This is a genomic window from Autumnicola psychrophila, assembly GCF_031846645.1.
Taxonomy (GTDB): Bacteria; Bacteroidota; Bacteroidia; order Flavobacteriales; family Flavobacteriaceae; genus Autumnicola; species Autumnicola psychrophila.
The window spans coordinates 57,672-115,342 of the sequence record NZ_JAVRHN010000007.1; the positions used below are offsets into that span (position 1 = coordinate 57,672).

Here is a 57,671-nt window from a genome sequence, read left to right on the forward strand (position 1 = left end):
TAGTAATTTATCTATGGCCTTTTGTGCTTTTTTAGAAAGATGGGCCTCAGCAATTTCAGCAGTGGCACGGTGGCCGGTCTTCCCCCAATCCCCATTATTGGCAAAAGAAAGCTGCACAATAAAAATAGACAAGAGAGCAAATAAGAAGGATTTCATAGCAGGTAATTTTTCAGCAAATATAATCAAGCTGCACAAAATGAATGTTAAAATTAATATTTTATCAATTTAAAGTAATACATTTATAATATCATTTTAATATCAACCAACAATTTTAGTCATGACTCAGGAAAAAGGTTTAAATCCATCAAACGGATATGTAATGTTATTTATCTTTCTTATCCTCTTCATTGGAAGCATCATAGGCTTCGCAATGTTTAAAAGCGTATGGCTCGGTTTGTCTTTTCTCGCCGCTCTTATTATTTTGCCAGGGTTAATATTAGTTAATCCAAACGAATCCAGAGTTTTATTACTCTTTGGTGATTATAAAGGTACCGTCAAAAAAAACGGTCTTTTCTGGGTTAATCCGTTTTATACAAAAAAGAAAATTTCCCTTCGTGCCAGGAACTTTGACAGTGAACGGCTTAAAGTAAACGATAAACTGGGAAACCCGGTTATGATTAGCACTATTCTTGTTTGGCGGGTAATGGACACCTATAAAGCTTCTTTTGATGTCAATAACTTTGAAAATTTTGTGGTGGTACAAACAGATGCCGCAGTGCGAAAATTGGCAAGTTTATATCCTTATGATAACTTTGCAGATGAAGGTCTGGATGAGGACATCACCCTTCGCTCCAGCGTAAACGAAGTTAGTGAAGCGTTGGAAAAAGAACTGGAAGAACGTCTATTTATCGCAGGAATTGAAGTTTTGGAGGCCAGGATTGGTTACCTCGCTTATGCCAACGAAATTGCCAGTGCCATGTTAAAGCGACAGCAGGCAACGGCTATTGTTGCTGCCAGGCACAAGATTGTAGAAGGTGCAGTAGGTATGGTAGAGATGGCTTTGAATGAATTAAGCAGGAAAGAAATTGTAAATCTTGATGACGAGCGCCGGGCCGCAATGGTTAGCAACCTCATGGTAATTCTCTGCGGAGATAAAGATGCCTCCCCTGTGGTAAATGCAGGAACTTTAAATCATTAAAAATAACAAATTTTGCTTTTGGAGATTAGGAACCTTTGAACCTCTAAAAAAACTATTATAAATTATCAGCAATAAAAGCCATATGCTCAAAATCACAATTATCGGCCTGTTTCTCCTTTTTAATATTCAGCCGACTATGGCTCAGGAAACTTTTACTGAAGAGGAGTTGACGATCAATAATTTTGTCGACGGGACATTAGCAATTCCTGCAGAAGGCACAGCTTCTTCTTTGGTAATTTTAATCCAGGGATCGGGACCCACCGACAGGAATAGCAATCAACCCATGATGAAGAACGATGCCTTGAAGAAAATGGCCCATCGTTTAGCTGAAGAAGGAATTGCCAGTTTTCGGTACGATAAAAGAATCATGAAGATTGGTCAGTCAGAACTAAAGGAAAAGGATCTTCGTTTTACCAATTTTGTTGAAGATGCCAATACAGTGCTGGACTACTTCAGAAAAAATGAAGAGTATGAGAGAATAATTGTAGCCGGACACAGCCAGGGTTCCTTGGTGGGTATGCTTGCGGCAAATAATAAGGCTGATGCTTTTATCTCCCTGGCCGGTGCGGGTCGTAGTATTGATGATATTATTACTGAACAAATTGGCAACCAATTACCAGAGCTTAAGGAAGGTACCAGAGCTGCTTTGGATGAAATAAAGCAGAAAGGAAGCACCACCAGTTATCATCCTTTTCTGGAATCCATGTTCAGAGCAGATGTACAACCATTTCTTGCCTCCTGGATTCAGTTTGATCCTGCTTTAGAAGTCGCAAAGCTGGAAATACCGATTTTAATCATCAACGGAACTTCCGATGTCCAGATGAATGTAAAAGAAGCAGAATTACTTAAAGAAGCAAAACCAGACTCAGAAATGGCAATTATCGACAATATGAATCACGTTTTCAGGGAAATCCAGGGAAATGACCAGCTGGCAAATTCAAAATCTTATAACGAACCCAACCGGCCGTTACACCCTGAACTGATCCCTATAATGATAGATTTTATACGGAATCTGGAAAAATAAATAGAATGAGTAATAAAAAAGCATTTGCATTGAGAGTGGATGAGGAGATGCTAAAAGCCATTGAAAAATGGGCTTCTGACGATTTTAGAAGCACCAACGGGCAGATAGAGTGGATGCTGAGCAAATCTTTAAAGGAAGCTAAAAGACACCCTAAAAATAAAACCCAAAAATAAAAAATGGCTTACAAAATCGTATTTTCAGACATAGATGGCACATTGCTGAATAGCAAAAGAATCCTATCTGACCACACCATAAAAATCGTAAAAAATATAAGTGAAAAGCTTCCATTCGTTCTTATATCTGCAAGAATGCCTGCGGCAATGCGGCACCTTCAGGATGATCTGGGTATTAAACATTATCCAATTATAGCCTATAACGGCGGTCTTGTTTTAGTGGACGAGAAACCTATTAGTTCTACTACCATTCCGTTAAATATTGTGGAAGACCTACATAACTTTAATGCTGAAATGGACTGCCATTTAAGCCTGTACCACAATGATGAATGGTATGTCCCCAGACAAGATAAATGGTCTGCCCGGGAAGAAACCAATACTAAGATTGCTCCCGAAGTAAAATCCAATGCAGATGTTATTACTAAATGGAAAAAAGAAGAAAAAGGTGCGCACAAAATCATGGCAATGGGCGCAGAAGAGAACATAGATAAAATAAGGGATTTCCTTACTGATAATTATGGCGATAAGCTCCATTTATACAGATCGAAATCAACATATTTGGAAATAGCCAACAAAGAAATATCCAAATTTTCGGCAATTCAATATTTATTAAAGGAGCATTACGGGTGCGATGCCAGGGATTGTATTGCTTTTGGAGATAATTATAACGATGTGGAGATGGTAAAAGGCGTTGGAATGGGAATAGCTGTTGCTAATGCAAGGAATGAAGTCCTGGAGGTTGCAAAAGTGGTTACCCATCCAGGAACCGAAGACGGTGTAGCCAAAAGTCTTATTGATATCTTTGAACTAAAGGATTTTTAAGCATCTAAAAACTTTATAAAGCCTCGATTAAAATTGTAATTTGCCACAGTAACCACAAATATTTAAATGGAAGAATTACCGGTCTTTACCAATGATGCTATCGTCTTTGGATTATTAATGATAGCCCTTGGCTTCGTTTTCTATACCTCATCTCAAAAAGAAGGTTTCTGGAAGAAATTTTATGCTGTAGTTCCCGCACTGTTAATGTGCTACCTAATCCCCGCCATATTTAATTCTTTGGGATTAATAGACGATTCTACCTCTAACCTTTATTTTGTATCCAGTCGCTTTTTGCTTCCGGCAGCGCTTGTACTTATGACGCTGAGTATTGATTTAAAAGCCGTATTTAACCTGGGGCCAAAAGCACTTATCATGTTTTTTGCAGGCACCTTGGGAATCATCCTTGGAGGACCACTGGCTATACTTTTATTTTCAGTAATATCACCAGAAAGCATTGGCGGCGCAGGTCCCGATGCGATCTGGCGCGGACTTTCAACAATTGCAGGAAGCTGGATAGGAGGCGGTGCCAACCAGGCAGCTATGTTAGAGATTTATGAGTACAATCCCGACCTCTACGGCGGGATGGTATTAGTGGATATTGTGGTAGCCAACCTCTGGATGGCTATTGTATTAATGGGAATTGGAAAAAATGAAAAAATAGACAATTGGTTAAAAGCTGATAATTCTGCTATTGAAGAACTAAAGAACAAAGTTTCCAATTATGCAGCAAGTGTCACGCGAAATCCTTCTCTGGCAGATTTAATGATCATGCTTTCTTTGGCATTTGGTGCTGTAGGTATTGCGCACTGGGGTGCCGAAGTTATTTCTGCATTTCTTTCGGCTAATTTTGAAGTTTTCACAGATAGCAAAAGTGCGTTATCCTCCTTCTCTTCCACCTTCTTTTGGATGATCACCATTGCCACTGCAATTGGGATTATACTTTCTTTCACGAAATTCAAGTCTTATGAAGGAGCCGGTGCCAGTAAACTTGGGAGTGTTTTTATTTACATCCTTGTAGCAACTATAGGCATGAAAATGGACCTGGGAAGTGTTTTTGATAATCCCGCATTAATTGGAATAGGCCTCGTTTGGATCACCATTCACATCATAATCCTCGTGGTTACAGCAAAACTCATTAAGGCTCCTTATTTCTTTCTCGCCGTAGGAAGCCAGGCAAATGTTGGTGGTGCAGCATCTGCTCCTGTTGTAGCCGCCGCTTTCCATCCTTCTCTTGCAACAGTTGGCGTGCTCCTTGCTGTATTTGGTTATGTAGTTGGAACCTACGGTGCAATTTTGTGTACAATTTTAATGCAAATGGCTTCCACCAGTTAGTATATACAGGAAATTTATAAGATATTTGCGCTCCAAAATTTATTGCTATTAACATGAAAAAAACAGGCCTTCTTTTACTATTCGTTCTTTGTATTACCGCATGCTCTGAAACAGAGAGCAATTTAACTGTAAGAGGAAAAATTGACGGACTTAAAAAAGGTACCGTGTATCTGCAAAAAATAGAAGACACTGTTATGGTTAATTTGGACTCTGTGGAAATTCAGGGTGATCCTCATTTTGTACTGGAAACCTATATAGAAAGTCCACAAATGATGTACCTGTACCTGGACAAAATAGATAATTCTGAATATGATGACAGGTTGGATTTCTTTGCCGATGCGGGTGAAATTACGATAAATACCAAACTGGAAAAGTTTGAAACCGCTGCAAAAATAGTTGGTTCGAAAAATCAGGAGAAATTGGTCGAGTATCGCAAAATAATGAAGCGATTTAACGACAGTAATCTCGATTTAATCAAATCCAGTTTTGAAGCACAACAGGCTCAGGATGAAGATAAGCTAATGGAGATAGACCAGGAGTATGATAAACTGCTAAAAAGAAAATATCTCTATACCGTTAACTTTGCTATTAATAATAAAGATTTGGAGATCGCTCCCTACCTTGCCCTTTCCGAAGTATTTGATGCAAATATTAAATACCTGGACACGATTTACAATTCTTTAAGCAAAGATGTAATAAAATCTAAATATGGTAAGGACTTAAAGAAATTTCTTAAGGAGAGAAGAGAGGAAATAGAACTTCAGGAAGAGATTGAAGAAGAATATGCCGGGGAAAATTCCTGATTTTTCACTCCTAAAAATTTCTTCCTTCGAAGTATTAGTATATATTTAAAAGTATTGGCAGGTCAATTTTCTAAATTTGAGAAAAGACTTGTATGACTTTTAAAATTCCTTCTGAAAACAACTACGATATAATTTGTGTAGGCGGTGGCATCATGAGCGCCACTCTGGCCCTAATGATGAAACTGCTGGAACCAAAAAGCAAGATCCTCATTCTAGAAAGACTTGAAAAAGTAGCCGAGGAAAGTACTGAAGCCTGGAACAATGCAGGAACCGGACATTCTGCCTTATGTGAACTTAATTATACTCCTGAAGGAGAAAATGGCAATATTCACGTTTCTAAAGCCATTAAGATTTTCGAACAGTTCGAAACCACCAAGCAATTCTGGGCTTACCTTGTTGGGCAGGGTTTTGTAAAGGATCCAAAGAACTTCCTGAGGTCTGTACCTCATCATAGTTGGGTAAGAGGAGAAGATGACGTAAAATTTCTTAAAAAGCGTTACGAAGCAATGAAATCTGTACCTTTCTTTGAAAGCATGGAGTTTTCTGAAGATTTCGAAACACTGAAAAAATGGTTTCCGCTTATCATGGAAAACAGAGACAGAAATGAGAAAATGGCAGCTACCAGAATGGAGTTAGGAACCGAAGTGAATTTCGGTAAACTCACCGAAAGATATTTTCATATCCTTCAGACACAATTTGATGTTCCTGTTCTTCGCGGCCATGAAGTTCTTGACATAGATCCGGAAAAAAAACAGGAATGGAAAGTGGAAGCAAAAAACCTAAAGACCGGGGAAAAATGTCATTATGATGCCGAACATGTCTTTATAGGTGCCGGTGGCGGAGCTTTACCTTTATTACAGAAGGTAGAAATTGAAGAAAAAGATGGCTACGGTGGCTTTCCGGTAAGCGGGCAATGGCTCTACTGCAAAAATCGTGAAATTATAGAGAAACATCATGCTAAAGTTTACAGCAAAGCGGGACCAGATGCACCTCCAATGTCCACACCACATCTGGACAGCAGGTTTATTGATGGTAAAAAAGAGTTGCTCTTTGGTCCTTTTGCAGGTTTCACCACCAAATTTTTGAAAGAGGGATCTAAACTCGATCTTCCAAAAACAATAAATATTGATAATATTCCTTCGATGTGGGGCGTTTTCTGGCACAATTTACCGCTCACGAAATACCTTATAAAACAGGTTACTATGGGTCATAAAGAACGGATGGAAGATTTAAGGGTCTTTGTGAAAGATGCAAAAGCTGAAGATTGGGACTTGCGAATTGCAGGACAGCGAGTCCAGATCATAAAAAGGGACAAAGAACAAGGTGGAATTTTGGAATTTGGCACGGACCTCGTGCACAGTACAGATGGAACGATAACTGCCCTTTTAGGTGCCTCACCGGGAGCATCGGTTGCAGTACCCATTATGATAGATGTGCTGAAGGTTGCTTTTCCTGAAAAGTTAAAATCTGCAAAATGGCAGGAAAAACTTTCAGAAATGGTGCCTTTCTGGAATAAAAATATTGAGAATAACATTGAAGAATTTCAGCAGGCACAAGCTAATTCTTCTAAAAAACTGGAACTGGACGTACTGCATTAGGCAGAAGGTTGATAATTGTCATTTTTCGCACTACGCCAGAGTCAGACGTATTTATAGGAAAAACGGTTTAGATATTGGCGTTTCTTTTAAAACCCTGTTTTACATAAAATAATCGAATGAAAAAATACTTATTACTATTAGCAGCATTTGGATTTTTATTTTTTACTTCATGTAGTGACGATACCGATGAAAACCCGGGTGTTGTGGGCACCTGGGTAGTAACAAATATTGAAACAGTTGCTCCAGTTAAAACCAATACATGTGACAGCCAGTCAACAATAACCTTTTATGGAGATGATACACTAAGTTCTTCACTTTACATCGAACTTAATAATTGTCAGGAAGATTCAGCCAAAGGTACCTGGTACAACGAAGAAGGTAACTACTTTGTGTATCTTGAAAATTCAGGGGAACTAGAAGGAACACTTCGCTTTAGAAATGCCAACAAGATTTCTTTCTTTACAGATTTTGTACTTGATGATCAAATCATACCGGCAACCTTTACACTGGAAAGACTGTAAATCAATTTTTACAATTTAAATATAAAAAAAGCCCCTCCAAAAAAGGAGGGGCTTTTACTTAAGAGCCGATGGAGGGACTTCCTTCGACTGCGTAGTAAAAAACTGCCTCCGCTCTGGACAGGCTTCTCGCCCTCACTAAAATGGAACAAAAAAGCCCCTCCAAAAATGGAGGGGCTTTCAAATAAGAGCCGATGGAGGGACTCGAACCCACGACCTGCTGATTACAAATCAGCTGCTCTAGCCAGCTGAGCTACATCGGCAAAAAACTACTATAAAGCGTTTACCTTTTCCACTAAAGCATTCGCCTTAGTTTCAAATTCTTTATTCACTTCTTTAAAATGTTTTTTATTATCTTCTACGTCCTTCTTGTTGATCTTTGCAATTAGGTCGTCAAAAGTAGCGATAGCTTCGTCTACGATCGCTTCAGATTTTGCAGGATCTTCTTTAGGATTGGCAGCCTGGTGAATATAAGCGGCATCTATAATATCGCCCATTACATTATTCACATCTCTTTTCAATACTCTTTTACTTGCCATTTTGAATAAATTTTCGGCTGCGAATTTAATCTATTTTTTGATATGCTAAAGAAACTACAGCACATTTTTTCTAAAAAATATTATTTCATTTTCTCCAGGGCGGTTAATGCTTCAGGAATATGCCGCGTTGCATTCATACTATTAAACTTATAACGCAATATTCCCTGCATGTCAAAGATAAAAGTTTCCCTTCCCGGAATCATTCCCAGCAGGTTCGGCTTTACACCAAAAAGATCCCTTGCCGTTTTATCTTCATCTGAAAGAAAAATAAAAGGTAAGTTGTACTTAGAAATAAATTTTTGATGAGACTCTTCAGAGTCTGCACTTATTCCTATTACCTCTGCTCCCAACTCCTTAAAATCCTCATACTTATCCCTGAAAGAACAAGCTTCTTTCGTACAGCCGGGGGTGAAATCCTTCGGATAAAAATAAACCACAAAAGGCTGAATTCCTTTAACTGAAGAAAAATCGAAAGTATTACCATTCTGATCCTTTAATCCGATTTCCGGAATACTGTCGCCAACTTTAAGTGCCATATTATTTATTCTCCTTTATAAGTGACAAAATTACGCGGAGTCTCATAAAGTGTAACCATCAGTTCAAGGTCCTCCCTTAGATTATTCCGGAGTTTGTTCCAGATTACCACGGCAATATTTTCTGCAGTAGGGTTAAGTGTTCTAAACTCTTCCACCTCAACGTTTAAATTTTTATGGTCAAAAGGCTGCTCAACTTCAGTATAAATTAGATCTTTCAAAACTTTAAGATCCATCACAAAGCCTGTTTCAGGGTCTATTTCTCCGGTAACAGAAACCGTAAGCTCATAATTATGACCATGGTAATTAGGATTGCTGCACTTTCCGAAAACTTCTTCATTTTTCGCATCATCCCATTCTTTCCTGAAAAGACGGTGGGCAGCATTAAAATGTGCTTTTCTATGGACGGTTAACCTCATGATTTTATATGTGAATAATACTTATCGAATATTATTTTAAACCATTCGGTATATATTTCAGGATTCTGTTTCATATCCTTCTCTACATCCTCAAGGCTAATCCACTTCCAGTCTGCAACTTCATCTGGATTCAAATCTGGTTCTCCTTCAAATTTCCCAACCAAAATATGGTCGAATTCATGCTCTGTCAGACCATTGTCGAAAGGGGCTTTATATATAAATGAAATGGTATCTTTTAAATCTGTCGAGAAACCCATTTCTTCCTGGAGACGTCTTTTTCCAGCCTGTATATTTGTTTCTCCCTCGCGCTGGTGGCTGCAACAGGTATTTGTCCATAAACCGGGGGAATGGTATTTTGAAAGTGCACGCTGCTGAATCATGGTCTCTCCCTTCTCATTAAAAACGAAAACTGAAAATGCCCTGTGCAAAAGCGCCTTTTCATGAGCTTCAATCTTTTCCATAAGACCAACCTGCTCATCCTTTTCGTTAACTAAAATAACCTTTTCCTTTGCCATTTTTTCTATTGAAAATCAAATGTACAAAATAGCCAATACCTTTACCAAATAAGTTTTTTCAGGTATTACTACTTTGTGTTTTGTTTAAGTCGGCCGGAATAGAGAGAGCAGTCTATGGATAGAATAAATTCTGATCGCCTATTGATTTCATGCTGCTTTTCGTTACAGGGAACACCGTTTATGCAGTCATTCATAATTTCGGTTTCACCATAACCGCGACCGGAAATCCGTTTTGGATCTATACCTTTCTGCAGGAGATAATCCTTTGTCACTGCTACTCTTTCTTCAGAAAGTTTTAGATTATAATCGTCATCTGCCCTGCAATCTGTATGAGAACGAACATCGATGAGCAATTCGGGATAATCATTCATAAAACCTACAATCCGGTCCAGTTCCTTTTTTGCTTCCGTCTTAATTTCAGCTTTATCCAGGTCGAAATGAATGTGATTCAGCTTTAATAATTTTGCCAAATCGTCCCCTACCCTGGCAGCAATTACCGACTCCTGTGCATTTTCATTATCAAATCTTACGAGATTCTGTTTTCGTTTTACTTCCGCAGCATAAAAACTCCAATTAAAAAAGGTACGCATCGCCGCAATATGTTGTTCTGTATCACCAAAAATACTGTGCCCGGCCTGGTACATTACCAGTCCGTTTTGCTTATTATCAAAACCATGACCGTAAACAACAATGGCGGCTTCCGCTTTAGTTAAAGAGGGATTATCAGGCGCCGAAGGATCCATTACAATTTTCTTTACTCCGTATCTCCATAAATTTCTATTTCTCGGATAAAAAACCCGCTCAGATCCATTTAAATATGCATTATCTGAAATTCCTAAATATTGGGAAACAGGATCTGCAGGTTGTAAATGAGTGTATGGTGGCGTAGCGTGGCGATGTTCATGATACGGAATTAAACCCGCACTGGCAGCTCCTGCAAATCCTGCTGAAAGAAAATTAAGCTGAATTGGTTTTTTGTCAGCGCCTACTTCTTCTATTCCCACCAGGTTTTCCAATTGACTTCCTGCATGGCAACCGGCCCAGATCGCACCTTTGTAATTGCGATTCCAGTAATAAAGATTATTATGGGTTTCAAATTTTGGCTCCGCATGCGGCATCACAAAAATATCATCGCACACTCCAAGTTCTGTTGGGTTTTTCCAATTTGCAGGATTACTACCACCGAAGGCTTCCGCAGGAATTTCTGCAGCTTCAAAAAATGGAAGTGCAATATTTCCGTTTTGCCTGTCCAGCGTCCATTTTGGTGCGACAGAAAGAGTGGTGAAAATTGGCAAATTCAGGTTTGAAACTGCAAACTTCCCAACCACTCCCTTTTTTTGCCAGTTTTCGATCTTCTGTTTTACTTCCTCAGTGATGTAAGAAACCGGGACAACAAAAGAGCTGCCTCTAAATTCAATACTATCATGAATAAAATCAACTCCGTCCTTCTCTTTTTCGGGATTTATGACCCATTTTATCTCTACCGACTCGTTTTTCAGCAAATCATGCAGTAAACCATACGGTTTTAGCGCATTAGAAGACGTCTGCGGCCTTACGCCCATGTTTACCAGGTAAGAACCTGCTGCAATATGTTCCATTTGCGTCTGTGCAGAAGATATCCGCGGAAAAATTACAAGTAAAATTCCCAATATCAGTAATTTATATTCTGAAGAAATCTTCATAAGCCCCAAATGCTCAACCTGAAAGTTACGGACTTTTAAAAAAATGAAACCCGAAAAATGCCAATTATCGACCATAATTCCGCAGAGAATTAGGATCTCAGTTCTTCGAAAAATTCCTGAAAGAATAGTACTTTTGCGCTTCAATTATCAATAGATGAAGAGTTTTCAGAAAGAAATAAAGAGAAGAAGAACTTTTGGTATTATTTCTCACCCAGATGCCGGTAAAACTACCCTTACAGAGAAACTTTTGCTCTTTGGAGGTGCAATTCAGGAAGCCGGTGCAGTAAAATCCAACAAAATTAAGAAAGGTGCCACGAGTGACTTTATGGAAATTGAGCGGCAGCGTGGGATTTCTGTAGCTACTTCTGTTCTTGCGTTTGAATACCGGGACATTAAAATTAATATTTTAGATACGCCCGGTCACAAGGATTTTGCTGAAGATACTTTTAGGACGCTCACTGCGGTAGACAGCGTGATTGTTGTGATTGACGTTGCCAAAGGTGTTGAGGAACAAACTGAAAAACTCGTTGAAGTTTGCCGTATGCGGAATATTCCCATGATCGTTTTTATAAATAAAATGGATCGTGAAGGGAAAGATGCTTTTGAACTTCTTGATGAAATTGAGCAAAAACTGAACCTCACCGTAACTCCGCTGAGTTTCCCAATCGGGATGGGTTACGATTTTAAAGGTATTTATAATATCTGGGAACAGAATGTAAACCTATTTACAGGCGATCCCAGGAAAGATATTGAAGAAACTGTAGAAATTTCTGATCTTGCTTCTGAAGAACTTAATGAGCTGATTGGCGATAAAGCTGCCGATACGTTAAGAGAGGAACTGGAATTGGCGCAGGGCGTTTATCCTGAATTTGACAAGGAGGCGTATCTTGCCGGAAGGTTGCAGCCCGTTTTCTTTGGATCGGCTTTAAATAATTTTGGTGTTCGGGAACTTCTGGATTGCTTTATTAACATTGCTCCTACACCCCGTCCAAAGGAAAGCGACGAAAGATTGGTTGAACCTGATGAAGATAAATTTACCGGATTCGTTTTTAAAATCCACGCCAATATGGATCCCAAGCACCGTGACCGACTTGCTTTTATAAAAATTGTCTCCGGAAAGTTTGAAAGAAACAAACCTTACCTACATGTAAGACATAATAAGAGCCTTAAGTTTTCGAGTCCGAATGCTTTTTTTGCTGAACGAAAAGAAATTGTAGATGTCTCTTATCCGGGTGATATTGTGGGTTTACACGACACCGGAAACTTTAAAATAGGTGATACCTTAACTGAAGGTGAAAACCTGATGTACAGAGGAATTCCAAGTTTTTCTCCAGAACATTTTCGCTATATCAATAACGCCGATCCTATGAAATCCAAGCAACTGGAAAAAGGAATTGACCAGTTGATGGACGAAGGTGTTGCACAATTATTTACTTTGGAGTTAAACGGAAGGAAGATTATTGGAACTGTTGGAGCACTTCAGTTTGAAGTTATTCAGTATAGATTAGAACACGAATACGGAGCGAAATGTACTTATGAAAACCTGAATGTCTATAAAGCTACCTGGGTAGAAGCAGACAATCCGAAGAGTGAAGAATTTAAAGATTTCAAGCGGGTAAAATCGAAATTCCTGGCCAAGGACAAACAAGGTCAGCTGGTATTTTTAGCCGATTCCCAATTTTCGCTGCAAATGACTCAGCAGAAATATCCAGATATTAAATTTCACTTTACTTCAGAATTTTAAAAACAACAGCGTGCGGATTTATAGGGTTTAATTTCCTATTTTCGATCCAAATGTGAAAACTATGGATCAACTGAATGAGCTTATTGCGGAATTTGCTTCGCTTGTATGGGGTTTACCTCTGGTTATTTTGCTCATCGGCGGCGGATTATATTTGCTGATCCTTTCACGATTTCTGCCTTTCCGGTATTTGGGACATTCTCTGGATTTGCTTCGGGGAAAGTATGATGACCCTAACGCTCCTGGAGAAATTAATCATTTTCAGGCGCTATCCACAGCGCTTTCTTCCACTGTAGGAATGGGAAATATTGCCGGCGTGGCGGTTGCGATTGCATTAGGAGGCCCGGGAGCTGTTTTCTGGCTTTGGATAAGCGCAATTGTAGGAATGTCTACCAAATTTTTCACTAATACCTTAGCGGTAATGTACCGCGGAAAAGATACTGAAGGAAACATCCAGGGCGGCGTAATGTATTATATAATGGAAGGCCTGGGAAAAAGCTGGAAGCCGCTGGCTGTGTTTTTTGCGATAGCGGGACTGGTGGGAGCTCTGCCGGTTTTTAATGTGAATCAATTAACCCAGGCGATAAATTCAATTTTACTCGAGCCACAAGGAATTGAAACAGGATTTATGTCTAATCTCATTATTGGAATTATCCTTACAATAATCACTTCCGCAGTAATTCTTGGTGGACTTTACAGAATAAGCCGTACGGTTTCTAAGCTGGTGCCTGCAATGGTTGCTGTTTATTTTGTAGCTGTTCTTGTAATCCTTTTTATAAATCTTGAGGAACTGCCGCGTTACCTGGGGCTCATTTTTACTGATGCTTTTGCTGCGGAAAATTATAAGGGAGAGCCACTTTTCGGCGGAATTATAGGCGGATTAATGATCCTGGGAATACGAAGAGGGGCTTTTTCAAATGAGGCGGGAATTGGAACCGCTACGATGGCACATGGTGCAAGTAAAACTTCAGAACCCGTTCGGGAAGGCCTGGTTGCTATGCTTGGACCAGCAATAGACACTTTGGTCGTTTGTACGCTTACAGCTCTTGCTATTCTTGTAACCGGAGTGTGGCAAAGCAGCGATGCCAATGGAGTTAGCCTTACCGCAGCAGCTTTCAGAAATTCCATTCCGTATGTCGGAGATTATGTTTTACTGTTGTGCATCGCGGCATTTAGTATTTCCTCACTTTTTTCATATTCCTATTACGGAACAAAATGCCTCAACTTCCTCCTGGGAGCCGAAAACAAGCATTACTACAATTACTTTTATATATTAAGCATTCTGGTTGGCGCCACAACTTCCCTGAGTATGATGATCAATTTAATTGACGGATTTTTTGCGTTGATGGCCATTCCAACAATGATCTCCACTCTAATCCTGGCACCAAAGGTAATGAAGGCTGCACGGGTTTATTTTAAGAAGTACCTGGAATAGATTTTATAAACCCGACATGAGCAGAAATTGCCATTCGACAGGTTAACTGCTGAATTCTATTCAATGCTCAAAACAGGAGGCTCTAAATTGGCAATTATCGCTCTGGATTTGGGTTTTAAAAAGAAATGGCCTTCGACAGGTTCAGGCTGACAGCAATTCTAGGTATCTCCTTAAAAGACTCCTTTAGATACTCACCTACACTACTTCCTCTTCTACCACTGAAAATATTTTTAATTTTTTTCCGGTTACCTTCTCAAATAATTTTGATTTACGCAAAGTGCCCCAAATCTCCAGCTGAGGATCACTAGCGGTAGTTATAAGAAGTGTAACTTCTTCATTATCCTTTTTAATTTCCAGTTCCCGCACATTTTGATAATGGCTGCGATCCAAACCATCTGCAACACGTAACAGTGCAGAAAGCTTTTTCACCCGATTTCGCAAGTTCTTATCAAGATCCTTATATCTTTTATGCCGCTTGTGCGGAGTTGACCTTCTATGATAGCGTGCGACATTCGCCATCAGGTTAATTTCATCTTCTTTAAAACCAAGCAAATCTGAATTTCGGATTAAGTACAGCGCATGTTTGTGGTGTTTTCGGTGAGAAATATAGTAACCAATGTCATGCATAAGACTGGCGTATTCAAATAGTTCTCTATCTGAATCTGCTAACTTCAGATCTTTCTGAAATTCATCAAATAATTGCAGTGCGAAATTGGTTACATGAGTGCAATGCTGCTCCGGCCAATCACATTTATGCAAAAGCTCATATACACTTCTCTTACGTGGATCAGGGAAATGACGTACTAATTGCAAATTAAGCTGGTCTCTTTCCTTATCAATAAAATTAAGGATCATTCCCTCCCGCAAAGCGGACTCTGAAATTTTCACATTATCGATCTTAAACTCCTCAATCATAAATTTAAGAAGGACCATTCCGGGATTGATAATGTCCAGCCTTTTTTCTTCAAGACCTTTCTCCTTTGCACGTTTTTCGATATCCAGCTTGATGAAATGGTCGTAAAAATCCATAAATTCCTGAGAATTAAACTGAAGCTCATTAAGAGTCATTTCTGCAGTAATAGCGTTACGTCCTGCAACCATTTCGCCAATATTTTCCATAGTTCCCGAAGATCCTACAATTGTATTTACATTGTATTTTTTCAGGTTTTGAGAAACTTCGCTAAGCTCTTTCCTAAAATGCTCATTTAATGCTGCAATCTCTTTTTCTGTTATGGGATCAGAATTTATAAAACCTGCTGCCATCCTGGCAACTCCAAGTTTTAGACTGGTAAAATAAACCGATTCATCTTTATTTCCGATGATAAATTCAACACTACCTCCTCCTATATCCACCATGAGCACCATTTCTTCGGTAAGTGAAATTCCATGCTTCACGGCATAAGCGATCATTTCGGCCTCCATTTTTCCCGAGATTGCTCTCGCTTTAATACCTACTTCATCTATTATTTGCTGAATAAAATCTCCGCCATTTGCAGCTTCCCTAATAGCACTTGTCGCATAAGCAAGAATCTGCTCTACATTTTGACGATCACATAAGAACTTGATCCTTTTTAATGCCTCGAGGCCTCTTTCCATTGCCTCTTCACTCAGGTAATTATCCATTCCCTTTTCGCCAAGTTTCACCATCTCTTTGAGTTTATCTACGGTGCGAAAACTACCATCCGGATAAATATCCACTAAAACAGCATGAAAAGAGTTTGTTCCCATGTCTATAGCTGCGATGCGCTTTGTTGGTTCTGAATTTGATGTACTTTCGTTCATATTTTATTGATTTCTTTAGCTGAAGTGTAGAACAGGACAGCGTCTTCTTCTAATTTACGGAATTTGAACTTATTTAAATAAGTATTACGGGATGCTTCTGCTAAATTTTTATCTCTGGTTGATTTTCACAATAAAGTTTACGGCTGAAAATGAAAATTTGACTGTCGCTTTTTAGGCCTAAGGAAGGGTTGACCGAAATTTGGCATTTTTAGATGAGAATTTTTGCAGGCTTAGCGTGAAGTGAAGATGTGAGTCTAATTTTTTTCAGTTTTAGAAGGGTATTTTCGACATTTTTTTCAGCTAATGATTTTTTGCAGAAGAAAAAGATAAAGTAGTAAAACAGGAAAACCCCGCAGATTCGAATTTGCGAGGTTCTAAGTGCATGCCGAAAATTGGCAATTATCGACCATCAGTCAATTACTTTTCTTAAGCCTGTCCCGTTGGGCCAAAATTTAAAGGAAGGGGAGCCTTTTCGTAATCCTTAATTTCTCCGTGTGCTTTTTCAAATCGCTGTACATTATCTGCGAGGGCTTTTAAAAGTCTTTTCGCATGTTGCGGAGTAAGAATGATTCTGGATTTGACTTTATTCTTCGGTTTTCCCGGCATAATATTGACAAAATCCACCACAAATTCTGAAACAGAATGGTTGATAATTGCCAGATTTGAGTAGATACCTTCAGCTACATTTTCATCCAGTTCTATATTGATTTGTCCTTTTTTCGGCTTTTTTTCTTCGCTCATAATATTAAAATTTTCATGTCATATAAAAGTACAAAAAATCCCGACGAAGGCCGGGATTTGATGTATAGTAAAAAAACAGGGCTACAAAACTGCAGCCCTGAAATTCTGTATTAATTATAATTTACTTCCTGCTTTTTCTCAAGCATCTGGTCGAATTCTTCTTTAGAACCAACAATAATGCTATCATATTTACGCATTCCCGTACCTGCAGGTATTCTATGTCCTACAATTACGTTCTCTTTTAATCCTTCAAGATTATCTATCTTACCACTCACTGCAGCTTCGTTAAGTACCTTGGTAGTTTCCTGGAAGGAAGCAGCCGAGATAAATGATTTTGTCTGAAGTGATGCTCTGGTAATACCCTGAAGAACCGGAGTTGCCGTTGCAGCAGTCACGTCTCTTGCAGTCGCAAGATTCTTGTCTTCTCTTCTAAGAATGGAATTCTCATCCCTTAGTTCTCTTGGAGAAACAATTTGTCCCGGTTTAAGATTTTCTGAATCACCCGCATCTTCCACGACCTTCATTCCGAAAATTTTATCATTTTCTTCAATAAAGTCAGCTTTGTGTACAAGTTGGTTTTCAAGGAAAATAGTATCTCCCGGATCCTGAATTCTTACTTTACGCATCATTTGACGTACTACTACTTCAAAGTGCTTATCGTTAATCTTCACACCCTGTAGTCGGTAAACTTCCTGAACTTCATTCACAAGATACTGTTGTACAGCATTTGGTCCTTTAATGTTCAGGATATCTTCTGGTGTAATAGAACCATCAGAAAGCGGCATACCTGCACGAACATAATCGTTCTCCTGAACAAGGATCTGGTTAGAAAGTTTTACAAGGTACTTTTTAACTTCTCCAAGTTTGGATTCTACGATAATCTCGCGGTTACCACGCTTAATTTTTCCGAAGGAAACAACACCGTCAATCTCACTAACCACAGCAGGATTTGATGGGTTACGAGCTTCAAATAGTTCGGTTACCCTTGGAAGACCACCTGTAATATCCCCTGCTTTAGAAGATTTACGTGGAATCTTAACAAGAATCTTACCTACACCTATTTTCTCTTCGTTATCTACCATAAGGTGAGCCCCAACCGGAAGGTTGTAAGAACGAATTACTTCGTCTTTTTTACCTAGAATATGAAGTGTTGGAATAAGTTTCTTGTTCCTGGATTCAGAAATAACTTTTTCCTGGAAACCTGTCTGCTCATCAATTTCAACCTGATAAGTCACACCTTGTTCAACATTTTCATACTTGATCTTACCGGCAAATTCTGAAATAATCACACCGTTGTATGGATCCCATTGGCAAACAATATCACCTTTAGAAATTTCAGCACCGTCTTCAATAAAGATCTGAGAACCATAAGGAATGTTGTTATTACTCAATACCACTCCTGTTTTCTTGTCCTTGATCTTAAGTTCTGCAGTACGTGAAATCACGATATCTGAAGTACTACCATCTGGCGCTTCACCTCTTACCACTTTAAGGTCTTCAATTTCAGCAATACCGTCAAGCTTAGCTATAAGTTTATTTTCTTCTGAAATGTTACCTGCAATACCACCCACGTGGAAGGTACGCAATGTAAGCTGAGTACCTGGCTCACCAATAGACTGAGCGGCCACAACACCTACAGCTTCACCTCTTTGAACCAATTTGTTGGTGGCAAGGTTTCTACCGTAACAGTTCACACATATTCCTTTCTTCGCTTCACATGTAAGCGGGGAACGTACTTCTACGCTCTCAATAGGAGCTTCGTTTATCTTCTTAACTGCAGCCTCTGTAATCTCTTCGCCCGCTGCAACTATTAGTTCCTCTGTAGACGGATTTTGAACATCCTGTAAGGAAATACGTCCTAAAATACGTTCTCCAAGAGATTCTACGATTTCTTCATTTTTCTTAAGTGCGCGTACTTCCACACCTCGTAATGTTCCACAATCTTCATCATTTACAATAACATCCTGTGAAACATCTACCAGACGACGGGTTAAGTAACCTGCATCGGCAGTTTTTAGTGCAGTATCGGCAAGACCTTTACGTGCACCGTGAGTTGAGATAAAGTACTCAAGAATTGAAAGCCCTTCCTTAAAGTTAGAAAGAATCGGGTTTTCAATAATTTCACCACCACCAGAACTGGATTTCTTAGGCTTAGCCATCAGTCCACGCATACCGGTTAACTGACGAATCTGCTCTTTAGAACCACGGGCTCCGGAATCAAGCATCATATATACAGAGTTGAATCCTTGCTTATCTTCACGGATTCGCTTCATAGCCAATTCAGTCAATCCTGCGTTGGTAGAAGTCCAGATATCGATTACCTGATTATAACGTTCGTTGTTGGTAATAAGTCCCATGTTATAGTTACCAATAATACCTTCAACCTGTTCGTTGGCTTCATCGATCATTGCCTGCTTCTCTTCAGGAATAATAATATCCCCTAAGCTGAAGGAAAGTCCACCACGGAATGCAAATCCATATCCAAGCCCTTTGATACTATCAAGGAACTCAGAAGTTTCAGGTACACTTGTGATTTTAAGGATATCCCCAATGATCTCACGCAAAGTTTTCTTTGTAAGTACTTCGTTAATGAAACCAGCCTTTTCAGGAACAGATTCATTAAATAGTACTCTACCAACAGTTGTTTCTATAATCTGGTAAACCAATTCACCAGCTTCATTGAAATCTTTCGCACGAATCTTGATGCCGGCGTTAAGATCTACTTTCTTCTGGTTATAAGCTATAATAACTTCTTCCGTAGAATAAAAAGTAAGGCCTTCACCTTTCACCTTTTCTTCATCGGTAGATTTCTTAAGTTTGGTCATATAATACAGACCCAGAACCATATCCTGAGATGGTACCGTAATTGGTGAACCATTGGCAGGGTTAAGAATATTGTGAGAAGCCAGCATTAACATTTGTGCTTCCAAAATAGCCTCTGGCCCAAGCGGAAGGTGAACCGCCATCTGGTCACCATCAAAGTCGGCATTAAATGCCGTACACGCCAATGGGTGCAACTGTATCGCTTTACCTTCAATAAGTTTCGGCTGGAATGCCTGGATACCTAAACGGTGAAGCGTAGGAGCACGGTTAAGTAATACAGGGTGTCCTTTAAGAACATTTTCAAGGATATCCCATACTACAGGCTCTTTTTTATCTATAATTTTCTTTGCAGATTTTACAGTTTTTACAATCCCTCTTTCAATAAGTTTTCTGATCACGAAAGGCTTGTAAAGTTCTGCTGCCATATTCTTCGGAAGACCACACTCGAACATTTTTAGTTCTGGTCCAACCACAATTACCGAACGTGCTGAATAATCCACACGCTTACCAAGTAAGTTCTGACGGAAACGCCCTTGCTTACCCTTTAATGAATCTGAAAGCGATTTCAAAGGACGGTTAGAATCGGTTTTTACTGCTGAAGATTTTCTTGTATTATCAAACAGAGAATCTACTGATTCCTGAAGCATACGCTTTTCGTTACGTAAGATTACTTCAGGAGCTTTAATCTCCATTAATCTCTTAAGACGGTTATTACGGATAATAACCCTTCTGTAAAGATCATTTAAATCTGAAGTCGCAAAACGTCCACCATCAAGTGGCACCAAAGGTCTAAGTTCTGGTGGAATAACCGGAACAACCTTCATTATCATCCACTCCGGATTGTTTTCCCGGTTCTTGTTTGCATCACGAAGTGCCTCCACAACCTGAAGTCTCTTAAGCGCCTCAGTTTTACGCTGCTTTGAAGTTTCGTTATTTGCTTTATGTCTTAGTTCGTAAGAAAGTTCATTAAGATCAATTCTTCTAAGAATCTCAATAAGACATTCGGCTCCCATTTTAGCGATAAACTTATTTGGGTCGTTATCTTCGAGGTATTGATTTTCCTGAGGAAGGCTATCCAGAACATTCAGATATTCTTCTTCAGTAAGGAAATCCATTTTCTTAAGTGGATCACCTTCTTCATTCTTGGCATTACCAGGTTGGATTACTACATACCGCTCGTAGTAAATAATCATATCCAATTTCTTGGAAGGAAGCCCAAGCAAGTAACCTATTTTATTTGGTAAAGAACGGAAATACCAGATATGTGCTACAGGAACTACCAAATTAATGTGCCCCACACGATCTCTACGCACCTTCTTTTCTGTCACCTCTACACCACAACGGTCACAAACGATCCCCTTATAGCGAATTCTTTTATACTTTCCACAGGCACATTCGTAATCCTTTACAGGACCAAAAATACGCTCACAGAACAATCCGTCACGCTCTGGTTTGTGCGTACGATAATTGATAGTTTCCGGCTTAAGAACTTCACCACGGGATTCCGCAAGGATTGACTCGGGAGAAGCTAAACCGATAGAGATCTTGTCAAATCTCTGTACTGTATTCTTATCATTATTTCTAGCCATAATAAATGCTGCTATCTAATTATTGTGAAAAATCTGTTTTAAGGGGGTGCCTTTGAAACACCCCGTATTCTAAAACAGTAATTTATTCTTCTAACTTAATATCCAGGCCAAGACCTTTCAATTCGTGCATAAGCACGTTAAAAGATTCTGGTAATCCAGGTTCCGGCATAGGCTCTCCCTTAACGATTGCTTCGTAAGTTTTAGCCCTTCCTATCACGTCATCAGACTTAACTGTTAAGATTTCTCTTAGCGTACTTGATGCTCCATAAGCCTCAAGTGCCCAAACTTCCATCTCACCAAAACGCTGACCACCAAATTGTGCTTTACCACCAAGCGGTTGTTGTGTAATTAATGAGTAAGGACCAATGGAACGAGCATGCATTTTGTCGTCAATCATGTGTCCTAATTTCAGCATATAAATTACACCTACAGTTGCACGTTGGTCAAAACGCTCTCCTGTACCACCATCAAAAAGATAAGTATGTCCAAATCTTGGAATTCCTGCTTCATCAGTCAGTTCATTGATCTGGTCTATAGTTGCACCGTCAAAAATTGGAGTCGCATACTTCTTCCCTAATTTTTGTCCTGCCCAACCAAGTACAGTCTCATAAATCTGCCCAATGTTCATACGTGATGGTACACCAAGTGGGTTCAACACAATATCAACCGGAGTTCCGTCTTCAAGGAACGGCATATCTTCCTGGCGAACGATTCTTGCAACAATACCTTTGTTACCGTGACGTCCAGCCATCTTATCCCCTACTTTAAGCTTACGCTTCTTAGCGATGTAAACTTTAGCAAGTTTAAGAATACCTGAAGGAAGTTCATCACCAACAGAGATGGTAAACTTCTCTCTTCTTAAATTACCCTGAAGGTCATTTTCTTTAATCTTGTAATTATGAAGAAGGTCTGCTACCAACACATTCAGATGGTCATCTGTAGTCCACGTACCCTGTGTAAGGTGCGTGTAATCGTCTACAGCGTTTAACATCTTAAGGGTATATTTCTTACCTTTTGGCATTACTTCTTCCCCTAAGTCGTTTTGAACACCTTGTGCTGTTTTTCCTCCAATAATGGCAAATAATTTATCTACCAGATCAGATTTTAAAGTAGTGAACTTTGTTTCGTACTTCATCTCTAAAGCCGAAATATCTTCTTTATCCTGAGCTCTCTTGCGCTTATCTTTAATAGCTCTGGCAAAAAGTTTCTTATTTATTACAACTCCGCTTAAAGAAGGAGAAGCTTTTAAAGAGGCATCTTTAACATCACCTGCTTTATCACCAAAGATTGCTCTTAACAATTTCTCTTCAGGAGTAGGATCACTTTCTCCCTTTGGAGTAATTTTTCCAATAAGAATATCTCCAGGTTTAACCTCGGCACCAATTCTTATCATCCCGTGTTCATCAAGATCTCTTGTAGCCTCTTCAGAAACGTTCGGAATATCATTAGTCAATTCTTCGTTACCCAATTTGGTATCCCGAACTTCCAGTGAATATTCATCTATATGAATAGAGGTGAAAATATCATCTCTAACTACTTTTTCAGAAATTACAATCGCATCCTCAAAGTTATATCCTTTCCAGGGCATGAAGGCAACTTTCATGTTCCTTCCTAAAGCAAGTTCCCCAGCTTCAGTAGCGTAACCCTGACATAGAACCTGACCTCTGGTTACTCTATCCCCTACAGCTACAATTGGCTTAAGGTTTATAGAAGTTCCCTGGTTGGTTTTACGGAACTTTATAAGATCGTAAGTTTTAGAATCACTATCGAAACTAACCATACGCTCTTCCTCTGTACGATCGTACTTAATTGTAATCTGGTTTGCATCTACATATTCTACTTCTCCTTCACCCTCAGCATTAATCAACACACGTGAATCTGTAGCAACCTGTCTTTCAAGACCCGTTCCAACAATAGGAGAATCAGCTCTTAACAATGGTACGGCCTGACGCATCATGTTAGATCCCATCAATGCACGGTTGGCATCATCATGTTCCAGGAAAGGAATTAATGAAGCCGAAATAGATGCAATCTGGTTTGGTGCAACATCGGTATAATGGATCTCTTTTGGATCTACAACCGGGAAGTCACCTTCCATTCTTGCAATAACCCTTTCAGCAGTGATCGTTCCATCATCTTCTAAAGGAATATTTGCCTGGGCAATTTTCTTTCCTTCTTCTTCCTCTGCACTAAAGTAAACAGCCTCTTCAGAAAGATTGATCTTACCATCAGTAACATTTCTATAGGGAGTCTCTATGAAGCCCATTCCATTCACTTTTGCATAAACTGCAAGTGAAGAGATTAACCCAATGTTTGGACCTTCAGGAGTTTCAATAGGACAAAGTCTACCATAGTGTGTATAGTGAACATCACGTACTTCAAATCCTGCTCTTTCTCTGGATAAACCACCTGGCCCAAGTGCTGAAAGACGACGCTTGTGCGTAATCTCTGCAAGCGGGTTTGTCTGGTCCATGAACTGGGATAACTGGTTTGTCCCGAAGAAAGAATTAATAACAGAAGACAATGTCTTTGCGTTAATCAAATCTATTGGTGTAAACACCTCATTATCACGAACATTCATCCTCTCACGAATAGTACGTGCCATACGGGCAAGACCAACACCAAACTGCTGGGATAGTTGCTCACCTACAGTTCTAACACGACGGTTAGACAAGTGATCGATATCATCAATCTCAGCTTTAGAGTTTATAAGCTCAATTAAATATTTTACAATGGTAATGATATCTTCTTTGGTAAGCACCTGCTTATCCATAGCCACATCAAGACCAAGTTTTTTATTCATTCTGTAACGACCAACTTCACCAAGACTGTAACGCTGATCTGAGAAAAATAATTTATCGATAATACCACGAGCCGTTTCCTCATCTGGCGGTTCTGCATTACGTAGCTGACGATAAATATGTTCTACCGCTTCTTTTTCAGAGTTGGTAGGGTCTTTTTGTAAGGTATTGTGAATAATCGCATAGTCACCGGTTTGATTATCCTCTTTATGAAGAAGAATAGTTTTACTACCAGTTTCCAGAATTTCTTCTATATGTTCTTTTTCAAGTTCTGTATCACGATCCAGAACAATTTCATTACGTTCAATTGAAACTACCTCTCCTGTATCTTCATCTACGAAATCCTCATACCAGGTATTCAATACACGAGCCGCCAGTTTACGACCCAATACTTTTTTTAGTCCTGTTTTAGAAACTTTAACCTCTTCTGCAAGGTCAAAAATTTCAAGAATATCTTTATCCCGCTCAAAACCGATAGCACGGAAAAGCGTTGTAACAGGTAATTTTTTCTTTCTATCGATATAAGCATACATCACGCTGTTAATATCGGTAGCAAATTCTATCCATGATCCTTTAAAAGGAATTACGCGGGCAGAATATAGTTTTGTTCCATTAGCATGGAAAGATTGTCCAAAGAAAACCCCGGGCGAGCGGTGTAATTGGGATACAACCACGCGCTCTGCTCCATTGATACAAAAAGTACCACTTGGGGTCATATAAGGGATAGTTCCCAAATAAACGTCCTGTACGATGGTTTCAAAATCTTCGTGTTCCGGGTCTGTACAATAAAGCTTTAATCTTGCTTTAAGCGGAACACTGTAAGTTAAACCACGCTCAATACATTCCTGAATGGAGTATCTTGGCGGGTCCACGAAATAATCTAAAAATTCTAGTACAAATTGGTTACGGGTGTCCGTAATTGGGAAGTTCTCTAAGAAGGTATTATACAGACCTTCATTTCCCCGCTCTTCTGATTTGGTTTCCAATTGAAAGAAGTCCTGGAATGACTTGATCTGGATATCCAGAAAGTCAGGATAATCAGGCCTGTTCTTTACAGAAGAGAAACTCAATCTTTCAGTTTGCTTTGCTAACATCTATGGACGGAATTATAATTTGTTATATATATAGGTGCGTTACAAGGACTGTGCCGTTATATACGCAAAAGGGTTTAGACCTTCAGGAGCGAATCCTGAGGCCTAAACCTAAATAATATTGCTTTTGTCAAGCTTATTTAAGCTCAACCTCAGCTCCTGCTTCTTCTAACTGTGCTTTTAATGCTTCAGCTTCATCTTTAGAAACACCTTCTTTTACTGGAGCAGGTGCACCATCAACTAAACCTTTAGCGTCTTTAAGACCAAGACCAGTAAGTTCTTTAACAAGCTTAACTACTGCAAGTTTAGCACCTCCCGGAGCCTTGAGGATTACATCAAATTCAGTTTGCTCTTCAGCGGCTTCTTCACCACCAGCAGCACCACCAGCAACAGCAACAGCTGCAGCAGCAGGCTCAATACCATATTCTTCTTTTAGAATATCAGCTAACTCATTAACTTCTTTTACAGTCAAGTTAACCAATTGTTCTGCGAAATCTTTTAAATCTGCCATTTTTCTATCGTTTTAAAAAGTTCTTTAATTATAATTGTTAAAAAGTGCGTACGTGTTTATCCTTCCTTTTCAGAAAGAGTTTTAAGAATTCCGGCTATTTTACCGCCACCAGATTTAAGTGCTGAAACAACATTCTTAGCAGGTGATTGTAATAGACCAATAATATCTCCAATAACTTCTTCTTTAGATTTGATATTTACAAGGGCATCCAGGTAATTATCGCCTACATAAACAGCTTCCTCTACAAAAGCTCCCTTAAGAAGAGGCTTATCAGATTTTTTTCTGAATTCTTTTATAACCTTGGCCGGAGCATTTCCGGTTTCAGATAACATTATTGAAGTATTACCTTTAAGTACTGATGGCAGATCTGCGAAATCTTTATCAGTTGCTTCCATGGCTTTCGCCAATAATGTATTTTTAACTACCGATAGCTTAATATCTGCTTTAAAACAAGCTCTTCTTAAGTTAGAAGTGGCGCCTGCGTTTAATCCAGAAATATCTGCTAAATAAATGGTTGGAGAATCAGCTAACTGGGCAGTTAAATCTTTTATTACTTGTGATTTTTCTTCTCTTGTCATAATAACTTATTATTGCTCAGTAAACCTTTTAGTGTCAATTGCCACACTCGGGCTCATGGTGCTAGCCATATAAATACTTTTTATATAGACACCTTTAGCAGCCTGAGGCTTCAACTTTACCAGCGTAGTTAATAATTCTCTTGCGTTACCAGCAATTTTTTCAGCATCAAAAGATGCCTTACCAACTGCAGCGTGAACAATACCTGTTTTATCAACTTTAAAGTCAATTTTACCAGCCTTAACATCAGATACAGCTTTACCAATATCCATAGTTACCGTACCGGTTTTCGGGTTAGGCATCAAACCTCTAGGTCCAAGAATACGACCAAGGGGTCCTAATTTTCCCATGACACTAGGCATAGTGACGATAACGTCCACATCTGTCCAGCCGCCTTTAATTTTCTCAAGGTATTCATCAAGTCCAACAAAATCTGCACCAGCCTCTTTAGCCTCTTCTTCCTTATCTGGAGTTACAAGAGCCAAAACTTTTACATCTTTACCAGTACCATGAGGAAGTGTCACAACACCTCTCACCATTTGATTTGCTTTACGAGGATCTACGTTCAAACGAACAGCCAAATCCACAGAAGCATCAAAGTTTTCGTTGGAAACTTCTTTTATTAAAGCTGAAGCTTCTGCAACCGAATACAGCTTACCGCTTTCGATTTTAGATTGAGCCTCTTTTTGCTTTTTTGTTACTTTTGCCATTTCTTAATTTCTTTTAGGATTAAAACGGTGCGCTACCTTTTACAGTTATTCCCATTGAACGTGCTGTTCCGGCAACCATTTTCATCGCAGACTCTACAGTGAATGCATTTAAATCCTGCATTTTATCTTCTGCAATAGCTCTAACCTGATCCCAAGAAACACTTGCTACTTTTTTTCTGTTAGGCTCTCCAGAACCCTTTTTAGATTTAGATGCTTCCAACAATTGTACTGCTGCAGGAGGAGTCTTGATAACAAAGTCAAAAGACTTATCACCATAAACTGTTATCGCAACAGGCAATACTTTACCTTGTTTATCCTGTGTTCTGGCGTTAAATTGCTTACAGAACTCCATGATATTAACTCCGGCAGCACCTAAAGCAGGTCCAACTGGTGGTGAAGGGTTAGCAGCACCTCCGCGAACTTGTAGTTTTACAACTTTACTTACTTCTTTTGCCATTTTCTAAATTTTTAGGTGATAGTTTGTTAGAGTGGAAGCTTTAAAAAACTATCAAAAAATATGTAACAAATATTGTTATACTTTTTCTACTTGCATGTAGCTTAATTCCAGCGGTGTCTTTCTTCCGAAAATCTTAACCATTACCTCAAGCTTACGTTTTTCTTCATTTATCTTTTCTACCGTACCATTAAAACCATTGAATGGACCATCTATTACTTTAATAGTTTCCCCAATAGTAAAAGGAATGGCCACATTATCTGCTTTCACAGAGAGTTCGTCCACCTTACCTAACATACGATTTACTTCAGACCTCCTCAGTGGCACCGGATCCCCACCTTTAGTCTCTCCAAGAAAACCAATCACACCATTAATCCCTTTAATAATATGAGGAATTTCCCCTATAAGATTTGCCTGCACCATTATATATCCCGGAAAGTAAACGCGCTCTTTATTAACCTTTTTTCCGTTTCTAATTTGTATAACTTTTTCAGTTGGAACAAGAACCTGGTCTACCTGATCTTCCAGGCCATGGTGAGCAATTTCTCTTTCTATATAATCTTTGACTTTATTTTCCTGGCCACTAACGGCACGAACAACATACCATTTTTTATCCTTTACCTCTGTCATTTGTAGTTTTTTAAGATTTAATCCATTCGAAGTACTGCTCTATTGCAGAGCTAAACAAAGAATCAACCCCCCAAACTGCCAATGAAAAAATAATTGAGAATACGGCAACCACGATAGTTAAGCGTTGCGCTTCAGGCCAGCTCGTCCAGGTAACATGGTTTTTTAACTCGTTATAAGATTCTGATATGTAATTAACAATTCCCGCCATTTCTTGTTTTATTTGCTCGGATTGAGAGACTACCTTCGACTTCTCTCGGGACAGGCATCTCGCCACATTTTTCTAGATATCCTGAAAATTTTAGATCCCTGTAAAGGAATTATTTTCTCTTGCACGGGTTGAGAGGCTCGAACTCCCGACACCTGGTTTTGGAGACCAGTGCTCTACCAACTGAGCTAAACCCGTAAATATAAAGGAAGGTATCCCGATTTACAGCGGGATACCTTTATAAATCAATTCTGAATTAGTCTAGAATTTCAGTTACCTGACCAGCACCTACAGTTCTACCACCTTCACGGATAGCAAAACGAAGTCCCTGATTCATAGCAATAGCCTGAATTAACTCTACAGTAATTGTAAGGTTATCACCTGGCATTACCATCTCAACTCCTTCAGGAAGGCTAATTGTTCCAGTCACATCAGTTGTACGTACATAGAACTGTGGACGGTAGTTGTTATGAAATGGAGTGTGACGTCCACCTTCTTCTTTCTTAAGGATATAAACCTCAGCTTTAAATTTAGCGTGCGGAGTTACAGAACCTGGCTTAGTAATTACCATACCTCTTGAGATTTGAGATTTCTCAATACCTCTAAGAAGAATACCAACGTTATCTCCAGCTTCACCTCTATCAAGAATTTTACGGAACATCTCAACCCCAGTAATAGTGGAAGTAAGCTTACCAGCTCCCATTCCAATGATTTCTACAGGATCCCCAGTGTTCGCCACACCAGTTTCAATACGTCCAGTTGCTACTGTACCACGACCTGTAATAGAAAATACATCTTCGATAGGCATCAAGAAAGGCTTATCTACATCACGCTCAGGAAGTTCAATCCAGCTATCTACAGCTTCCATAAGATCAAGAACAGTCTTAGACCATTTCTCATCTCCTTCTAAAGCCCCAAGTGCAGAACCTGAAATTACAGGACCATTATCACCATCATACTCATAGAAAGAAAGAAGATCTCTAACTTCCATCTCAACTAACTCAAGAAGCTCCTCATCATCAACAAGGTCAACTTTGTTTAAGAATACAACGATTCTTGGAATACCAACCTGACGACCTAAAAGGATATGTTCACGAGTTTGCGGCATAGGACCATCAGTTGCAGCTACAACAAGAATAGCACCATCCATTTGAGCAGCACCTGTAACCATGTTTTTCACATAATCGGCGTGACCAGGACAGTCAACATGAGCGTAGTGACGGTTTGCAGTCGAATACTCTACGTGTGAAGAGTTAATAGTAATACCTCTTTCCTTCTCTTCTGGAGCATTGTCAATTTGATCAAAAGCACTCGCTTCTGAATAACCAGCATCAGCCATTACTCGTGTAATCGCTGCAGTTAAAGTTGTTTTTCCGTGATCTACGTGTCCAATTGTACCAATATTAAGGTGCGGTTTGGAACGATCATAAGTTTCCTTTGCCATAATTAATACTTATTTAATCTTAGTTATATATTAGTGTTCAATTTTATACAATAACAAGAGCCAACGACGAGAATTGAACTCGTGACCTCTTCCTTACCAAGGAAACGCTCTACCCCTGAGCTACGTCGGCTTTTAAAAGAGGCGCTTTAGGCACCCCGGCTCAAAATTCATTGTTCTGTAAACAACAAAAATAACCCCAAACCTGCTCAGGTTCTTAGGTTATAATTTATCTAGAACAACACAGAACGTATTACAACCTTCTGTTTATTTTTAAATCCTTAGCCAGCAAATAAACAATACAGAAACCACAATCTCGAGTGCTTACTCCTGTAATCGTCATGAAGCGAAGATTCTAATTTTCCGCCGATTCACAAAGCCATCATGAACTCAAAGTTCCAGACTTTTTAGAGCGGGAGACTGGGTTTCCTTCGATTCGCTTTTTCAAACTCACTCAGAACAGGCTTCTCACCCTGCTTTCCGCCTTTAATACAATTTGAACTAAATCAAATTATTATTTCCTTCAGAAAGTCTTAGAGCGGGAGACCGGGTTCGAACCGGCGACATTCAGCTTGGAAGGCTGACGCTCTACCAACTGAGCTACTCCCGCATTCAAACAATTAAGGCATAAAGATTAATGCTCAACATTAGACCTTCAACCTTTTTCGTTTTTTTTGTGGGGAGAGCAGGATTCGAACCTGCGAAGTTAAAAACAGCAGATTTACAGTCTGCCCTCGTTGGCCGCTTGAGTATCTCCCCAATTTAATTTTTCAATATTTCATAGAACCAAAGTCGGTTTACGACTCAGCTTTATGACGGTAATTTGCGGCTGCAAATAAATGCAAATTTACACTACCATCCAAAGCATTTGATCAAAATTTTTCAGAACTTTTTTCAGGTTATTTATAATCAGTCTCTTAAAAAGAAATCTATAAACAAGCTTGCAAAATTTCAGAGCCGATTGAGGGACTCTCTTCGACTTCGCTCAGGATATACTTCTCACCCCTCTTTTGCTTTACAGAACATCGTTCTTTCAGGCAACTTCCTTCGCGTTAACTTCAAAATTTCAGAGCCGATGGAGGGACTCGAACCCACGACCTGCTGATTACAAATCAGCTGCTCTAGCCAGCTGAGCTACATCGGCCTTTTCTCTATTTTCTTCAATAAAAAAGCCCGCTATTTCTAACGGACTGCAAATGTAATTAAATAATTTATTTCTCAAAACATTTAAATAAAAAAATATTTAAACATGAGCGCTCATTTTCTCCTTTCGCTTAATGAGTTGTCGTTGCAGGGAACTCAAACATTCATCTACACATTCTTCAAATTTCCTACAGGTCTTTTTCACCATTATATCACCCCCGGGAATACTCAGTAAAATTTCAGTAATTTTATTCTCCTTGCCACTTGTGTTCTGAACCTTCAGATAAACATCTGCAAACACAATTTTATCATAGTAATTTTCAAGCTTATCCAATTTTTTTTGGATAAAATCTACCAGTTTCTGATCAGCATTAAAGTTGACGGATTGCACATTTACTTTCATCTCCTATAAAATTTAAGTTAAACATTAATTGGTTTAATCTTTTTTGTTCCTGGGATGAGCCAATTGATGCACCTTAGATAACTCTGCAATATTATTATGAGTATAAATCTGAGTCGAAGCAAGGCTCGAATGACCCAAAAGTTCTTTTACAGCATTAAGATTAGCACCCTGATTCAATAGATGAGTAGCAAAGGAATGCCGCAGAATATGCGGGCTCCTCTTTAACTTACCAGAGACCTTACTAAAATAATTATTAATGAGTCGATAAACAAAACTTTCATAAAGTTTCTTCCCCCTATTTGTCAATAAAAGATAATTAACTCCGGCAGCCCCCGCCACTGACCTTCTTTTCTCCAGGTAAATTTCTATAGTCACCAGAACAGATGGCAATAAAGGCAAATATCGCTCTTTATTTCTCTTACCAAAAACCTTCAGCATTCGACTTCTAAGATCAACGTCATCCAGCCTCAGTTCTATCAGTTCATTGCGTCTAATCCCTGTAGAGTAAAGAAGCTCCACTATTAATTTATCACGGATACTACTAAAATCATCAGCACCAACAGCATCCAGAACATTCTCCACCTCTAATTCTGAAAACGGAACTTGAACCTTTCCACCTGTCTTTAAAGCTCTATGCATTGCCAGGGGAGAAAATTCAATTTGTTTTGTTTTAAGCAAAAACCTGTAGTAAGCTTTTAAGGAAGATATTTTACGATTAATACTACGGTTGGAAATCCCACTATCGACCAGCTGCACAATCCAGCTTCGTATTTCCTGATAGCTTACACCAGAGATATCCTCTTCTTCATATTCTGCAAGAACAAATTCTGAAAATAACTCCAGATCCTTTTTATAAGCCTTTACAGTGTGAGCCGAAAAATTCTTTTCAAGCTGAAGGTAATCGAAAAACTGGGGATAGGACATAAAAAAACTGTTGGTAAACAAAGTTATAAAACTTTAATTTACCAACAGTTAATATATTCATACCAAAGAAGCAGGACTTCAAAGGCTTTTAATCATTCCTTTCCAAGAGAAAGAAAATCGAGATAATTTCTGTAAAAAAGAAGTTACTCTAGATCTCTTCCTGATCTCTTAGATGCTGAATATATTCAGCTTTTTGGATTTGAGCCCTACGTTCTACTGACGGCTTTGTGAAATGTTGACGGCTTCTCAACTGACGCATTGTTCCGGTTTTATCAAACTTTCTCTTAAAACGCTTCAGCGCTCTATCAATATTTTCTCCGTCTTTTACTGGTATTATTAACATAGTGTCACCTCCTTTCTTTAAAAATTATTTAAGGCTGCAAATATAGATCATTTATACAAACCCGCAATTATATTTTGTTTTATTTTCAGTCTTCTTCCTTAAATATTATAAATGTAGAATTGAAAATTCCAACTGAAAGTGTCCTAAAAAATCCTCCACGAGCTACTGGAGGTCGAAAATTGTCATTTTAGAGCACTCTTTTATATAGTGATTCTAAAAGACCTCATATTGAATGCCCAATTTCAAATTTTAAATAAAAAAACTATTCCACAGCCACTTAGAGGGCACTTCAGGTCGAAAATTGTTATTTTAGAGCGCTCTCTTTAGTAAAAAGATTCCAAAAAACCTTGTACAGAATTCTGAATTTCAAATCGTAAATAAAAAACCATTCCACAGCCACTTAGAGGACACCTCAGGGCGAAAATTGTTATTTTAGAGCGCTCTCTTTAGTAAAAGATTACAAAAAACCTTGTACAGAATTCTGAATTTCAAATCGTAGATAAAAAAACTATTACAGTACGACTTAAGGGCTACTGCAGGTCGAAAATGGCAATTTTCATGCCCGTTCATTCTCCAAACTACGAGTTACAAGCCTTCCTTTTGTTTGGCTCCCAGAATGTACTCCATCTTATCGATTATCATTTTTAGCAATAATTTCAAAATGTATTTTTTGCTAAAATAATTCTCAGAAGCTATTTCGTGGCGGGTTTGTACTCCTTCTTATCGATTATCATTTTAGCAATAATTTCAAAAAGTATTTTTGCTAAAATAATTCTCAGAAGCTATTTCGTGGCGGGTTTGTACTCCTTCTTATCGATTATCATTTTAGCAATAATTTCTCTCAAAATTTCAGAGGTGCCGCCGCCTATTGGACCCAATCTGCTATCCCGGTAAAGCCTGGCAAGAGGATAATCTTCCATATAACCATATCCTCCAAGCATCTGCAATGATTCGTAAATTACTTTATCTGCAATCTTTGTAGATAATAATTTAGACATACTAGCCTCTTTTACAACATACTGTCCCTGCCCCAGTCTTTTGGCTATTGAATAATTAAATTCTCTACACATTTCAACTTCGCTGGCCATTTCTGCCATTGTGTGTCTTAAAGCCTGGAATTTATCAATGGTTCTTCCAAAAGCCTCTCTTTCCGACATGTAATTTATAGCATAATCTAAAGCATATTGAGCACGGGCATGAGCATTAACACCCATAATCAGTCGCTCCATGGCAAAATGCTGCATAATGTAAGAAAAACCGTTATCCTTTTCCCCCATTAAGTTGGCTTCCGGTACCTCGACATTATCAAAAGCCAATTCTGCTGTATCAGAAGCGCGCCAGCCCAGCTTGTTAAGTTTAGTTGCTGATATCCCGGGAGTATCACGATCTATTATAAAAATGCTCATCCCTTTATTCCCCTTCTCCGGACTTGTCTTAGCGGCCACTACCAGATAATCTGAATAAACTCCATTAGTAATAAAGGTTTTGGAGCCATTGATAACATAATTGGCTCCTTTCTTTACCGCGGTTGTTTTCATACCGGCCACATCAGATCCTCCAAAGGGTTCTGTAATACAAAGACAACCAATTTTGTCCCCCTCAATACTTGCAGTCAGATATTTCTCCTTTATCTCTTTGCTCCCTTCAGCATTAACATGTGTCATAGCTAAATAAGCATGTGCCCACATTGCCGCAGCGAATCCTCCCGAATCTATTTTCTGTAATTCTTCAAGAAAAATAACTGTATAAAAAATATCCAGATTAAGCCCCCCATATTCTTCCGGCTGGTTAAGACCAAAATAGCCCATTTCACCAAATTTCTTCCAGATAAACCTTTCAATAGTACCTGATTCTTCCCACTTTTCTATATGCGGAACAACTTCCTTTTGAAGAAAGTCCTGAAAACTTTTTCTAAAAAGTTCATGTTCCTCTGTAAAATACATGTTATTCATATTCATCTTTTTCATAGCCTTAGCCCTAAAAATTTCGGACTAAATATCCTTATTCCTAATAAGCTGTGTACTTCAGGTTTAGTATTAACAAAAACTAATCCAGGGTCAAATATAATTTAATCCTGTCAATTTTATCTGATGGAAAACTTTCTATTTTGGATAACTCTTCAAAAGATGTTATTCCTTCGTGTAGCTGGCGATAACTGACAATTTCCCTTGCCAATTCATAATTAAAGTATGGAATTTCGGATAGTTCTATAACCTTTACTATATTAATATTCTGCTGTTTAAATTCAGGAAAGTTAATTACTTTATACTCCAGAAGAAGGTTTTCTCGTGCTTCATAGTTTAAACCATAGACATCCTTTAACTGAATGTCACCCATAAAACCTCCAATTTTGTTCCGAAAATTCACGATACGGGCAGCCAGCACCTCTCCTATACCATTCACCTTCATTAGTTCTTCTGCCGAAGCTGAATTAAGGTCTTTTTTTGCAATATCCCTTTTCTCTACGGAAGCAATGCCGGAAGGATTTTTCGCCTGTACCCACGCTGGAAATCTAAAATAAGGAGAAATGTTTTCCAGCAAAGAATCTGAAACATTAGTTATCTTCTGAAAATCTTCAGTTGAATTTACCCATTTTCCTGATTCACGGAAACGTAACAACCGGTCAATTTCATCAGGTGACATTCCAAGGGTATAACCTTTATAGTCGGTTATATAATTCGGGTTAAACGGAAATATTCTAACGGTATCATTCAGGGATCTCACTAATTTTATTGAATCCAATCTCTTCTGATATACTCTTATTTCTTCCGAAGAAAGAGGCGCCTCTTCAGTATTAGAAGAAAATTTAACAGTATAGTACATTATCTGAAGAAGGATAATTATACACACCAAAAGAAAAATCCCATTTTGCTGACTTCTATTGAAAACAAAATGGGATTTAAAATTCATTATAACATAAAAGCTTAGACAGTCTTAGGTTTTCCATCTTTAGTGAAAAGCTCTCCTGCCTTTAATTTCCTGAAGTATTCTTTCAAGTCTGTACGTACTTCACCAGACATTATATATAACCCTATAATATTAGGAAAAGACATTGCAAGAATCATCATATCTGAAAAGTTAAGGACAGCTCCCAAACTTACTGAAGCTCCAAGAACCACAAATACAAGAAAAAGAAGTTTATAAACCAGCTCGGTTTTTTTACTTTTTCCAAATAAATACGTCCAGGACCTCATCCCATAGTATGACCATGAAATCATGGTTGAAAAAGCAAAAAGAAATACTGCCAAAGAAAGTACATAAGGAAACCAGGAAATTACACTTGCAAAAGCTTCAGATGTAAGCTGCGCTCCTCCTATTCCCTCTACCTCGTGCATTCCGGTAAAAATAAGTACCAACGCCGTTAATGTACAAACCACAACGGTATCTATAAAAGGTTCCAGCAAGGCAACAAAACCTTCGGACGGCGGATTATTGGTTTTAGCAGTACTATGCGCAATAGCAGCAGAACCAACACCAGCCTCGTTAGAGAATGCAGCTCTTTGGAAACCTACTATCATAACTCCAATAACACCACCTTTTAAAGCAGATGGGCTAAAAGCACCATCAAAAATGGCGCTGAATGCAGGGCCAATATTTTCAATATTAATTCCAATCACAATTAAAGCTCCCAACACGTAAACACCGGCCATAAAGGGTACAACTTTACCCGTTACATTGGCGATACTTTTAATACCCCCAATAATTACCACCCCTACAAGCATAGCAACTACAATCCCAAACCAGAATCCATTTCCGGCAAGCCAGGAAAACTGACCTTCAAGAATTTCAAAAGACTGGTTTGCCTGGAACATGTTTCCGCCTCCAAAGGAAGCACCAATCCCCAGAATTGCAAAAAATCCTGCGAGGAACTTCCCGAGACCTCTCATGTTGCGCTTTTCCAGTCCATATCGCAGGTAATTCATAGGACCTCCAAAAATTCTTCCTTCCGAATTGATAAAGCGGTATTTTACACCAAGAGTACACTCTACAAATTTCGAAGACATTCCTAACAAACCTGCAATTATCATCCAAAATGTCGCTCCGGCACCACCCAATGATACCGCTACCGCAACACCTGCTATATTCCCAAGACCGACAGTAGCTGAAACCGCTGTTGTTAAGGCCTGGAAATGGGTAATACTTCCCGGAGCATCGGGATCATCATATTTCCCCCTGGCAAGTTCCAGAGCATGTTTAAATCCGCGGAAATTGATGAAGCCCATTCTTATAGTAAAGAAAGCTGCTCCAAAAATAAGCCAAACCACAATAAAAGGAATGTCATTGGATTGAGGATCACCATTAGGGTGAGTCAGGATAACCGGCTCATCATATTCTATTTCTGCTAAATAATGCGCTCCTGTTTCTATTAGATCCTGAGTATTCTCATAATCATAGATAACATTTCCTTCCTTTACTAAATATTTTAGATCCCCACTGGCCTCAGCATAAACATTTGTATCCCCTTCTTTTGAGGAAGTTACTACAGCAATTTGATCACCATTATTAACATGTTCACCTTCATCTATCAGCCATTCTTTCAGGATGTATTTATTTTCAATGTTAGGCGTCCAACCTGGTGTGGCCACTTTTTTTACATCAGAGTAAACAATAGGATCATAAATTCCAATCGCAGAAAACGGATCCCAAAAAAGGATTTCCGTCATCTTATTTACAATTGGCACGAAAGTACCATTAAAATGTTCTGTTATCGCTTCAGCCTCTACACTGTAGTTTACAGTTCTTGTGTTATTATTACTATCCGTAATTACAATTTTATAAGGAATTCCTTCCACAAGTCCCTCGGCGCGATTAGACTCCAGGGGCGTACCACGATTAGACCACTTGTAGGTATAGGGAGGAGTTCCTCCTGTTACGTCAAGAGCAATAAAACCGTCGTTAATAATATTTGTGGGATTTCCAATTTCGGCATCTACTTCAAGTTCCTGAGCAAATCCTGATAATAGTGGCAATAGAAGAATGAACGAAAGTAAGTACTTTCTCATATAGTCAATAAGGGTTTAGATAGTTATTTTTTTTCCGCGAAGCAAGATGCTAAAAAATTAACCCTTTTCAAATTATTACAAGTTAAATTCCAAAATTACTGTTAATTTAAATTCCTTAAAATCCCTGTCTTGCCGGGGCTTTTTCATTTAACTTTAGAAGCTACAAATCAAAAACAGAGGTGCGTTTGGTATATACCAGATCCTTGAGCCTTAGCCAAAAAGCCAGGGTGAGATAAAAAACGAACCCAATCCCCACAGTAAAGAAGGACGCGTAAATAAAAAAAAGTCTTACGCTTTTTGCTCGCATACCTAATTTATCGGCAAGACGGGAAGAAACATAAAAACCATGTCTCTCGAAAAAATAGCGTATTTTATAAACAATGCTGCGCATGAAGCAAAAATAAAATTTATTTCTAATTAGCGCGCAAAAGATTTATCCCCAGTTCGCATTCCATACATTTATTTTTATCGCAGTAGTTCTTTTTTAAATGCAGCAGAGCCTGGGAATGGAGAGCATCTGCCGGAAGATCTGGTCTTAACTGGTAAAATTTTGAAACGACTCCATTTTCTTCAGCAAGTACTTTCCTGGCAATTTCTGCTACTTTGTCCACAGATCCACCCATTTTCTGCGCATAAACAAAACTAAAGGGGATAACGGTATTGATCAGGATTAAATTAATAAATTTTGGAGTGGTCTTTTTTCTCCTCGCGCGGTGTTCCCTGCCAAAATTGTAGTGGGTAAGCCAATACCCATCCACCTCTACCTGGAATTTCTTCACAAGCTTTAAAAGATCGGTAGGATGTGTTACTTCTTTAAATAGATTTTGTTCAGAAGCATAAATTTCTGCCAGTTGCACCAAACGAATAGTTGGAAAATTGTCAGGCCTAAGTCTAAAAAATTTTGGTTTTATGACTCCGGAATTGTCTAGGGAATACTTATGCTTGAGATACTGGTAAGTCTTTTTTAAGTTCTGAAAATACACATCTTCATATCCGCCTTCCAGTAATCCGGCCTGTCCCAGGAAAAGGGACTGCAAATTATGTTTATTACTGATATTCTTCTTAACAATTTTAAAATCAAAGCTCCCGGCCATATTTAAGAAAGCTTCTCCATTTATATTTAATCCAAAATTTTTAGCCAGTAACTGAAACAATACTGCCTCCCAATCATTTCCAGACTTCTCAAGAAGGTCCGTAATTAAAAATGCCCTTTCCTCCAGTCTTTCAAAATATAACCTTTCCAGCCAGTGCTCTACCTGAAACTGGTCAATGTCCGGGAATAATTTTTCACAATTTATCCAGTTTCTATTCTGGGAGTGAAGTAAATCATACTTTTCCAGAACAACTACATCTACCAATTTTTCTAATTCCAGAGTAGGAATCGGGGAGTCATCTCTACGGAAGATATCTACATCATGTTCCCAGACCACGTGCAGAATTACATTCTCATAATTTTCATCTCTTTCGTGCTGATGAGCGTACCAATCTGAAGCTTTTAGATGTATTTCCACATTTCCAGCCCATAATTGATTTCCAATTTTTAGCCTCGCATTAAAAAAATCCGGACCTGAAAGCTGATTATGGATACCAACTTCAGAAATTAAAATTTCTTCCCCGTTTGTCGTCTTTGCCTCCCTGAAATTGAATTTTTTGAACTTCCAGAGATAATGTAAAAAATCTTCCCGCATCTACTAAAAGTATACAAAATATCCTTCTGAAAATCAGTCGTCTATATTATTCGGAATTTTTTCTGCCACTTCACCAACAATATCCTCTACCCAGTACCTGTACATCAAAGCACTGGGATGGAGACCATCCTGAGCCACCAGGTCTGGATCTCTCTCAGCTTCACGGGAGATAGGAGTAATATTATAAAAATCTACTTCATAATCTTCGGCAACCTGACGAAAGACAGCATTATACTCGTCGATCTCTTCAGAAATAACTTCAGCATTTGGCTGTCCAAAAGGAGTCGCACCATAATCGGGAATACTAAGAGCAAAAACTCCCTCTTCCCTGGTTTTACTGTGATTAATGGCCTTCCTGAACACCTCTCTTAGCTCTACTTCGTATTCATCAATAGGTTTATTCTGATATTGATTATTCACCCCAATAAGGATAGAAACCAAATCAAAATCCCGCTGTACATTCAGATCGTTCTCAATACCACGTAACAAATCCTGAGTAGTCCAGCCAGTTTTTGCAATAATTTTTGGTGGAGCAAATTTATATCCTCTCTCTCTTAACGCTTCCACTAACTGCACCGGCCAACGTTCATCTACTGCTACACTTTCACCAATTGTATAGGAATCACCCAACGCGAGGTAGCTGTAATCCATGTTACCGGAATCCACTTCACCGGAATTAGTTGTATCTGAAGTTGAATTACAGGAGATTAAAACGATTGCAACAAGCAAAAAAACAGTTATTCTTTTCATGGGAGGATTTTTAAATACAAAATAACTCATTTTCCCTTAACTGGAAACTTTTTGATTTACTTTACCGGAAGTATCCAGGGCTTTTAACCTAAATTCACACCATTTACCTGACTTTAACAACAAGTTAAACTTCTTGTAAAACGAATAGATACTTTGAAAAAACTACGGGCTTTGAGTATCTTTTGAAGAATCATTTTACCTAAACAAAATCAATGGAAGATCCGGCAGAAAAAAGTAAGTCCAACAAGTCTGCTTCAACAAGAAGGGAGGATATTTTACGACAGAAAAGGTCCAGTCGTAAATCCACCGCTTCCGTCGAAGAAACTAAGAAAACTTCTTATAGAGATCACAAAAATCCGGTTATCAGGGCGCTTTCAAGAACTGGTTATACTGTATGGATCGTTGTAATGGCCATTGGACTTATCCTGGCATTTATTGTTTCAGTAGCTTTGCTATGAGAATACTGTATGTATCCTTTTTAATATTTGTACTCGTTTTCCTGATCTTTGAAGTTCTTAAGCTTACCCAAGTCTCCCTTCCCGAATGGACCACATCCTACCTCAATGACTTTCTATGTATGCCGATTGTTCTCACGATTTGCTTAAAAGCTGTTCATCATTTTAAAAGAGATACATCTATCAGATTAAGTTTGCCTCAAATTTTAACCCTGACTTCCTTTTATGCCTTATACTTCGAACTAATACTTCCAAATATTAGCACCCACTACACTGCCGATTATTTTGATGTGATCATCTATTTTATCGGTGCCTTAACTTTCTTTTTTTTACAACAAATAAGTTTCCGAAAATTCCCGTAAAAGCAAAAAGCTACCTAAAACAGGTAGCTCTTAATTATTTTCAGGAAATTTCATCATCCACCGGGCCTTCTTCTAAAAAGCCTTTTTCCCGCATCCAGTCGTCATTAAACATTTTACCCACATAACGGCTTCCGTGATCATGAAATAATACCACTACCACATCATCTTTAGTGAAATGCTCTTTTAACTGAAGCAGCCCTTTTGCTGCTGCCCCTGCACTATTACCTAGAAAGAAGCCTTCTTCTTTTGCCAGTTTTTGAGTATAAACTGCGGCATCCTTATCGGTTACTTTTGTAAACCCGTCAATAATGCTGAAATCGACATTTTTAGGCAATATATCTTCACCAATTCCTTCAGTTACGTAAGGATAAATTTCATTTTTATCGAATTCTCCGGTTTCGTGGTATTTTTTAAATACCGAACCATAGGTATCTATTCCCCAAACCTTGATTTCCGGATTTTTTTCTTTCAAAAATTTTCCAACTCCAGAAATAGTTCCTCCCGTACCAACACCAACAACAAAATGCGTTACTTTCCCATCGGTTTGTTTCCAGATTTCAGGACCAGTGGTTTCATAGTGAGCCTTGGTATTTGCAAGGTTATCATATTGATTCACGTACCAGGAATTCGGCGTTTCTTCCGCAAGTCTTTTTGAGGTAGAGTAATAAGACTGCGGATCGTCTGGTGCTACATCTGTAGGACAAACTACCACTTTACTTCCAACTGCTTTAAGAATATCAATTTTTTCTTTGCTCTGCTTATCTGAAAGCACACAAACCATTTTGTAACCCTTAACAATAGCAGCAAGTGCCAGTCCCATTCCGGTATTTCCAGATGTTCCTTCAATTATAGTTCCTCCAGGCTTCAAAAGTCCATTTGCTTCAGCTTCTTCCACCATCTTAAGCGCCATCCGGTCTTTAACGGAATTGCCGGGATTAAAAGTTTCGTATTTGGCGAGTACAAGCGCATCAATATCCTTTGTGATTTTATTCATTTTCACCATTGGAGTATTGCCAATTGTACCAAGTATATTTTCTTTATAGTCCATGCTTTCTTTTTAACTCGGCAAAGGTAAATAATTGCCCCCTAACCTGTATATTTTGATTTTGAATCCGCAGAAAAATCAGCAAAATGTATTCCGAAATTCAGAATTATTCAAACTTCATGGCTTTAACCGGTGAAATTTTCGAAATAATTACTGAAGGTATAAGCAACATAAGCATACATAAAACAAGCGTCCCGAGATTAACTGCCAAAATATAATCCCAATTAAGATAAACAGGCACTTCGGTAACATAATAAGTACGTGGATCCAGCGGAAAAAGCTTGAAATACTTCTGAAGCAAAAGCAAGCCAATCCCTATAAGATTTCCCCAGAACAATCCCTGAAAAATAAGATAAGCTGCATTATAAAGAAAAATTTTCCTGATGATCCAATCTGTACTTCCCAAAGCTTTCAGCACGCCTATCATCTGCGTCCTTTCCAGGATTAGGACAAGCAGTGCGGTGATCATGTTAATTCCTGCCACCAGGATCATAATCCCAATAATAAGTGCAATATTAAAGTCAAAAAGAGAAAGCCATTCAAAGATAGCGTAGTACTTCTGAGTGATCGTTTGCGTATCCAGGAAGGAGCCTGTATTCTCATAAACCTCGTTTCCCTTACGATCAATTTCATCAAAATTCTGGACGAAAACTTCAAAATTTCCGACCTCATCATCTTCCCATCGATTCAGGCGCTGAATATGCCTAATATCGGCAATCATATAAAGCTCATCAAATTCCTGGAAGCCGGAATCGTAAATCCCGGTGATTTCAAAAGCCCGCAATAATGGGCGCTCGTTATCTTCCCTTAAAAAATAAGTAGGCGCCTTATCTCCCACTTTAAGCTGAAGGCGATTCGCCAGATACTCCGAGATTAAAACTTCATCATTTAAGGTACTGTCTACAGTTGGCAATTCACCCTTAACAAGAAATTCTCTGAAGTATTCCCACTTATAATCTTCGCCAACACCTTTTACGATTACCCCTTCAAAATCTGTCGCCGTACGAATTACTCCAAATTTTGTAGCCACGGCCTGAATATGACTAATACCATCTACTCTTTCAAAATTCGGATAAAAATTCTGATTTTTAGAAACCGGCTCCAGTGTAACCTGGGAACTGTTATTATCGTAGTTGGCAATATTGATATGGCCGTTAAAAGCCGCGATTTTATCCCTGATTTTATCCTGAAGTCCCAGTCCTGTGGCAAAAGAAATCAACATCATTATAACACCAATAGCAATAGCGACCACAGCTATTTTCATTATAGGTGCAGAAATGCTACTTTTATACTTTTTGGTACTAATAAGGCGTTTTACAACAAAAAACTCGAAATTCAAACCTGGTCTATGATTAAGAGGTTATTCAAAAGTACATTTTTATTCGTTCTTATTGCTTTTCTTTCCTGCGGAAACACAAACAATAAGCCGAAAATTGGCAAAAATCAGATGCCATCTAAAAAAGAAGAAAACGCCACTTCTTCCGAAGAAATTGTTCTTGCTGCAAATAGGACGGCTACTTATTTGCCTATTCTTAAAGGCAGGAAAGTGGGTATAATTGGCAATCAAAGCTCACTTATAAAGAAAAGTGAACGTGATTATGTTCATTTAGTGGATTCGCTTCTTGCTTTAAATGTGGATATTCAGAAAGTTTTTGCTCCGGAACATGGTTTTCGTGGAAATGCAGATGCAGGAGAGATGGTGAAGGATGGAAAAGATCCAAAAACCGGACTTCCTGTTATTTCTCTTTACGGAAACAACAAAAAACCTTCCGCAGCACAACTTGAGGGTGTAGATATTCTCATTTTTGACCTTCAGGATGTTGGGGCCAGGTTCTACACTTATATTTCTTCGCTGCATTATGTAATGGAAGCAGCCGCGGAAAATGACATTCCCATACTCGTTTTTGATCGTCCAAATCCCAACGGAAACTATATCGACGGACCAATTCTTGAACCTGAACATCAAAGTTTTGTTGGGATGCACCCAGTTCCCGTAGTTCACGGCCTCACCATGGGTGAATATGCGAAAATGATCAATGGAGAGGGATGGCTTAAAAACGATGTAAAAGCAAATCTCCAGGTAATTGAAATGAAAAATTATGATCACTCGAAAAAATACAGCCTGCCGGTAAAACCTTCGCCTAATTTGCCAAATGACCAGGCAATTCAGCTTTATCCGAGTTTATGCTTTTTTGAAGGCACCAATATTAATGCAGGACGGGGAACAGAAAAGCAATTTCAGGTTTATGGATCTCCGTTTTTAAGCGAAGAGGTTTTTAATTTCAGCTACACACCAGAATCAATGCCCGGTGCAAAAAATCCGAAGCATCTTGGAAAAACCTGTTTTGGAGAAGATTTGAGTCAGATTGAAGTTCCTGAAAAAATTAACCTGGAATGGCTTATCAAATCTTTCGAGAATACTTCAGATAAAACTGAATTTTTTAATTCCTTTTTCACCAAACTTGCCGGCACAGAAAAACTTCAGCAACAAATAGAAAACGGACTTTCAGCTGAAGAAATCAGGGAAAGCTGGAAAGAAGGGCTGGAAAATTTTCAGCAAAAAAGGGATCTGTATTTATTGTATTAACTCATTTTTACTATTAGACAGAACTTTATCTGGAATTCGGAAGTTACATCTCCAATAATTTTCTGCAGTTTAGACTTCCCGGCAAATCCAGAAAAAACTAGATTTCACCAAACAGAATTTTAGCTTTTTGGATAAACTCTTCACTAATATCATACTGGCTGAGATTTTCCTTCCATTTAGATCTTTCATCACTACCCATACCTTTTGAACTACAGTATTTCAGGTAATAATAAAGACTTAAATTTTTATCCATTATTTCCTCTGCCTTAAAATTCTTCTCCAGGTTGCTTGCAACTTTATCATAATCTCCCGAATAGAGCATTGGCACAAACTCCAGTAGCTCAATTTGTTGACTTACCCAATCATAGTTAGACTGCTTCTTCTTTAGTAGTTTACCGGCGTCTTTTAAATATATTTCAGATAACTGAAGGATATTCTTCTGTACATCTCCCTCCAGATAAAGGCTAAAATCCTGATATTTCCTTGCAAGCCGGAGGGCAGTATGGTATTTCTGACTCTTGAAGTAGGCAATAGATTCCATCTGCACGAAAGATGTCTGCAGAGAATAATCTTTTAAAAGCTGCGCCACCTGGGTCCTGGACATATATCCTTTGTTGTGAAACACCACATCACCATTCCCATTAAGAATAAAAATATCTGGAATTGCGCGTACCCCATATTTCCTTGCCACATTCCTTTCGTGATCCATATCTATTTTTACGGGAACAAAATTTTGCATTAAAGCCTCAATCTCGGGATCACTCCAGGATTCCGCATCCATTGCTTTGCACGGGGCGCACCAGGTTGCCCAAAAATCAACTAAAATAAATTTATTAGTTCCCAAAGCAAGCTCCTTAGCATCTTCTAAAGACGTTAGCCAGTTTGCAGCATAGGTATTAAAACTAAAAAGGATTAAAATAAAAAATGTAATTTTCTTCATAAGAAATAGGACTTGTAGACAAAATAGAGTTTCTCTTTAAAACCTTCAAGAACTTAAGACATTTATTTCACCCTCGCCTTCATCTTCTCTACAATATTATAAGCAGCAGGGCAAATAGCCGTATTTTTGATGGTAATATTGGAAATTTTATGAAAATCTTTACGATCTGTATGAGGATATTCGCGGCAGGCTTTTGGTCTTACATCATAAATAAGGCAATAATTATCTGGAGCGAGAAACGCACAGGGAACTTCCTGCAAAACGTAATCCTTATCCTCATCAACCCGCAAATATTGCTCAATAAACTGCTGCGGCTTCAGCTTTAGGTGCTTACTTATTCGCTCAATATCTTTATTTGTAAAAAGTGGCCCGGTGGTTTTACAGCAATTTGCACAATCCAGACAATTTGTTTGAGCAAATTCCTCCTCATGCAACTCCTGCATCTGCCTGTCCAAATCCCTGGGTGGTTTCTTTCTAAGCCTGGAAAAAAACTTTTTATTTTCCTTATGCTTATCTTTGGCTTTTTCCGGGAGGTTGTCTAAAATTTCCTGCATGCTGCAAAGATATGAATAACAATAAGAAAGATATATTCGGAAAGGCAATTTCGGCCTATTATCACCAGAAGGATGAAACTGATATTACCGTGCATTCGCCCGACTTTGATGATGATGTGATTCCCGTTCCTTACCTGTTCAGAAGTTTTAGTGAAATGCCGGAGTTAGAAAAAGCAGCTTTAAAGAATTGCCGCGGAAAAGTTCTGGATGTTGGTTGCGGTGCCGGCAGCCATTCCCTTTACCTTCAGGATAAGAAGAAACTCCAGGTTACTGCTATTGATACTTCTGAAGGTGCTATAGAAGTCTGTAAGTTAAGAGGTGTAAAAGATGCTAAAACTACTGACTTCTTCGATTTAAAAGATGAAAAGTTTGAAACCATTCTGATGCTTATGAATGGCACCGGAATTGTAGGAAATCTTAAGAACCTGAATTTTTTCTTCAAAAAAGTGGCCTCCATTTTAGCTACCGGTGGGCAGCTACTTATCGACTCGTCAGACCTGAGTTACTTGCAGGACGATGATGAAGAGGACTTCGGAAATAAATATATTGGGGAACTTCAGTTTCAATTAAGTTATAAAGGTGAAAAATCTGATACTTTTGACTGGCTGTACATAGATTTTGATTCTCTAAAGCATATCGCAGACTACAACAACTTCGACTGTGAATTGTTGAAAAAAGGTCCGCATTATGATTATCTGGCAAGACTACAGCCAAAGAACAACTAATTTTTTACTTTAGACCGCGATCATAAAGTCACAATTTTTACACAAGAAAATGCCTGTCGAAACAAACAATTTTATTTTTACAAGATTGAAGATTAGCAGGTTTATTCTTCTTCTTTCCCTGCTGTGCTTTACCGTTTCCTGTAGTACAGATGAAAATGATGAACTTGCCGATAGAATAGATAAAAGCGTAAACCTTCGCGGTTTGGGTGATTCTGCAAGAGAGCTCTTGAGCGATGAGAAATATAAGTCCATGATTGTAGAGATGGTTTATGTGGAAGGAAATCAACCTACAGAAGCAGCGCTTTCGGGATTTAAGGCTTTTCTTGAAAGAAGAACCTTTAAGCCTGACGGTATTAATATCACTTTACGCGCGGTAAATTCTTCAGAAAAAGCGCCTTTTTCTATTGAAGAAATTGTTGAAATTGAGAAAGAAACGAGAACAATATATAACGCCGGCGATGAAATTGCAGTTTTTATTTATTTTGCTGACGGCAGCCATGAAAATGATGAAGACAACAAATTCACGCTGGGATCGGCTTACAGAAATACTTCAATGGTGATTTATGAAGAGACAATCAGAAATTTTTCTTCCGGGTTTGGCTCCCCGTCCAGGAGCACTGTTGAAGCTGCAGTACTAAATCATGAGTTTGGCCATTTGTTGGGATTGGTAAATATAGGAACAGAACCACAATCTGAACATGCAGATCCCGAAAATGACGGGCATTGTAACACTTCAGGCTGTTTGATGCGATCTTCTCTGGAATTTGGAAGCGGAATTTTGTCGCTGATCGATGAAAATGGTGTTCCAGAGCTGGACGTTGAATGCATAAGAGACCTGCAGTCTAATGGAGGTCGATAATTGAGATTTTTGGCATCATTCTTTTTTTAAAATCTGCGTTAATCGGCGTCATCTGCGATAAAATTTTATTGAACATGTAGTGTAAAGCCGATAATTGACAATTTTGAGGTCGCACATTTCTCAGAAGCTTTAAGTTTACAGGATCGATAATTGCCATTTTTTGGATCGAGCTTTAAAAGATTGAACTTTTCACTCTTCACCATCTACTCTTCACTCTTCACTCAAAAAACTAATTAGCAACTTCACTTATAAATTTAATGCGATAAAGCCGCAACTCCTCATCGTCATAATCACCATCAAACTCTTCTAAAGCATCGTCAATCTTATCATTTTCAGCTTCGAGGAAATATTCATGAATTTCTTCCTGCTGATCTTCATCTAATATATCCTGAAGATAATAATCAATATTCAGCTTGGTGCCGCTGTATACAATGGCTTCCATTTCTTTAATAAACTCGTCCATGGTCATCCCTTTAGCGGAAGCAATGTCGTCTAACGGCAATTTTCGATCTACATTTTGGATAATATAAAGCTTGAGTGCGGAATTAGCCCCGGTAGATTTTACCACGAGATCATCTGGTCGCGTAATATCATTTTCTTCCACATACCTCTCAATAAGCTCAACAAAATCTTTTCCGTATTTCTTAGCTTTCCCTTCTCCTACCCCAAAAATATTTTCTAATTCTTTTATGCTAACAGGGTATTTAAGAGCCATGTCTTCCAACGACGGATCCTGAAAAATGACAAATGGAGGCAACTCCATTTTTTTGGCAATTTTCTTCCTGAGATCCTTCAGCATTTTTACAAGTTGCTGATCTACCGCTCCGCCTGTCTTTTTTGATGCCGAAGGTACCGCTTCTGTAGTACTGTCGAAAATATGATCTTCGGTCATCATAAAAGATGAGGGCTCCTGAAGATATTTTTCTCCTTCCGGAGTAACTTTTATAACTCCATAAGTTTCAATGTCCTTTTTAAGATAACCCTGGACAAGCGCCTGCCTGATGAGCGCCATCCAAAATTTGCTATCCTTATAACTTCCTTTCCCAAAAAGAGGATGTTCATCTGTTCGATGTGACGAAATTATCGCATTAGCTTTTCCCTGTAAGGTTTTCACAAGGTCTTTCGCTTTGTAAAGTTCTTTGGTTTCTTTTACTGTTTTGAGTAATAGCGCTACCTCGTCCTTCGCCTCTACCTGCTTTTTAGGGTACCGCACATTGTCGTCCATAGTACCACCTTCCCCTGTTTCCTGATCAAATTCTTCCCCGAAATAATGAAGAATGAATTTTCTCCTGGAAATAGAAGTTTCAGCATAAGCAACGATCTCCTGTAGAAGTGCGTGACCAATTTCCTGCTCAGCCACAGGCTTGCCGCTCATAAACTTCTCCAGCTTTTCAATGTCTTTATAGGAGTAAAACGCAAGACAATGTCCTTCTCCCCCATCACGACCGGCGCGACCGGTTTCCTGGTAATAGCTTTCTATACTTTTAGGAATATCGTGATGAATCACAAACCGAACATCGGGCTTATCAATTCCCATCCCAAAGGCTATCGTGGCCACCACCACATCAATATCTTCCATCAGGAACATGTCCTGATGCCTGGACCTGGTTTTTGCTTCAAGACCTGCATGATACGGTACTGCGCTTATTCCGTTAACCTGAAGTGTCTGCGCAAGTTCTTCAACTTTTTTCCTGCTAAGACAGTAGATGATTCCCGATTTTCCTTCGTTTTGCTTTACAAAACGAATAATATCGGCATCAACATTTTTGGTTTTCGGTCTTACTTCGTAATATAAATTAGGTCGGTTAAAACTGGCTTTAAATGTTTTGGCATCTGTAATCCCAAGATTTTTCAGAATATCTTCCTGCACCTTTGGAGTTGCTGTCGCCGTAAGGGCGATAATTGGAATATTATCACCTATACGCTTTATAATACTCCTAAGGTTGCGATATTCAGGTCTGAAATCATGTCCCCATTCACTAATACAATGGGCTTCATCTATCGCTAAAAAAGAAACGGTCTGCCCTCTCAGGAATTCCACATAATCCTCTTTAGTCAGGGATTCGGGAGCTACATAAAGAAGTTTTGTAATTCCGTTGCTAATATCTTCCTTAACCTGTTTTACTTCGGTCTTATTGAGAGAGGAGTTTAGAACGTGGGCAACTCCGTGTTCTGAAGAAATTCCGCGAATTGCGTCTACCTGATTTTTCATTAAGGCGATTAATGGAGAAACTACGATCGCCGTTCCATCGGCAATAAGCGCAGGAAGCTGGTAACATAATGATTTTCCCCCGCCTGTTGGCATTACCACAAATGTATCCTTTCCTTTTACGATACTGGTAATTACTTGTTCCTGAAGTCCTTTAAACTGACTAAATCCAAAGTATTTCTTCAGCTCCTGATGTAAATCAATTTCCGTCAAACTCATTCAATTGTCTTACAATTTTATATACATTTGCAATACTAAATATACATATTTCTTTAGTACCTACAATTCATAACTCATCTAATTTGAAACTTCAAGAGAAAATTCTTACAGCCGCAAAAGAGACTATTTCCATCGAAGCCAAAGCAATTGCTAATTTAGAATACTTACTGGATGATGAATTTGTAGAGGCTGTAGAAACTATATACAATTCTAAAGGAAGGGTTATTGTTACCGGCATAGGAAAAAGTGCAGTTATTGGCACCAAGATTGTCGCCACGCTTAACTCTACCGGAACTCCTGCAGTATTTATGCATGCAGGCGATGCCATTCACGGCGATTTGGGAACAATCCAGAAAGAAGATGTGGTGCTTTGTATCTCAAAAAGTGGGAACAGCCCCGAAATAAAGGTTCTGGTACCATTCATTAAAAACTTTAATAATACCCTTATTGCGATTACCGGAGATAAATCTTCTTTTCTGGGCCAGGCAGCAGATTTTGTTCTCAACTCTTATGTAGAAAAAGAAGCCTGCCCTAATAATCTTGCACCAACAACAAGTACCACTGCCCAACTGGTTATAGGCGATGCTGTGGCAATTTGTCTTTTAAGACTGAAAGGATTTTCGAAAAAAGATTTTGCCAAATACCATCCCGGTGGTTCGCTGGGCAAAAAATTATATTTGCGTGTAGGCGACATTACCGTTCAAAATCAAAAACCACAAGTTTCTCCTGAAAGTAACCTTACAGAAGTTATCCTAGAAATCTCTGAAAAGATGTTGGGTGTAACCGCAGTTATTGAAAATGAAAAAATTGTGGGTATAATTACAGATGGTGATATTAGAAGAATGATTAGAAACAATGAAGAGATTAAGGGCCTTACTGCAAAAGATATAATGAGTGCAAATCCAAAACTTATTGATCATAACGCATTAGCGGTCGATGCTCTCGAAATTATACAGGAAAATAAAATTTCCCAGTTGCTTGCCGCTGAAAATGGAAGGTATACCGGAGTGGTACACCTTCATAACTTAATTCGCGAAGGAATTTTATAATGAAGAAAATAGCTTCCCCTCAACCTGAACAGGAACATGAGATGTCTTTCCTGGATCATCTCGAAGATTTAAGGTGGCATCTTATAAGAGCAACACTTGCTGTACTAATTGCTGCTGCTGCTGCTTTTTTGGCAAAGAGTTTTATTTTTGACGTTCTGCTTTTTGGACCCAGCAAAGGTAGCTTCTTCTCCTACGATATGCTTTGCAGAATTTCCACTTTTGTAGGAATAGACGGCGGATTCTGTTTTGATGACATGCCCTTCAGGATACAAAGTAGAACAATGGGCGGACAGTTTTCAGCACATGTCTGGACCTCGATAACTGCAGGTTTTATAGTTGCATTTCCGTATATAATCTATGAATTCTGGAAATTTGTAGCTCCGGCCATGCATGATTATGAAAGGAGAAATGCCAAAGGATTTATTTTCATTTCCTCTCTGCTCTTTTTTATTGGAGTATTGTTTGGGTACTATGTAGTAACTCCTCTATCCATAAATTTCCTCGGAAAATACCAGGTAAGCGAAACTGTTTTTAACGATTTTGACCTTAGTAGTTATATAAGCCTGGTAAGAGCTTCGGTACTCGCCAGTGGCCTCATTTTTGAACTGCCTATCGTTATTTATTTCCTTACAAAAGTAGGGGTGGTAACTCCTGATTTCCTTAGAAAGTATAGAAAATATGCCCTTGTTATTGTATTAATACTTTCCGCGGTTATTACTCCACCAGATATTGTAAGCCAGATAATTGTCGCCATTCCGGTACTTATCCTATACGAGGTTAGTATTTTCATCTCCAAGGTGATTTACAAAAGAGAATTAAAAAATCTAAAGAAAAAAGAGAATGCCAAATAAAGTAGAAGAATTCAATTCTTACCGCCAGCAAATGAATGATAAGATCCTTAATGAGAACAACAAGGTTCTTAAACGGATTTTTAACCTGGATACCAACGCCTTCGCAGAAGGAGGAGCTTTGGATAAGAAAACAAAGGAACTGCTGGGTTTGGTTGCTTCTGTAGTTTTAAGATGTGATGATTGCGTAAAATATCATCTGGAATCCAGCTATAAACAAGGCGTAGCCCGCGAAGAAGTAATGGAAACCTTAAGCATTGGAACCCTGATTGGGGGAACTATAGTTATTCCTCATTTACGAAGAGCTTTTGAATACTGGGAAGCCCTGGAAGAAGCCAAAGAAGAATAATTATTTGGTATAGTTAGTGCTTCAATTAGGATTAAATAATCAGAAATGAAATTACGCGCCGAAAAACTTGTAAAGACATATAAAGGAAGAGCTGTTGTTAAAGGAATTTCCGTGGAAGTAAACCAGGGAGAAATTGTTGGTTTACTAGGCCCTAACGGGGCAGGAAAGACCACTTCATTTTATATGATTGTAGGATTAATTAAACCAAATAGCGGCAATATATTTTTAGACAAAGCCGATATTACGAAGTATCCTATGTACAAGCGGGCGCAAAATGGTATAGGATATCTGGCACAGGAGGCTTCTGTTTTTAGAAAATTGAGTATTGAAGACAATATAATGAGCGTTTTGGAGCTCACTTCTTTATCTAAAAAAGAGCGACAATTGAAGATGGAATCGCTCATTGAAGAGTTCGGTTTAGGACATATCCGCACAAACCGTGGCGACCTTTTAAGTGGTGGAGAGCGACGGCGGACGGAAATAGCCCGCGCTCTTGCAACCGATCCGAAATTTATACTCCTGGATGAACCGTTTGCCGGTGTGGATCCTGTGGCAGTTGAAGATATCCAAAGAATTGTAGCCCAGCTGAAAAATAAAAATATTGGAATTCTAATTACCGACCATAACGTACAGGAAACCCTCGCGATTACCGACCGTACTTACCTTATGTTTGAAGGAAATATTTTAAAGCACGGGCAACCAGAAGAACTGGCTGCAGATGAAATGGTGAGAAAGGTTTACCTGGGTAAAAACTTTGAACTTCGGAAAAAGAAAATTTTTGACTAAAGCAGTTATCAGAATGTCGGAGGTTCGTCGCAGGGTCGCAATTTTTCGTCAAGAAATTTCTTCACAATTTGTTTAAGTAACGACTTTTACTTTTCACTTTTTTCAGTACTCCACTTCCACCTCCTTCTTCTGATCACCAAAAATTAGTGAAAGCAGTACATAGCTAATAATAATTACCGGTACAGCAGCAAACTGAAGAAAAATAACGAGCAACAGGCAAAGGATAATAAAGATATACCTGACTTTGTTATTTTTAAATGACCAGTCAGAAAATTTAAGTGCAAATAATTTTACTTCAGCATTTAAAAGATAACAACTCAACAATGTTAAACCTATTAAAAACCATTCATTTAAAATTAAAGAAGAGAGAATTTCACCGGGCTGAAAGGAAAGTATGAGCGGCAAACTCAGTATAAGGAGTGCGTTGGCAGGTGTAGGAAGTCCGATAAAGGAATCGGTTTGCCTGTCGTCTACATTAAATTTTGCAAGTCGGTAAGCAGATGCAAGCGTTATTAAAAGCCCTATTAAAGCCAGATTATTAAAGCTCCATTCCAGAATAGTATCGTCTACATTCCATTCGGTAGAAGTTCCGCTGCTGGTATTTGGAAGGGCAATATTCAGCATTTGATACATCACGATCCCCGGAACAACACCACTGGTTACAGCATCTGCCAAAGAATCCAGCTGAAGACCCACTTCACTTTTCACATCCAGAGCACGCGCCGCGAGACCATCAAAAAAGTCAAAAAATATGCCCAGCGCAACAAAAACAGCAGCCATAATCAGACTGCCCTGTACAGCAAAAATAACAGCGATACTACCGCTTAACAGGTTAAGAAGAGTTATAATGTTGGGGACGTGCCTTTTCAAATCCATAGAAATTTTTATATGAAGATACTAAAGTAAGCATTATTGGCAAGAGGAACCGTCATAAATAAGGAGCACCCTAAAAATGGCACTTATCGACCTTCAGAAAATAGAATCACATTTGGCACATCTTCTGTGTTAGATTATTTGCTATACAAGTGCATGAATAACTCGCTGTTTGTTATTTTTGAATGCATTTACTGTATTACTTTCAGAAATTTTCCATTTTAGCTTAACAACAAAAAACATGAAGAATATTTTACTGGCGATTTTAAGCGGAATTATACTCGCAATGGGATGGCCAACATACGGCTTTCCGTTTCTATTGTTTGTTGCTTTTGTGCCTCTTTTGTTTGCCGAATTTAAAATTCGGAATTTTTCCAGTTACAGCAAGCTAAAGACTTTTGGAGTAGCTTATCTCACTTTCTTTATCTGGAACCTCATCACTACTTACTGGATATATTTTTCCACCCCTTTTGGCGGTGCCTTCGCTTTTCTTGCCAATTCATTGCTGATGAGTGTGGTTTTTCTTCTTTACCACGTGGTCGCCAAAAGAACCAATTTTACCGCAGCTTCTTCTTTCCTTATCAGTATATGGATCGTTTTTGAAAAAATTCATTTAAACTGGGATTTTTCGTGGCCATGGCTAAACCTGGGAAATGGCTTTTCAGAATATCACAATCTTATCCAATGGTATGAGTATACGGGTACTTTTGGCGGTACTTTGTGGATCTGGTTGGTAAATATTGCTGTATTTAAAGCAGTTTTACTTTACCGGGAATTTAGTGATAAAGCTGTTATTTACCGCGGAATATTTAAACCCAGCCTTCTGCTAATTATTCCAATTTCCGTCTCCTACATTATCCGGTACAATTATGAAATGCCGGAAAGGTCTCTGGAAGCAGTAGTGCTTCAGCCAAATATAAATCCGTATACTGAAAAATATAACACCAATGACGCCCGTATTGCAACATTGCTCACAGATATAGCCGAAGAGAAAACCACAGAATCTACTGCGCTCCTTGTTGCGCCTGAAACTGTTTTTGCAGATGGTACGGTGCTACAGGAATTCGAAAATTCTGAAGCAGCTTATTTCGGCCGGCAGATCGTCCGGAAGTACGATAATTTGAATTTCTTAGGAGGCGTTTCTTTTTATCAGCGGTTCAGTGATCCAGCCCAGGTGCGACGACAAAGCAACCAACTGGGTCCAAATGACTGGTATGATGATTATAATTCGGCATTTTTGATAAGTGATGGTGAATCGCAGCTCTACCACAAGTCGAAGCTCGTGGTCGGCGTCGAAAATTTTCCTTATCAGAGTTTTTTAAAGCCCATTTTAGGCGATGTAATGATCGATTTAGGCGGAACAGTCGCTATGAAGACCACTCAGCCTGAGCGGGAAGTTTTTCAGCTTGATAATGGTGCTTTTACAGCTCCGATCATTTGCTATGAATCTGTTTATGGGGAGTATGTTACCGGCTATGTACAAAATGGAGCCGAATTTCTTACCATTATCACCAATGATGCCTGGTGGGGCGACACACAGGGCCATGAGCAACATCTTAGTTATGCCAAGTTAAGGGCAATCGAAACCCGAAAATCAGTTGTGAGAAGTGCCAACACCGGGATTTCTGCGTTTATTAATCCGTTGGGAGATGTTGGCAAAACTTTGGAGTACGAAAAACGCGGAAGCATAAAATCAGACGTACTGCTGAATAATGAAAAAACTTTTTATGTAGAATACGGGGATTACATCTCCAGGGTCGCACAATTCCTGGCGCTTTTCATCTTTCTTTTTGCCATGGTAAAGTATAAAAGGCACCGGCAGGCGTAAGCTGGTGTTCGTCGTCTGTTGTTTGTGGTTTGGTGTTAAAGCAAAGCATTGTAAAAAGATTAAATAATTTAAGATATTCGGTTGCGAGAATTTAAACGACAACTCAAAAATGGCAATTATCGACCTATATCTTTGTCTGAGATTTACGAGTAAACAAATTTTTCCCTCCTTAGCTCCTTACTCTTTTTTGCTACAAACTCTGAACTCTGAACTCCAAACTAACATTACTGTCCCCTATAGAATATTATCGTACTGAAAGTTTTCATAAGAATATCTATATCCAGAAATAAACCCCTGTGTTTAATATAATACAGATCGTACTGAAGTTTTTCAAGACTATCGGTATGGGAGGTGCCGTAATTTGCCATTACCTGTGCCCAGCCGGTAAGCCCGGGTTTAATCACATGCCGCGTTTCATAAAACGGAATTGCCTGCGATAACTCTTTTACGAAAACGGGCCTTTCAGGACGTGGACCTATCATGCTCATTTCTCCCTTAAGTACGTTTATAAATTGCGGAATTTCATCTATTCTGGAACGCCTGAGAAATTTTCCGAAGGGAGTAATCCGGAGGTCATCTTTTTGAGCATATTGTGGCCCTGACATTTCAGCATTTCTAAGCATTGTCCGGAATTTTAAGATTTTAAAGGTCTTTCCGTATTTGCCAATTCTTTCCTGTGAATAAAACAACTTTCCGCGATTGCCAAACAGGTTCCCCAAAAGGATAAACGGCAGGATTAATAGACCAAAAAATACCCCTATAATACCAGTTAATACATCAAAAATACGCGAGGAAAGCCTGTAAAATTGATTGGCATTATTCCGGCTAAAGGGAAAGTAGCGGTAAAAATCCTTATCGACTTTGTCCACAGGAATCCTCCTCGTTGTTTCCTCGTAAACATGAAAATAATCCCTTATAGGAAAACCTCTCATAAGAAGCTCATTAAGCTGATTGTAAAGGGTTATCATCAAATTGCGTTTATGCGCATGAGCCACAATAACTTCATTTATATGGTACTCCTCAACCACAGAAGACAAGTCTTCAACCTTAAAGCGAATTAATCCTTCATCCAAGCCGGCTTCAATTTCGTTTTCCGTATTGATATAACCAATAACAGAATAATTGGGATCTGAATTTCGAAGTGTATCCGCAATTAGTTTAATATCAAATGAGTCGCCCACGACCAGCACCCTTTTATAAAATCTCGGACTGGTGATTAAGGCAATATAAGCATACCTCCACAGTAACAAAATGACGGCAATAGATAGAAAAAAGAAAAGGATCTGCAAACGATTCTCCGGAAGGCTTGGCGTAATGTAAGGAGTGAGAATGTAAAAAAGAACAGTAAGGGAAGTGCTGAGAATTACATTTTGAAATACACTGTCAAACTTACTCGACTTCTGAAGGTCATACAGTTCAAATACAGTAGCAAAAAAATTGAAAAAGACAACAAGAACCACTGTCCATACCCAATATTGACTGTCTATTCTGAAATAACCAAATTGAAAGGTTATACCTACAATACTCAGCGCCAGAAGTACAAAAAAGGTATCAAAAAGACGCAGAAATATCTTTCGCTCGGAAATTTCAAAATGAAATATTGGCTTTTCAGACATGCACAGATTGATTCGGTAAGGGGATAAAGATATAATTTTTAGCTTAGCAATTCCACCCAATCGTCTTTAACTCGTTTCCAATCGAACCCCTCTGCTTTTTGACGAGCATTAGCGCTCAGTTTTGCAGCTTCTCCGGGATCATTAATTAAAAACCGAATGGCTTCAGTAGCTTCAATTTCGTTATTCTTCCTAACAAGAAGCCCATGCTCCCGATCCATGATTAAATAAGGAATACCACCAACATTGGTAGAGACTACAGGTAAACCAAGCGCCATGGCTTCAATTACACTTATCGGTGTATTGTCTGTATTAGACGTATTTAAAAAAATATCGTATTCTGAAGCGAGCGTAAGCCATTCTTCCTTCTGTAGTTTTCCGGGAAATTTTACCGGAAGATGATGAGTTTTAGCAAATTTCTTACAAATATCAAGACTACCATCCTTTTCAGGACCCACCATACATAGTTCCGCGGCTGGAAAATCCTTCA

At 38.7% G+C, this 57,671-nt stretch carries 53 protein-coding genes and 6 tRNA genes (2 of these 59 cut by a window edge); 19 read left to right on the plus strand and 40 right to left on the minus strand.

Annotated features, from left to right (window positions below; translation table 11 throughout):
- Positions 1 to 156 carry the beginning of a S1/P1 nuclease gene (locus RM541_RS10390; protein ID WP_311500096.1) on the minus strand. Its footprint begins 627 nt before the window's first position, so the window shows 156 of its 783 coding nt (coding positions 1-156); its start codon is at positions 154 to 156; its stop codon lies off the left edge, out of view.
- Between the two features lie 121 nt (positions 157 to 277).
- On the opposite strand from RM541_RS10390, the gene RM541_RS10395 reads away from it, so the two are divergent.
- From RM541_RS10395 to RM541_RS10430, 8 genes are all read left to right on the plus strand, one after another.
- Positions 278 to 1,138 (plus strand): SPFH domain-containing protein, encoded by an 861-nt coding sequence (locus RM541_RS10395; RefSeq protein ID WP_311500097.1) that lies wholly within the window; start codon positions 278 to 280, stop codon positions 1,136 to 1,138.
- An 82-nt stretch (positions 1,139 to 1,220) separates the two neighbouring features.
- Complete coding sequence (locus tag RM541_RS10400; RefSeq protein WP_311500098.1) at positions 1,221 to 2,162, plus strand: alpha/beta hydrolase; 942 nt, start codon at positions 1,221 to 1,223, stop codon at positions 2,160 to 2,162.
- A gap of 5 nt (positions 2,163 to 2,167) precedes the next feature.
- Positions 2,168 to 2,335 carry a type II toxin-antitoxin system antitoxin gene (locus RM541_RS10405; RefSeq protein ID WP_311496178.1) on the plus strand — a complete coding sequence of 56 codons (168 nt, stop codon included), beginning with the start codon at positions 2,168 to 2,170 and terminating at the stop codon, positions 2,333 to 2,335.
- A gap of 3 nt (positions 2,336 to 2,338) precedes the next feature.
- Positions 2,339 to 3,157: an HAD family hydrolase gene (locus tag RM541_RS10410; RefSeq protein ID WP_311500099.1), complete on the plus strand. Its 819-nt coding sequence runs from the start codon at positions 2,339 to 2,341 to the stop codon at positions 3,155 to 3,157.
- Positions 3,158 to 3,223: 66 nt separating this feature from the next.
- Positions 3,224 to 4,489, plus strand: coding sequence for a DUF819 family protein (locus tag RM541_RS10415; protein ID WP_311500100.1), 1,266 nt, complete (start codon positions 3,224 to 3,226; stop codon positions 4,487 to 4,489).
- Positions 4,490 to 4,542: 53 nt separating this feature from the next.
- Positions 4,543 to 5,292: a DUF4369 domain-containing protein gene (locus RM541_RS10420; protein WP_311500101.1), complete on the plus strand. Its 750-nt coding sequence runs from the start codon at positions 4,543 to 4,545 to the stop codon at positions 5,290 to 5,292.
- Positions 5,293 to 5,384: 92 nt separating this feature from the next.
- Entirely contained in the window at positions 5,385 to 6,890 is a 1,506-nt protein-coding gene (gene mqo / locus RM541_RS10425; RefSeq protein WP_311500102.1) for a malate dehydrogenase (quinone), read from the plus strand.
- A gap of 116 nt (positions 6,891 to 7,006) precedes the next feature.
- Positions 7,007 to 7,411, plus strand: coding sequence for a lipocalin family protein (locus tag RM541_RS10430; RefSeq protein WP_311500103.1), 405 nt, complete (start codon positions 7,007 to 7,009; stop codon positions 7,409 to 7,411).
- A 186-nt stretch (positions 7,412 to 7,597) separates the two neighbouring features.
- Here the strand turns inward: RM541_RS10430 and RM541_RS10435 are convergent.
- The 6 genes from RM541_RS10435 to RM541_RS10460 all read right to left on the minus strand — a co-directional run bounded on the left by RM541_RS10435 (position 7,598) and on the right by RM541_RS10460 (position 11,171).
- Positions 7,598 to 7,671 (minus strand) — tRNA-Thr (locus RM541_RS10435).
- Between the two features lie 9 nt (positions 7,672 to 7,680).
- The gene (locus RM541_RS10440; protein ID WP_311500105.1) at positions 7,681 to 7,947 is read right to left on the minus strand and encodes a hypothetical protein; all 267 of its coding nucleotides are present in this window, start codon (positions 7,945 to 7,947) and stop codon (positions 7,681 to 7,683) included.
- 80 nt (positions 7,948 to 8,027) lie between these two features.
- On the minus strand, positions 8,028 to 8,483 hold the full coding sequence (locus tag RM541_RS10445; protein ID WP_311500106.1) for a peroxiredoxin: 456 nt from the start codon (positions 8,481 to 8,483) through the stop codon (positions 8,028 to 8,030).
- 5 nt (positions 8,484 to 8,488) lie between these two features.
- The gene (locus RM541_RS10450; RefSeq protein WP_311500108.1) at positions 8,489 to 8,899 is read right to left on the minus strand and encodes a 6-pyruvoyl trahydropterin synthase family protein; all 411 of its coding nucleotides are present in this window, start codon (positions 8,897 to 8,899) and stop codon (positions 8,489 to 8,491) included.
- Positions 8,896 to 9,414 carry an isopentenyl-diphosphate Delta-isomerase gene (gene idi / locus RM541_RS10455; protein WP_311496170.1) on the minus strand — a complete coding sequence of 173 codons (519 nt, stop codon included), beginning with the start codon at positions 9,412 to 9,414 and terminating at the stop codon, positions 8,896 to 8,898. The genes RM541_RS10450 and idi overlap by 4 nt, the downstream gene beginning before the upstream one ends.
- A gap of 68 nt (positions 9,415 to 9,482) precedes the next feature.
- Entirely contained in the window at positions 9,483 to 11,171 is a 1,689-nt protein-coding gene (locus tag RM541_RS10460; protein WP_311500109.1) for an OmpA family protein, read from the minus strand.
- A 79-nt stretch (positions 11,172 to 11,250) separates the two neighbouring features.
- Between RM541_RS10460 and RM541_RS10465 the strand changes: the two genes are divergently transcribed.
- Positions 11,251 to 12,840, plus strand: a complete 1,590-nt coding sequence (locus RM541_RS10465) for a peptide chain release factor 3 (protein ID WP_311500110.1) — start codon at positions 11,251 to 11,253, stop codon at positions 12,838 to 12,840.
- 61 nt (positions 12,841 to 12,901) lie between these two features.
- Positions 12,902 to 14,272, plus strand: a complete 1,371-nt coding sequence (locus tag RM541_RS10470; protein ID WP_311500111.1) for an alanine/glycine:cation symporter family protein — start codon at positions 12,902 to 12,904, stop codon at positions 14,270 to 14,272.
- Between the two features lie 195 nt (positions 14,273 to 14,467).
- On the opposite strand, the gene RM541_RS10475 is transcribed toward RM541_RS10470, so the two are convergent.
- From RM541_RS10475 to RM541_RS10595, 25 genes are all read right to left on the minus strand, one after another.
- Positions 14,468 to 16,054, minus strand: a complete 1,587-nt coding sequence (locus RM541_RS10475) for a Ppx/GppA phosphatase family protein (RefSeq protein WP_311500112.1) — start codon at positions 16,052 to 16,054, stop codon at positions 14,468 to 14,470.
- Positions 16,055 to 16,480: 426 nt separating this feature from the next.
- The gene (locus RM541_RS10480) at positions 16,481 to 16,795 is read right to left on the minus strand and encodes a DUF3467 domain-containing protein (protein ID WP_311496165.1); all 315 of its coding nucleotides are present in this window, start codon (positions 16,793 to 16,795) and stop codon (positions 16,481 to 16,483) included.
- A 110-nt stretch (positions 16,796 to 16,905) separates the two neighbouring features.
- A complete protein-coding gene (gene rpoC, locus RM541_RS10485) occupies positions 16,906 to 21,207 on the minus strand; it encodes a DNA-directed RNA polymerase subunit beta' (protein ID WP_311500113.1) in 4,302 nt (1,433 codons plus the stop codon).
- A gap of 82 nt (positions 21,208 to 21,289) precedes the next feature.
- Positions 21,290 to 25,102, minus strand: a complete 3,813-nt coding sequence (rpoB, locus tag RM541_RS10490; RefSeq protein ID WP_311500114.1) for a DNA-directed RNA polymerase subunit beta — start codon at positions 25,100 to 25,102, stop codon at positions 21,290 to 21,292.
- 133 nt (positions 25,103 to 25,235) lie between these two features.
- Positions 25,236 to 25,610: a 50S ribosomal protein L7/L12 gene (gene rplL, locus RM541_RS10495; RefSeq protein ID WP_311496162.1), complete on the minus strand. Its 375-nt coding sequence runs from the start codon at positions 25,608 to 25,610 to the stop codon at positions 25,236 to 25,238.
- 56 nt (positions 25,611 to 25,666) lie between these two features.
- Positions 25,667 to 26,188: a 50S ribosomal protein L10 gene (gene rplJ / locus RM541_RS10500; RefSeq protein ID WP_311483087.1), complete on the minus strand. Its 522-nt coding sequence runs from the start codon at positions 26,186 to 26,188 to the stop codon at positions 25,667 to 25,669.
- Positions 26,189 to 26,197: 9 nt separating this feature from the next.
- Positions 26,198 to 26,896, minus strand: a complete 699-nt coding sequence (gene rplA, locus RM541_RS10505; RefSeq protein WP_311500115.1) for a 50S ribosomal protein L1 — start codon at positions 26,894 to 26,896, stop codon at positions 26,198 to 26,200.
- 19 nt (positions 26,897 to 26,915) lie between these two features.
- Positions 26,916 to 27,353, minus strand: a complete 438-nt coding sequence (rplK, locus tag RM541_RS10510; RefSeq protein ID WP_311496159.1) for a 50S ribosomal protein L11 — start codon at positions 27,351 to 27,353, stop codon at positions 26,916 to 26,918.
- A gap of 75 nt (positions 27,354 to 27,428) precedes the next feature.
- Positions 27,429 to 27,980 carry a transcription termination/antitermination protein NusG gene (gene nusG, locus RM541_RS10515; RefSeq protein ID WP_311500116.1) on the minus strand — a complete coding sequence of 184 codons (552 nt, stop codon included), beginning with the start codon at positions 27,978 to 27,980 and terminating at the stop codon, positions 27,429 to 27,431.
- A 10-nt stretch (positions 27,981 to 27,990) separates the two neighbouring features.
- On the minus strand, positions 27,991 to 28,188 hold the full coding sequence (secE, locus tag RM541_RS10520) for a preprotein translocase subunit SecE (protein ID WP_311496157.1): 198 nt from the start codon (positions 28,186 to 28,188) through the stop codon (positions 27,991 to 27,993).
- Positions 28,189 to 28,310: 122 nt separating this feature from the next.
- Positions 28,311 to 28,383 (minus strand) — tRNA-Trp (locus RM541_RS10525).
- Positions 28,384 to 28,441: 58 nt separating this feature from the next.
- A complete protein-coding gene (tuf, locus tag RM541_RS10530; protein WP_311496156.1) occupies positions 28,442 to 29,629 on the minus strand; it encodes an elongation factor Tu in 1,188 nt (395 codons plus the stop codon).
- A 58-nt stretch (positions 29,630 to 29,687) separates the two neighbouring features.
- A tRNA-Thr gene (locus RM541_RS10535) sits at positions 29,688 to 29,759 on the minus strand.
- A 404-nt stretch (positions 29,760 to 30,163) separates the two neighbouring features.
- Positions 30,164 to 30,236: transfer RNA gene (locus tag RM541_RS10540), tRNA-Gly, on the minus strand.
- 67 nt (positions 30,237 to 30,303) lie between these two features.
- A tRNA-Tyr gene (locus tag RM541_RS10545) sits at positions 30,304 to 30,385 on the minus strand.
- Between the two features lie 311 nt (positions 30,386 to 30,696).
- Positions 30,697 to 30,770, minus strand: a tRNA-Thr gene (locus tag RM541_RS10550).
- A gap of 99 nt (positions 30,771 to 30,869) precedes the next feature.
- Positions 30,870 to 31,172, minus strand: coding sequence for a ribosome hibernation-promoting factor, HPF/YfiA family (gene hpf, locus RM541_RS10555; RefSeq protein WP_311500117.1), 303 nt, complete (start codon positions 31,170 to 31,172; stop codon positions 30,870 to 30,872).
- A 33-nt stretch (positions 31,173 to 31,205) separates the two neighbouring features.
- Positions 31,206 to 32,096, minus strand: coding sequence for a tyrosine-type recombinase/integrase (locus RM541_RS10560; RefSeq protein ID WP_311500118.1), 891 nt, complete (start codon positions 32,094 to 32,096; stop codon positions 31,206 to 31,208).
- 148 nt (positions 32,097 to 32,244) lie between these two features.
- Positions 32,245 to 32,439: a 30S ribosomal protein S21 gene (gene rpsU / locus RM541_RS10565; RefSeq protein WP_311483079.1), complete on the minus strand. Its 195-nt coding sequence runs from the start codon at positions 32,437 to 32,439 to the stop codon at positions 32,245 to 32,247.
- Positions 32,440 to 33,221: 782 nt separating this feature from the next.
- Positions 33,222 to 34,391, minus strand: a complete 1,170-nt coding sequence (locus RM541_RS10570; RefSeq protein WP_311500119.1) for an acyl-CoA dehydrogenase family protein — start codon at positions 34,389 to 34,391, stop codon at positions 33,222 to 33,224.
- Between the two features lie 94 nt (positions 34,392 to 34,485).
- A complete protein-coding gene (locus RM541_RS10575) occupies positions 34,486 to 35,349 on the minus strand; it encodes a ComEA family DNA-binding protein (RefSeq protein WP_311500120.1) in 864 nt (287 codons plus the stop codon).
- A gap of 14 nt (positions 35,350 to 35,363) precedes the next feature.
- Entirely contained in the window at positions 35,364 to 37,442 is a 2,079-nt protein-coding gene (locus RM541_RS10580) for an amino acid carrier protein (protein ID WP_311500121.1), read from the minus strand.
- A 160-nt stretch (positions 37,443 to 37,602) separates the two neighbouring features.
- Positions 37,603 to 37,833, minus strand: coding sequence for a PspC domain-containing protein (locus RM541_RS10585; protein ID WP_311500122.1), 231 nt, complete (start codon positions 37,831 to 37,833; stop codon positions 37,603 to 37,605).
- Between the two features lie 22 nt (positions 37,834 to 37,855).
- On the minus strand, positions 37,856 to 39,130 hold the full coding sequence (locus RM541_RS10590; RefSeq protein WP_311500123.1) for a DUF2851 family protein: 1,275 nt from the start codon (positions 39,128 to 39,130) through the stop codon (positions 37,856 to 37,858).
- Positions 39,131 to 39,163: 33 nt separating this feature from the next.
- On the minus strand, positions 39,164 to 39,880 hold the full coding sequence (locus RM541_RS10595) for an SGNH/GDSL hydrolase family protein (protein ID WP_311500124.1): 717 nt from the start codon (positions 39,878 to 39,880) through the stop codon (positions 39,164 to 39,166).
- Positions 39,881 to 40,092: 212 nt separating this feature from the next.
- Between RM541_RS10595 and RM541_RS10600 the strand changes: the two genes are divergently transcribed.
- Complete coding sequence (locus RM541_RS10600) at positions 40,093 to 40,338, plus strand: hypothetical protein (protein WP_311500125.1); 246 nt, start codon at positions 40,093 to 40,095, stop codon at positions 40,336 to 40,338.
- Between the two features lie 399 nt (positions 40,339 to 40,737).
- Here RM541_RS10600 and RM541_RS10605 read toward each other — a convergent pair whose 3' ends face one another.
- Positions 40,738 to 41,745, minus strand: a complete 1,008-nt coding sequence (locus tag RM541_RS10605; RefSeq protein ID WP_311500126.1) for a PLP-dependent cysteine synthase family protein — start codon at positions 41,743 to 41,745, stop codon at positions 40,738 to 40,740.
- A gap of 103 nt (positions 41,746 to 41,848) precedes the next feature.
- Entirely contained in the window at positions 41,849 to 43,081 is a 1,233-nt protein-coding gene (locus RM541_RS10610; RefSeq protein ID WP_311500127.1) for an ABC transporter permease, read from the minus strand.
- Between the two features lie 9 nt (positions 43,082 to 43,090).
- Between RM541_RS10610 and RM541_RS10615 the strand changes: the two genes are divergently transcribed.
- Complete coding sequence (locus RM541_RS10615; RefSeq protein ID WP_311500128.1) at positions 43,091 to 44,329, plus strand: exo-beta-N-acetylmuramidase NamZ family protein; 1,239 nt, start codon at positions 43,091 to 43,093, stop codon at positions 44,327 to 44,329.
- Between the two features lie 97 nt (positions 44,330 to 44,426).
- On the opposite strand, the gene RM541_RS10620 is transcribed toward RM541_RS10615, so the two are convergent.
- Entirely contained in the window at positions 44,427 to 45,269 is an 843-nt protein-coding gene (locus RM541_RS10620; protein WP_311500129.1) for a thioredoxin fold domain-containing protein, read from the minus strand.
- A 62-nt stretch (positions 45,270 to 45,331) separates the two neighbouring features.
- Positions 45,332 to 45,823 carry a YkgJ family cysteine cluster protein gene (locus RM541_RS10625; protein WP_311496340.1) on the minus strand — a complete coding sequence of 164 codons (492 nt, stop codon included), beginning with the start codon at positions 45,821 to 45,823 and terminating at the stop codon, positions 45,332 to 45,334.
- Between the two features lie 11 nt (positions 45,824 to 45,834).
- Here RM541_RS10625 and RM541_RS10630 point away from each other — a divergent pair, with 11 nt between their 5' ends.
- Positions 45,835 to 46,548 carry a class I SAM-dependent methyltransferase gene (locus RM541_RS10630; RefSeq protein WP_311500130.1) on the plus strand — a complete coding sequence of 238 codons (714 nt, stop codon included), beginning with the start codon at positions 45,835 to 45,837 and terminating at the stop codon, positions 46,546 to 46,548.
- Positions 46,549 to 46,597: 49 nt separating this feature from the next.
- Positions 46,598 to 47,407 carry a hypothetical protein gene (locus RM541_RS10635; RefSeq protein WP_311500131.1) on the plus strand — a complete coding sequence of 270 codons (810 nt, stop codon included), beginning with the start codon at positions 46,598 to 46,600 and terminating at the stop codon, positions 47,405 to 47,407.
- Positions 47,408 to 47,636: 229 nt separating this feature from the next.
- Here RM541_RS10635 and recQ read toward each other — a convergent pair whose 3' ends face one another.
- A complete protein-coding gene (gene recQ / locus RM541_RS10640) occupies positions 47,637 to 49,835 on the minus strand; it encodes a DNA helicase RecQ (RefSeq protein ID WP_311500132.1) in 2,199 nt (732 codons plus the stop codon).
- Between the two features lie 83 nt (positions 49,836 to 49,918).
- Between recQ and RM541_RS10645 the strand changes: the two genes are divergently transcribed.
- Genes RM541_RS10645 through lptB form a run of 4 tightly spaced genes read left to right on the plus strand, consistent with a single transcriptional unit; the run spans position 49,919 to position 52,867 of the window.
- Positions 49,919 to 50,884 (plus strand): KpsF/GutQ family sugar-phosphate isomerase, encoded by a 966-nt coding sequence (locus RM541_RS10645; protein ID WP_311500133.1) that lies wholly within the window; start codon positions 49,919 to 49,921, stop codon positions 50,882 to 50,884.
- Positions 50,884 to 51,735: a twin-arginine translocase subunit TatC gene (tatC, locus tag RM541_RS10650; protein ID WP_311500134.1), complete on the plus strand. Its 852-nt coding sequence runs from the start codon at positions 50,884 to 50,886 to the stop codon at positions 51,733 to 51,735. The genes RM541_RS10645 and tatC overlap by 1 nt, the downstream gene beginning before the upstream one ends.
- Positions 51,725 to 52,081 carry a carboxymuconolactone decarboxylase family protein gene (locus tag RM541_RS10655; RefSeq protein WP_311500135.1) on the plus strand — a complete coding sequence of 119 codons (357 nt, stop codon included), beginning with the start codon at positions 51,725 to 51,727 and terminating at the stop codon, positions 52,079 to 52,081. Before tatC ends, RM541_RS10655 begins: the two co-directional genes overlap by 11 nt.
- A gap of 45 nt (positions 52,082 to 52,126) precedes the next feature.
- Positions 52,127 to 52,867 (plus strand): LPS export ABC transporter ATP-binding protein, encoded by a 741-nt coding sequence (gene lptB / locus RM541_RS10660; protein ID WP_311496333.1) that lies wholly within the window; start codon positions 52,127 to 52,129, stop codon positions 52,865 to 52,867.
- Between the two features lie 102 nt (positions 52,868 to 52,969).
- Here lptB and RM541_RS10665 read toward each other — a convergent pair whose 3' ends face one another.
- The gene (locus RM541_RS10665) at positions 52,970 to 53,743 is read right to left on the minus strand and encodes a CDP-alcohol phosphatidyltransferase family protein (protein ID WP_311500136.1); all 774 of its coding nucleotides are present in this window, start codon (positions 53,741 to 53,743) and stop codon (positions 52,970 to 52,972) included.
- A 238-nt stretch (positions 53,744 to 53,981) separates the two neighbouring features.
- Between RM541_RS10665 and lnt the strand changes: the two genes are divergently transcribed.
- Positions 53,982 to 55,568, plus strand: coding sequence for an apolipoprotein N-acyltransferase (gene lnt, locus RM541_RS10670; RefSeq protein WP_311500137.1), 1,587 nt, complete (start codon positions 53,982 to 53,984; stop codon positions 55,566 to 55,568).
- A gap of 224 nt (positions 55,569 to 55,792) precedes the next feature.
- On the opposite strand, the gene RM541_RS10675 is transcribed toward lnt, so the two are convergent.
- Together RM541_RS10675 and RM541_RS10680 are read right to left on the minus strand one after the other, a co-directional pair.
- A complete protein-coding gene (locus RM541_RS10675) occupies positions 55,793 to 57,184 on the minus strand; it encodes a sugar transferase (protein WP_311500138.1) in 1,392 nt (463 codons plus the stop codon).
- 38 nt (positions 57,185 to 57,222) lie between these two features.
- Positions 57,223 to 57,671, minus strand: partial view of a glycosyltransferase family 4 protein gene (locus RM541_RS10680; protein WP_311500139.1) — the 3' portion only. 562 nt of this gene lie beyond the right edge of the window; the window shows 449 of its 1,011 coding nt (coding positions 563-1,011); its start codon lies off the right edge, out of view; the stop codon is at positions 57,223 to 57,225.

What these genes read in the sequence shown, in the direction of transcription:
- RM541_RS10395 (WP_311500097.1), top strand. Translation starts at nt 278, where the DNA reads ATGACTCAGGAAAAAGGTTTAAATCCATCAAACGGATATGTAATGTTA.
- RM541_RS10400 (WP_311500098.1), top strand. Translation starts at nt 1,221, where the DNA reads ATGCTCAAAATCACAATTATCGGCCTGTTTCTCCTTTTTAATATTCAG.
- RM541_RS10405 (WP_311496178.1), top strand. Translation starts at nt 2,168, where the DNA reads ATGAGTAATAAAAAAGCATTTGCATTGAGAGTGGATGAGGAGATGCTA.
- RM541_RS10410 (WP_311500099.1), top strand. Translation starts at nt 2,339, where the DNA reads ATGGCTTACAAAATCGTATTTTCAGACATAGATGGCACATTGCTGAAT.
- RM541_RS10415 (WP_311500100.1), top strand. Translation starts at nt 3,224, where the DNA reads ATGGAAGAATTACCGGTCTTTACCAATGATGCTATCGTCTTTGGATTA.
- RM541_RS10420 (WP_311500101.1), top strand. Translation starts at nt 4,543, where the DNA reads ATGAAAAAAACAGGCCTTCTTTTACTATTCGTTCTTTGTATTACCGCA.
- mqo (WP_311500102.1), top strand. Translation starts at nt 5,385, where the DNA reads ATGACTTTTAAAATTCCTTCTGAAAACAACTACGATATAATTTGTGTA.
- RM541_RS10430 (WP_311500103.1), top strand. Translation starts at nt 7,007, where the DNA reads ATGAAAAAATACTTATTACTATTAGCAGCATTTGGATTTTTATTTTTT.
- RM541_RS10440 (WP_311500105.1), bottom strand. Translation starts at nt 7,947, where the DNA reads ATGGCAAGTAAAAGAGTATTGAAAAGAGATGTGAATAATGTAATGGGC.
- RM541_RS10445 (WP_311500106.1), bottom strand. Translation starts at nt 8,483, where the DNA reads ATGGCACTTAAAGTTGGCGACAGTATTCCGGAAATCGGATTAAAGGAT.
- RM541_RS10450 (WP_311500108.1), bottom strand. Translation starts at nt 8,899, where the DNA reads ATGAGGTTAACCGTCCATAGAAAAGCACATTTTAATGCTGCCCACCGT.
- idi (WP_311496170.1), bottom strand. Translation starts at nt 9,414, where the DNA reads ATGGCAAAGGAAAAGGTTATTTTAGTTAACGAAAAGGATGAGCAGGTT.
- RM541_RS10460 (WP_311500109.1), bottom strand. Translation starts at nt 11,171, where the DNA reads ATGGTCGATAATTGGCATTTTTCGGGTTTCATTTTTTTAAAAGTCCGT.
- RM541_RS10465 (WP_311500110.1), top strand. Translation starts at nt 11,251, where the DNA reads ATGAAGAGTTTTCAGAAAGAAATAAAGAGAAGAAGAACTTTTGGTATT.
- RM541_RS10470 (WP_311500111.1), top strand. Translation starts at nt 12,902, where the DNA reads ATGGATCAACTGAATGAGCTTATTGCGGAATTTGCTTCGCTTGTATGG.
- RM541_RS10475 (WP_311500112.1), bottom strand. Translation starts at nt 16,054, where the DNA reads ATGAACGAAAGTACATCAAATTCAGAACCAACAAAGCGCATCGCAGCT.
- RM541_RS10480 (WP_311496165.1), bottom strand. Translation starts at nt 16,795, where the DNA reads ATGAGCGAAGAAAAAAAGCCGAAAAAAGGACAAATCAATATAGAACTG.
- rpoC (WP_311500113.1), bottom strand. Translation starts at nt 21,207, where the DNA reads ATGGCTAGAAATAATGATAAGAATACAGTACAGAGATTTGACAAGATC.
- rpoB (WP_311500114.1), bottom strand. Translation starts at nt 25,102, where the DNA reads ATGTTAGCAAAGCAAACTGAAAGATTGAGTTTCTCTTCTGTAAAGAAC.
- rplL (WP_311496162.1), bottom strand. Translation starts at nt 25,610, where the DNA reads ATGGCAGATTTAAAAGATTTCGCAGAACAATTGGTTAACTTGACTGTA.
- rplJ (WP_311483087.1), bottom strand. Translation starts at nt 26,188, where the DNA reads ATGACAAGAGAAGAAAAATCACAAGTAATAAAAGATTTAACTGCCCAG.
- rplA (WP_311500115.1), bottom strand. Translation starts at nt 26,896, where the DNA reads ATGGCAAAAGTAACAAAAAAGCAAAAAGAGGCTCAATCTAAAATCGAA.
- rplK (WP_311496159.1), bottom strand. Translation starts at nt 27,353, where the DNA reads ATGGCAAAAGAAGTAAGTAAAGTTGTAAAACTACAAGTTCGCGGAGGT.
- nusG (WP_311500116.1), bottom strand. Translation starts at nt 27,980, where the DNA reads ATGACAGAGGTAAAGGATAAAAAATGGTATGTTGTTCGTGCCGTTAGT.
- secE (WP_311496157.1), bottom strand. Translation starts at nt 28,188, where the DNA reads ATGGCGGGAATTGTTAATTACATATCAGAATCTTATAACGAGTTAAAA.
- tuf (WP_311496156.1), bottom strand. Translation starts at nt 29,629, where the DNA reads ATGGCAAAGGAAACTTATGATCGTTCCAAACCGCACCTTAATATTGGT.
- hpf (WP_311500117.1), bottom strand. Translation starts at nt 31,172, where the DNA reads ATGAAAGTAAATGTGCAATCCGTCAACTTTAATGCTGATCAGAAACTG.
- RM541_RS10560 (WP_311500118.1), bottom strand. Translation starts at nt 32,096, where the DNA reads ATGTCCTATCCCCAGTTTTTCGATTACCTTCAGCTTGAAAAGAATTTT.
- rpsU (WP_311483079.1), bottom strand. Translation starts at nt 32,439, where the DNA reads ATGTTAATAATACCAGTAAAAGACGGAGAAAATATTGATAGAGCGCTG.
- RM541_RS10570 (WP_311500119.1), bottom strand. Translation starts at nt 34,391, where the DNA reads ATGAATAACATGTATTTTACAGAGGAACATGAACTTTTTAGAAAAAGT.
- RM541_RS10575 (WP_311500120.1), bottom strand. Translation starts at nt 35,349, where the DNA reads ATGAATTTTAAATCCCATTTTGTTTTCAATAGAAGTCAGCAAAATGGG.
- RM541_RS10580 (WP_311500121.1), bottom strand. Translation starts at nt 37,442, where the DNA reads ATGAGAAAGTACTTACTTTCGTTCATTCTTCTATTGCCACTATTATCA.
- RM541_RS10585 (WP_311500122.1), bottom strand. Translation starts at nt 37,833, where the DNA reads ATGCGCAGCATTGTTTATAAAATACGCTATTTTTTCGAGAGACATGGT.
- RM541_RS10590 (WP_311500123.1), bottom strand. Translation starts at nt 39,130, where the DNA reads ATGCGGGAAGATTTTTTACATTATCTCTGGAAGTTCAAAAAATTCAAT.
- RM541_RS10595 (WP_311500124.1), bottom strand. Translation starts at nt 39,880, where the DNA reads ATGAAAAGAATAACTGTTTTTTTGCTTGTTGCAATCGTTTTAATCTCC.
- RM541_RS10600 (WP_311500125.1), top strand. Translation starts at nt 40,093, where the DNA reads ATGGAAGATCCGGCAGAAAAAAGTAAGTCCAACAAGTCTGCTTCAACA.
- RM541_RS10605 (WP_311500126.1), bottom strand. Translation starts at nt 41,745, where the DNA reads ATGGACTATAAAGAAAATATACTTGGTACAATTGGCAATACTCCAATG.
- RM541_RS10615 (WP_311500128.1), top strand. Translation starts at nt 43,091, where the DNA reads ATGATTAAGAGGTTATTCAAAAGTACATTTTTATTCGTTCTTATTGCT.
- RM541_RS10620 (WP_311500129.1), bottom strand. Translation starts at nt 45,269, where the DNA reads ATGAAGAAAATTACATTTTTTATTTTAATCCTTTTTAGTTTTAATACC.
- RM541_RS10625 (WP_311496340.1), bottom strand. Translation starts at nt 45,823, where the DNA reads ATGCAGGAAATTTTAGACAACCTCCCGGAAAAAGCCAAAGATAAGCAT.
- RM541_RS10630 (WP_311500130.1), top strand. Translation starts at nt 45,835, where the DNA reads ATGAATAACAATAAGAAAGATATATTCGGAAAGGCAATTTCGGCCTAT.
- RM541_RS10635 (WP_311500131.1), top strand. Translation starts at nt 46,598, where the DNA reads ATGCCTGTCGAAACAAACAATTTTATTTTTACAAGATTGAAGATTAGC.
- recQ (WP_311500132.1), bottom strand. Translation starts at nt 49,835, where the DNA reads ATGAGTTTGACGGAAATTGATTTACATCAGGAGCTGAAGAAATACTTT.
- tatC (WP_311500134.1), top strand. Translation starts at nt 50,884, where the DNA reads ATGAAGAAAATAGCTTCCCCTCAACCTGAACAGGAACATGAGATGTCT.
- RM541_RS10655 (WP_311500135.1), top strand. Translation starts at nt 51,725, where the DNA reads ATGCCAAATAAAGTAGAAGAATTCAATTCTTACCGCCAGCAAATGAAT.
- lptB (WP_311496333.1), top strand. Translation starts at nt 52,127, where the DNA reads ATGAAATTACGCGCCGAAAAACTTGTAAAGACATATAAAGGAAGAGCT.
- RM541_RS10665 (WP_311500136.1), bottom strand. Translation starts at nt 53,743, where the DNA reads ATGGATTTGAAAAGGCACGTCCCCAACATTATAACTCTTCTTAACCTG.
- lnt (WP_311500137.1), top strand. Translation starts at nt 53,982, where the DNA reads ATGAAGAATATTTTACTGGCGATTTTAAGCGGAATTATACTCGCAATG.
- RM541_RS10675 (WP_311500138.1), bottom strand. Translation starts at nt 57,184, where the DNA reads ATGTCTGAAAAGCCAATATTTCATTTTGAAATTTCCGAGCGAAAGATA.